The organism is Cupriavidus sp. 8B (assembly GCF_054589115.1).
Window position 1 is genome coordinate 48904 of record NZ_BAAILO010000460.1, and the last position, 40694, is coordinate 89597.

General features: G+C 65.8%; 35 protein-coding genes and 1 tRNA gene. 20 read left to right on the forward strand and 16 right to left on the reverse strand.

Going from position 1 to position 40694, the window contains the following annotated elements; all coding sequences use genetic code 11:
• The 3 genes from ACYP5B_RS43830 to ACYP5B_RS43840 all read right to left on the reverse strand — a co-directional run.
• Positions 1–1149: ABC transporter substrate-binding protein (locus ACYP5B_RS43830; protein WP_459573795.1), on the reverse strand; the 1149-nt coding region annotated here is incomplete at its 3' end.
• Positions 1150–1293: 144 nt separating this feature from the next.
• Entirely contained in the window at positions 1294–2109 is an 816-nt protein-coding gene (locus ACYP5B_RS43835) for an alpha/beta fold hydrolase (protein ID WP_459573833.1), read from the reverse strand.
• Between the two features lie 17 nt (positions 2110–2126).
• Positions 2127–3800, reverse strand: coding sequence for a benzoate-CoA ligase family protein (locus ACYP5B_RS43840; protein ID WP_459573796.1), 1674 nt, complete (start codon positions 3798–3800; stop codon positions 2127–2129).
• A 234-nt stretch (positions 3801–4034) separates the two neighbouring features.
• On the opposite strand from ACYP5B_RS43840, the gene ACYP5B_RS43845 reads away from it, so the two are divergent.
• The 15 genes from ACYP5B_RS43845 (at position 4035) to ACYP5B_RS43915 (ending at position 18993) form a co-directional block, all read left to right on the forward strand.
• A complete protein-coding gene (locus ACYP5B_RS43845; RefSeq protein WP_267606270.1) occupies positions 4035–4973 on the forward strand; it encodes a helix-turn-helix transcriptional regulator in 939 nt (312 codons plus the stop codon).
• 111 nt (positions 4974–5084) lie between these two features.
• Positions 5085–6776, forward strand: a complete 1692-nt coding sequence (gene boxC, locus ACYP5B_RS43850) for a 2,3-epoxybenzoyl-CoA dihydrolase (RefSeq protein ID WP_459573797.1) — start codon at positions 5085–5087, stop codon at positions 6774–6776.
• A 53-nt stretch (positions 6777–6829) separates the two neighbouring features.
• A complete protein-coding gene (gene boxB / locus ACYP5B_RS43855) occupies positions 6830–8254 on the forward strand; it encodes a benzoyl-CoA 2,3-epoxidase subunit BoxB (RefSeq protein ID WP_400094405.1) in 1425 nt (474 codons plus the stop codon).
• Positions 8255–8364: 110 nt separating this feature from the next.
• On the forward strand, positions 8365–9600 hold the full coding sequence (gene boxA / locus ACYP5B_RS43860; RefSeq protein ID WP_459573798.1) for a benzoyl-CoA 2,3-epoxidase subunit BoxA: 1236 nt from the start codon (positions 8365–8367) through the stop codon (positions 9598–9600).
• A gap of 192 nt (positions 9601–9792) precedes the next feature.
• A complete protein-coding gene (locus ACYP5B_RS43865; RefSeq protein ID WP_035860093.1) occupies positions 9793–10182 on the forward strand; it encodes an MbcA/ParS/Xre antitoxin family protein in 390 nt (129 codons plus the stop codon).
• Complete coding sequence (locus ACYP5B_RS43870) at positions 10142–10894, forward strand: RES family NAD+ phosphorylase (RefSeq protein ID WP_459573799.1); 753 nt, start codon at positions 10142–10144, stop codon at positions 10892–10894. The genes ACYP5B_RS43865 and ACYP5B_RS43870 overlap by 41 nt, the downstream gene beginning before the upstream one ends.
• Positions 10895–11017: 123 nt before the next feature.
• Positions 11018–11093 (forward strand) — tRNA-Met (locus ACYP5B_RS43875).
• 203 nt (positions 11094–11296) lie between these two features.
• The gene (locus tag ACYP5B_RS43880; protein ID WP_174422706.1) at positions 11297–11881 is read left to right on the forward strand and encodes an NUDIX hydrolase; all 585 of its coding nucleotides are present in this window, start codon (positions 11297–11299) and stop codon (positions 11879–11881) included.
• Positions 11882–11909: 28 nt separating this feature from the next.
• The gene (gene aat / locus ACYP5B_RS43885) at positions 11910–12650 is read left to right on the forward strand and encodes a leucyl/phenylalanyl-tRNA--protein transferase (protein WP_318232636.1); all 741 of its coding nucleotides are present in this window, start codon (positions 11910–11912) and stop codon (positions 12648–12650) included.
• A gap of 91 nt (positions 12651–12741) precedes the next feature.
• Entirely contained in the window at positions 12742–13587 is an 846-nt protein-coding gene (locus ACYP5B_RS43890; RefSeq protein WP_318232637.1) for an arginyltransferase, read from the forward strand.
• A gap of 109 nt (positions 13588–13696) precedes the next feature.
• Positions 13697–14731: a quinone-dependent dihydroorotate dehydrogenase gene (locus tag ACYP5B_RS43895; protein WP_318232638.1), complete on the forward strand. Its 1035-nt coding sequence runs from the start codon at positions 13697–13699 to the stop codon at positions 14729–14731.
• 57 nt (positions 14732–14788) lie between these two features.
• Positions 14789–15847, forward strand: coding sequence for an aldo/keto reductase (locus tag ACYP5B_RS43900; RefSeq protein WP_318232639.1), 1059 nt, complete (start codon positions 14789–14791; stop codon positions 15845–15847).
• A gap of 322 nt (positions 15848–16169) precedes the next feature.
• A complete protein-coding gene (locus ACYP5B_RS43905; RefSeq protein WP_400094400.1) occupies positions 16170–17141 on the forward strand; it encodes an ABC transporter substrate-binding protein in 972 nt (323 codons plus the stop codon).
• A gap of 159 nt (positions 17142–17300) precedes the next feature.
• Positions 17301–18197 (forward strand): ABC transporter permease, encoded by an 897-nt coding sequence (locus ACYP5B_RS43910; RefSeq protein WP_267606259.1) that lies wholly within the window; start codon positions 17301–17303, stop codon positions 18195–18197.
• A gap of 1 nt (position 18198) precedes the next feature.
• A complete protein-coding gene (locus tag ACYP5B_RS43915; RefSeq protein WP_400094399.1) occupies positions 18199–18993 on the forward strand; it encodes an ABC transporter ATP-binding protein in 795 nt (264 codons plus the stop codon).
• A gap of 88 nt (positions 18994–19081) precedes the next feature.
• Here ACYP5B_RS43915 and ACYP5B_RS43920 read toward each other — a convergent pair whose 3' ends face one another.
• From ACYP5B_RS43920 to ACYP5B_RS43930, 3 genes are read right to left on the reverse strand one after another with little or no spacing between them, the layout of a single operon-like run.
• Positions 19082–19357: a hypothetical protein gene (locus ACYP5B_RS43920; protein WP_400094397.1), complete on the reverse strand. Its 276-nt coding sequence runs from the start codon at positions 19355–19357 to the stop codon at positions 19082–19084.
• The gene (locus ACYP5B_RS43925; protein WP_400094396.1) at positions 19357–20766 is read right to left on the reverse strand and encodes a LutB/LldF family L-lactate oxidation iron-sulfur protein; all 1410 of its coding nucleotides are present in this window, start codon (positions 20764–20766) and stop codon (positions 19357–19359) included. Before ACYP5B_RS43925 ends, ACYP5B_RS43920 begins: the two co-directional genes overlap by 1 nt.
• 41 nt (positions 20767–20807) lie before the next feature.
• Complete coding sequence (locus ACYP5B_RS43930; protein WP_400094394.1) at positions 20808–21533, reverse strand: (Fe-S)-binding protein; 726 nt, start codon at positions 21531–21533, stop codon at positions 20808–20810.
• Between the two features lie 237 nt (positions 21534–21770).
• Here ACYP5B_RS43930 and ACYP5B_RS43935 point away from each other — a divergent pair, with 237 nt between their 5' ends.
• The 3 genes from ACYP5B_RS43935 (at position 21771) to ACYP5B_RS43945 (ending at position 24904) form a co-directional block, all read left to right on the forward strand.
• The gene (locus ACYP5B_RS43935) at positions 21771–22556 is read left to right on the forward strand and encodes an IclR family transcriptional regulator (protein WP_267606254.1); all 786 of its coding nucleotides are present in this window, start codon (positions 21771–21773) and stop codon (positions 22554–22556) included.
• Between the two features lie 159 nt (positions 22557–22715).
• The gene (locus ACYP5B_RS43940; RefSeq protein WP_459573800.1) at positions 22716–23462 is read left to right on the forward strand and encodes a FadR/GntR family transcriptional regulator; all 747 of its coding nucleotides are present in this window, start codon (positions 22716–22718) and stop codon (positions 23460–23462) included.
• 29 nt (positions 23463–23491) lie between these two features.
• Positions 23492–24904, forward strand: coding sequence for an FAD-binding oxidoreductase (locus ACYP5B_RS43945; protein ID WP_459573801.1), 1413 nt, complete (start codon positions 23492–23494; stop codon positions 24902–24904).
• Positions 24905–24995: 91 nt separating this feature from the next.
• Here ACYP5B_RS43945 and pbpG read toward each other — a convergent pair whose 3' ends face one another.
• From pbpG to ACYP5B_RS43970, 5 genes are all read right to left on the reverse strand, one after another.
• A complete protein-coding gene (gene pbpG / locus ACYP5B_RS43950; RefSeq protein WP_400094389.1) occupies positions 24996–26138 on the reverse strand; it encodes a D-alanyl-D-alanine endopeptidase in 1143 nt (380 codons plus the stop codon).
• Between the two features lie 368 nt (positions 26139–26506).
• Positions 26507–27208 (reverse strand): nitroreductase, encoded by a 702-nt coding sequence (locus ACYP5B_RS43955; protein WP_318232646.1) that lies wholly within the window; start codon positions 27206–27208, stop codon positions 26507–26509.
• 28 nt (positions 27209–27236) lie between these two features.
• On the reverse strand, positions 27237–27689 hold the full coding sequence (locus tag ACYP5B_RS43960) for an acyl-CoA thioesterase (RefSeq protein ID WP_400094388.1): 453 nt from the start codon (positions 27687–27689) through the stop codon (positions 27237–27239).
• Positions 27690–27710: 21 nt separating this feature from the next.
• Complete coding sequence (locus ACYP5B_RS43965; protein ID WP_400094387.1) at positions 27711–28616, reverse strand: DMT family transporter; 906 nt, start codon at positions 28614–28616, stop codon at positions 27711–27713.
• Positions 28613–29587, reverse strand: coding sequence for a histone deacetylase family protein (locus ACYP5B_RS43970; RefSeq protein WP_400094385.1), 975 nt, complete (start codon positions 29585–29587; stop codon positions 28613–28615). Before ACYP5B_RS43970 ends, ACYP5B_RS43965 begins: the two co-directional genes overlap by 4 nt.
• Before the next feature lie 470 nt (positions 29588–30057).
• Between ACYP5B_RS43970 and phaP1 the strand changes: the two genes are divergently transcribed.
• A complete protein-coding gene (gene phaP1 / locus ACYP5B_RS43975; RefSeq protein WP_400094383.1) occupies positions 30058–30636 on the forward strand; it encodes a TIGR01841 family phasin PhaP1 in 579 nt (192 codons plus the stop codon).
• Here phaP1 and ACYP5B_RS43980 read toward each other — a convergent pair.
• From ACYP5B_RS43980 to aceE, 5 genes are all read right to left on the reverse strand, one after another.
• A complete protein-coding gene (locus tag ACYP5B_RS43980; RefSeq protein WP_318232651.1) occupies positions 30633–30914 on the reverse strand; it encodes a hypothetical protein in 282 nt (93 codons plus the stop codon). The genes phaP1 and ACYP5B_RS43980 overlap by 4 nt on opposite strands.
• An 83-nt stretch (positions 30915–30997) precedes the next feature.
• Positions 30998–32803, reverse strand: a complete 1806-nt coding sequence (gene lpdA / locus ACYP5B_RS43985) for a dihydrolipoyl dehydrogenase (protein ID WP_400094381.1) — start codon at positions 32801–32803, stop codon at positions 30998–31000.
• 14 nt (positions 32804–32817) lie between these two features.
• Positions 32818–33435, reverse strand: a complete 618-nt coding sequence (locus tag ACYP5B_RS43990; protein WP_400094380.1) for an Ntn hydrolase family protein — start codon at positions 33433–33435, stop codon at positions 32818–32820.
• Positions 33436–33541: 106 nt separating this feature from the next.
• Positions 33542–35200, reverse strand: a complete 1659-nt coding sequence (aceF, locus tag ACYP5B_RS43995; protein ID WP_459573802.1) for a dihydrolipoyllysine-residue acetyltransferase — start codon at positions 35198–35200, stop codon at positions 33542–33544.
• A gap of 165 nt (positions 35201–35365) precedes the next feature.
• Positions 35366–38053 carry a pyruvate dehydrogenase (acetyl-transferring), homodimeric type gene (gene aceE, locus ACYP5B_RS44000; protein WP_267606243.1) on the reverse strand — a complete coding sequence of 896 codons (2688 nt, stop codon included), beginning with the start codon at positions 38051–38053 and terminating at the stop codon, positions 35366–35368.
• 430 nt (positions 38054–38483) lie between these two features.
• Between aceE and ACYP5B_RS44005 the strand changes: the two genes are divergently transcribed.
• Positions 38484–40694: PAS domain S-box protein (locus tag ACYP5B_RS44005; RefSeq protein WP_459573803.1), on the forward strand; the 2211-nt coding region annotated here is incomplete at its 3' end.

Consider the following 40694-nt stretch of genomic DNA (forward strand, 5'->3'; position numbering starts at 1 on the left):
CGCCTTCACCGCGACGCCGCCCAGCTTGTTCTCGCGGCCATCGACCTTGCGCAGATAGAAATCCTGCACCGGATTGTGCGCCTTCGACAGCGTGAAAGCACCGCGCGGGCTATCCACCTTGGTCTGCTCCATCGCCTTGATGACCTCGGCCTTCTTGCTCATGTCGCCCTTGACCGCGCTGGCGCCGGCAGCCAGCAACTGGGCGGCGTCGTAGCCCTGCACGGCGTACACATCAGGCTGCAGCTTGTAGGCCTTGGCGTATTCCAGGCGGAAACTCTTGTCGCGCGGGTTGGACAGGCCGTCGGCATAGTGCAGCGTGGTTTCGATGCCTTGCGCTGCGGCGCCCTGCGCCTCCAGCGTGCCGTCGGTGAGGAAGCCCGACGCGTAGAGCGGGATCTTGTCCTTGAGGCCTGCCGCGGCCCAGTCCTTGACGAATTTCACGGCGCCACCGCCGGCGAAGAACACGAAGACCGCATCGGGCTTGATCGATGCAACCTCGGTGATCAACGCCTGGAATTCCACGTTGGGGAACGGCAGGCTCAACTCCTTCACCACCTTGCCGCCCTTGGCCTCGAAGGCTTCCTTGAAGCCCTTGACCGACTGCTCCCCGGCTGCGTATTTCCACGTCAGCGTGACCACTTTCTTCATGCCGCGCTCGGCCAGCACGTGGCCCATGGCGTAGCCCGGCTGCCAGTTCGAGAACGAGGAACGGAAGATATTGGGGCCGCACAGCGGGCCGGTGGCTTCATCCACGCCCGCGTTGGGAATGATCAGCAGCGTGTTGTTTTCCTTGGCCACCTTGACGATGCCCATCTGCACGCCCGAGTGCACCGTGCCCACCACCACATCGACCTGGTCGCGCTTGATCAGCTTGGTGGCGTTCTCCGGCGACTTGGCCGGATCGGACTCGTCGTCCACCTTGAAGTACTCGATCTCCCGCCCGCCCAGCTTGCCGCCCTGCTCCTGCACGTACATCTTGAAGCCATTCTCGATGGCGTTGCCCAGCGATGCATAGGTGCCCGTGTAAGGCAGCATGAAGCCAACCTTGATCTTGCCGGTGCCCTGGGCATTGGCGCCCGCGGCGAAGGCAAGGGATGCAGCGATGGCTAGGCATGCGGGGGCCAGCCCGCGCGATGTGAAGCGATGCATGGATGTCTCCTGGTGGTCAAGCCGACTTCCGTCGCCTGGGCCGGCATCGCCAGCCTGCCGGGCTCCCATCCGTTCGCGGCATTCGCAGACCTCGCTAGCTGCCAGACGGGGGAACTGCAGGCCGACGCGCGGGGGGGCGCGGAATTATTTTAGGTATGAAGTATGTGCCGTTATAAACCTGACCGCCGCGTCCGTCAACGGCCCCGGCTGGTCGCGGTGTGGCGAGTGGCCGCATCGCGGGAGTTTAAGCAGGACGGTTTGTGGCGCATATCGATGGATACCCTCAATCTGCGCCATGGTGCCGTACTCGTCGTCCTCGCCCTGCACCGCCAGCACGGGACAACGGATCTCCGACAGCAACGGACGCAGGTCGAAGGCGCGGAACGCCGGATCGAGCCAGATATCGTTCCAGCCCCAGAAGGCGGAATCCACATCGTCGTGGTGGCGCGCCAGCTTGCTGCGCAGATCCGTCTGCAGGTAAGCCTCTCGCGTGGCCTGGATGCTGCTCACAGAGACATCCTCGACCAGGGTATGCGGCGCCAGCACAGTGATGCCGTCTACCGCCTGCGGAAAGCTCGCGGCATGGATCAGCGCGATCGAGCCGCCGTCGCTGTGGCCGAACAGCCAAGGCTTGCCACGTTTGCGGCCGGGCCCGATCTCGAGTACGTCGAACAGCGCCGGCAGGGCCTCGCGCGCCTGGCGGTGCATATAGTCGACGCCCCACTTTTCCGCGGCGGGACGCGGGGTCGAGCGCCCATAGCCATAGCGCGACAGCACCAGCCCGCGAAAGTCGCCGGCCTCGCACAGCATGGCGGGATAATCGCGCCACATGCTGATCGAGCCCAGCCCTTCGTGCAGGAAGACCACCAGCGGGCGCTCGTGGCGCTCTGGCCGCAGCCACTGGATCTCCACCTGGATACGGCGTCCGTCGAACGGGATTTCCACCAACTCGCTTTGCATGCCCTTGCCTTTCATCATCATTCGGTCGTTGCCGGCACGATCGCCGGCCCCGGTGTGGCGCCTGCGGTGGCCGCCTGCGCAGCCTCCTCGCGCTGGCGCAGTCGAAAGCGCTGGATCTTGCCGGTGGCCGTCTTTGGCAACTCGGCCACGCACTCGATCTGGCGCGGATACTTGTACGGGGCCAGCCGCGACTTGACGAACGCCTGCAGCTCCGCCGCCATGCCGTCGTGCCAGGACTGGCCGGGGCGCAGCACCACGAAGGCTTTCGGCTTGACCAGTTCGTCCGCGTCAGCCACGCCGATCACCGCGGCCTCCAGCACGGCAGGGTGCAAGGCCAGCACGGCCTCGACCTCGAATGGCGAGACGTAGATGCCGCCCACCTTGAGCATGTCGTCGCTGCGCCCGGCGTAGATGAAATAGCCATCCGCATCCTGCAGGTACTTGTCGCCGCTGCGGGTCCATTCGCCCACGAAGGTGTCGCGGGTCTTGTCACGGTTGCCCCAGTACATCAGCGCGGCGCTCGGGCCCTTGATAAAGAGGTCGCCGATCTCGCCGTGCGCGCAGGGCTGGCCCGCTTCATCGAGCAGCCTCAGCGCATAGCCGGGAACCGGCTTGCCGGTGGTGCCGTAGCGCACATCGCCGGGACGGTTCGACAGGAAGATATGCAGCATCTCCGTGGAGCCGATGCCATCAAGGATGTCGCAGCCAAAATGCGCGTGAAAGCGGTCGCCGATATCCTTGGGCAGCGCCTCGCCCGCCGAGGTGCATACGCGCAGCGAAACGTCCGGCCGTGCCGGCAGGTCGCTCGCGGCCAGCATGCCGGCGTAGAGCGTGGGCACGCCGCAGAACACGGTCGGGCGCTGCTCGCGCAGCCGGCGAAATACCGCCTGCGGCGTCGGGCGTTCGGCCATCAGCACGGTGGTGGCGCCAACCGCCAGCGGAAAGGTCAGCGCATTGCCCAGGCCATAGGCGAAGAACAGCTTCGCCGCGGAAAAAACCACGTCATCCTCGCGCAGGCCAAGCACCTGGCGCGCATAGAGATCGGCGGTATGGAACAGGTTGCCATGCGTGTGCACGGTGCCCTTGGGACGCCCCGTGGAGCCGGACGAATACAGCCAGAATGCGATGTCGTCCGGCCGGGTGGCGGCAGCGCCTTCCAGCGGCACGCCCTGCCCGGCCATCTCGGCCACGCTCGGTCCCGGGCCGGCGCTGCCTGCATCCGGTGCGGCGAGGATCAGCGCGGGCGCGGTGCCAGCCTTGCCGATGGCATCGCGCATGACGCAGGCCAGCGGCGCCGAGACCACAGTTGAGCGCGCGCCGCTGTGCTCCAGCATGTACGCGTAGTCGTCGACGGTCAGCAGGGTGTTGACAGCCACGGGCACCACGCCGGCCAGCAGGCAGCCGAGGAACACCGTGGGGAAATCGATGGTGTCGAGCGCACACAGCAGCAGGCGCTCCTCGGGGCGGATCCCGGCATGCAGCAGGGCCGCGGCAAAGCGCCGGCTGCGCTGGTCGAGCGCGGCGAAACTGAGCGAGCCGGCATCGTCCACGTAGGCGGTCTTGTCGGCACGGCCCGCCGTCAGATTGCGCGACAGCAGATCGGCGGCGGCGTTGTAGCGGGCCGGCAGCACTGAAATGGCCACAGCGGTCGCATCAGCCGCCGGGGACGGGGATGCAATTGGGGGCGTCATGTCTCCACTCCTCGATGCCGTCCCCCCGGTCGCACTTCGCCTTGGGACGGAGTCAGGTTTGTCGTGATTTTTTGTGTTTTTTCTTCTTGACCTGCATTTGTCGATGCATTTTATTGCATATCAACTATTATGCAAGCAGAGAAATGCACTATATGACACGAAGGCTGCGTCCCTTATAATCGCAACCCCGATCCTGGCCCCAACCGATCTCACTCCCATCCGAATCCGCCCGCCATGCGCCGCGATCCAGACTCAATGCTGGCCCCCGACTCCACCGACGCCCGCCCTGCCGGCGAGCGCGATCCCTACCTGACGCAACTCGGCGAGCGCATCCGCTCGCTGCGCGCAGCGCGGGGCATGTCACGCAAGGACCTCGCGCGCGGCGCGGAGGTGTCCGAGCGCTATCTCGCCAACCTGGAAACCGGCACCGGCAATGCGTCCGTGCTGCTGCTGCGCCAGGTGGCGCGCGCGCTGGATGTGCCGTTGCCGGTAGTGCTGGCGGAGATGGAAACGCAGCACGCTGCCGGTGGCCAGCCGGCCTCGGAGTTCTCGCAACTGGTGCAATGGCTGGCGCAACTGCCCGCGGCCGACCTGTCGCGTGTGCGCGAGGCTTGCCACCAAGCCCTGGCGCCCAGCGCGTCCCATGATGCGCGCCATCGCCGCATTACGCTGATCGGACTGCGTGGCGCCGGCAAATCCACCCTCGGGCGGGCGCTGGCCGCGGCCATGGAAGTGCCCTTCGTCGAACTCAACGGTGTCATCGAGCAGGAAGCCGGCGCCAGCCTGGCCGAGATCCACTCACTCTACGGGCAGGCCGCCTACCGCCGCTACGAGATGCGCGCGCTTGAACGCGTGCTGCGCGAGAACGACCGCATGGTGCTGGCCACGCCCGGCAGCCTGGTCTCGGAGCCCTCCACCTTCAACCTGCTGCTGGCACGCTGCTACACGGTCTGGGTGAAGACCTCGCCCGAGGAACACATGGCACGGGTGGTGGCGCAGGGCGATATGCGCCCGATGGAAGGCAACCGCGAAGCCATGGACGATTTGCGCCGCATCCTGCTGGCGCGCACCCCGCTGTACTCCCGCGCGGACGTGACGATCGACACCAGCGGCCAGGATCCCACTACCTCCCTGCAAGCCTTGCGTGCCCATCTGCGAGTCATTGGCGCGTAATTGGCACGTGATTGGCGCCTGGACATCGCGCAAGGATTGCGCCGGCGGCCGTTGTGCACTATATTTCATCACGAAAGATGATCGACAATATAGTGCATAAAGGAGACCACGATGTCCGCCCCGGCCGCTCCCAACGATCCCACTGCCACCGAACAAGCCCCCGTCACCTTTGAGCGCGACCCCGCGCAATACCGCCACTGGAAACTGGCGTTCGACGGCCCGGTGGCCACGCTGTCCATGGATGTCGACGAGGACGGCGGCCTGCGCCCCGGCTATGCGCTCAAGCTGAACTCTTACGACCTTGGCGTGGACATCGAATTGCACGATGCCGTGCAGCGCATCCGTTTCGAGCACCCGGAAGTGCGCACCGTGGTCCTCACCAGCGCCAAGGACCGCATTTTCTGTTCGGGCGCCAACATCTTCATGCTCGGCAAGTCATCGCACGCCTGGAAGGTGAACTTCTGCAAGTTCACCAACGAAACCCGCAACGGCATCGAGGACGCCAGCCGCCACTCCGGGCTGAAGTTCATCGCGGCCTGCAACGGCACCACCGCCGGTGGCGGCTATGAGCTGGCACTGGCCTGCGACGAGATCGTGCTGGTCGACGACCGCTCCTCGGCCGTCAGCCTGCCCGAAGTGCCGCTGCTAGGCGTGCTGCCGGGCACCGGCGGGCTCACGCGCATCACCGACAAGCGCCGCGTGCGGCGCGACCACGCCGACATCTTCTGCACCACCACCGAGGGCGTGCGCGGGCAGCGGGCGCACGACTGGAAGCTGGTCGATGCCGTGGTCAAGCCGGCGCGCTTCGCGGAGCACGTGCAACAGCGCGCGCTTGCGCTCGCCGCGCAGAGCGACCGGCCTGCCGGCCAGGATGGCGTGAAGCTCACGCCGCTGTCGCGCAGCCAGGATGCGCACGGCTACCGCTACGACACGATCCAGGTACACATCGACCAGCATGCCCGCAAGGCCACGCTGACGGTATTCGGGCCGGGTAAGCACCAGCCGCAGACGCTGGCCGCGATCCTTGCCGCCGGCCCCGGCTGGTGGCCACTGAAGATGGCGCGCGAACTTGACGACGCCATCCTCACGCTGCGCGCCAACCATCTCGACATCGGCATGTGGATCCTCAAGACGGAGGGCGATCCCCATCAGGTACTGGCCACCGACGCCCTGCTGGACACGCATGCCGGCCACTGGTTCGTGCGCGAAACCATCGGCATGCTGCGCCGCACGCTGGCGCGCCTGGAGGTGTCGTCGCGCACCCTGTTCGCGCTGATCGAGCCGGATTCCTGCTTTGCCGGCACCTTGCTGGAGCTGGCCCTGGCGGCCGACCGCAGCTATATGCTGCATCTGCCCGACGCGCCGGACGACGCGCCGCGCGTGTTCGCCAGCAGCGCCAATTTCGGCCGCTATCCGAGCGTCAACGGGCTGACGCGGCTGGCCGCGCGCTTCTATCAGGATGAGGTGGCGATCCAGGCCGTGCAGGATCATATCGGCGCGCCGCTCGACGCCATCAACGCCGCCTCGCTCGGCCTCGTCACCGCCACGCCCGACGACATCGACTGGGAAGACGAAATCCGCATCGCCATCGAGGAGCGGGCCAGCCTGTCGCCGGACGCCTTGACGGGGCTCGAAGCCAACCTGCGCTTCGGGCCGGTGGAAACCATGGAGACCCGCATCTTCGGCCGGCTCACCGCCTGGCAGAACTGGATCTTCAACCGGCCCAACGCCGTGGGCGAGCAAGGCGCGCTCAAGGTGTTTGGCTCGGGCAACAAGGCCCGCTTCGACTGGGACCGCGTCTGAGCCCATCCACCCAGCCATCCAGCCGTAAAAAAAACAAGACAAGGAGACACCCAGTGAGCATCGACTACAGCCAGAAGATCCCGAACAACGTCAACCTGTCCGACGACCGCGCGCTGCAGCGCGCGCTCGAACACTGGCAGCCCGCCTTTCTCGACTGGTGGCGCGACATGGGGCCCGAAGGCTCGCACCAGCACGATGTCTACCTGCGCACGGCAGTATCTGTCGATCCTTCCGGCTGGGCGCACTTCGACCACGTCAAGATGCCGGACTATCGCTGGGGCATCTTCCTCCAGCCCGCCGACCCGGCGCGCCGCATCCATTTCGGCGAGCACAAGGGCGAGGCGGCCTGGCAGGAAGTGCCGGGCGAGCATCGCGCCAACCTGCGCCGCATCATCGTCACCCAGGGCGATACCGAGCCGGCCTCGGTCGAGCAGCAACGCCACCTGGGCATGACCTGCCCCTCGCTCTACGACCTGCGCAACCTGTTCCAGGTCAACGTGGAAGAAGGCCGCCACCTGTGGGCCATGGTGTACCTGCTGCATCGCCATTTCGGGCGCGACGGGCGGGAAGAGGCCGAGGCGCTGCTGGGACGGCGCTCCGGCGACGAGGACAACCCGCGCATCCTGGGCGCCTTCAACGAGCGCACGCCCGACTGGCTGGCCTTCTTCATGTTCACCCACTTCACCGATCGCGACGGCAAGTTCCAGCTCTGCGCGCTGGCCGAATCCAGCTTCGACCCGTTGGCGCGCACCACGCGCTTCATGCTGACCGAAGAAGCCCATCATATGTTCGTGGGTGAATCCGGCATCTCCCGCGTGATCCAGCGCACCTGCGAAGTGATGCGCGAACGCGATATCCAGGATCCCGCGGACGTGCGCGCCGCCGGCGTGATCGACCTCGAGACCATCCAGCGCTACCTCAACTTCCACTACAGCGTGACCATCGACCTGTTCGGCGCCGACCAGTCGTCCAACGCCGCTACCTTCTACAGCGCCGGGCTCAAGGGCCGCTTCGAGGAAGGCAAGCGCGACGACGACCACGTGCTCAAGGGCGACGTGTACCGCATCCTCGACGTCACCGACGGCCGCCTGGGCGAGCGCGAGGTGCCCATGCTCAACGCGCTCAACGAGGTGCTGCGCGACGACTACGTCAAGGACACGCTCGGCGGCGTGGCGCGCTGGAACAAGGTGATCGAAAAGCACGGCATCGCATTCCGCATGACGGTGCCGCACAAGGCGTTCAACCGCAAGATCGGCAGCCTGGCCAACGTCCATGTCTCGCCGACGGGCGAGCTGCTCACCGAAGCGCAATGGCAGGCGGGCGAGCGCAACTGGCTGGCGACGGACGAAGACCGCGCCTTCGTGGCGTCGCTGATGGGCCGGGTCACCGAGCCCGGCAAGTACGCCAACTGGATCGCGCCGCCGATGGTCGGCGTCAACCGCCAGCCGATGGATTTCGAGTACGTGCGCTTCAACTGACCCTGCAACTGACCCTGCAACTCACTCTGCAACTCACCCTGACTGACCCACAGGCAACATGCGGCGCAGCGCCGGCGACAGACCGGCCGCGCGCCAAGGAGACCAAAGAGATGGGCGCCCCCGACATCATCAAGCAGCACCTGATCGACCCCGAGATCTGCATCCGCTGCAATACCTGCGAAGACACCTGCCCGATCGACGCGATCACCCATGACGATCGCAACTACGTGGTCAGGGCCGACGTGTGCAACGGCTGCGGCGCCTGCCTGGGGCCGTGCCCCACCGGCGCGATCGACAACTGGCGCACGATGCTGAAAAGCGAGGCGTATCCGATCGAGGCGCAGTTGCTGTGGGACGAGCTCCCCGCCAGCCTGCCCTTGCCCGCGGACACCGGGTTCGAGAGCGCGCCGGATCCGGCTTCCCCGGAAACCGGGCAGGAGCCGCAAACCCAGCAAGTGGAAACCAGCCGGCATACCTCGCCCAAGGCGCCGTGGTCGGCGGCGCATCCGTACGTCAACCTGCACGGCGTGCGCGCCCCCGTCACCGCCACCGTGGCCGGCAACTACCGCCTGACCGCCGACGACGCATCGAGCGATGTGCATCACATCGTGCTGGATTTCGGTCAGCACTTTTTCCCGGTGCTGGAAGGCCAGGCCATCGGCATCGTGCCGCCCGGCACCGACGCCACCGGCAAGCCGCACTACATCCGCATGTATTCGATCGCCAGCCCCCGCGACGGCGAACGGCCGGGCTACAACAACCTGGCGCTGACGGTGAAGCGCGTCGAGCAGGATCATGAAGGGCAGCCGGTGCGCGGCGTGGCATCCAACTTCCTGTGCGACCTCGCGCGCGGCGACGAAGTGCGCGTGGTCGGTCCGTTCGGCACCACCTTCCTGATGCCGAACCACCGCGAAGCCAGCGTGATGATGATCTGCACCGGTACCGGCTCGGCCCCGATGCGCGCCATGACGGAGCACATGCGGCGCAACCTCGAGCAGTTCGACGGGCAGCGCATGCTGTTCTTCGGCGCGCGCAATGCGCGGGAACTGCCCTACTTCGGGCCGTTGATGAAACTGCCGCCGAGCTTCCTCGATATCCATCTCGCCTTCTCGCGCGATCCCGGCCAGCCCCGGCGTTATGTGCAGGACGCCATCCGCGAAGCCGGCGCCCGCGTGGCGGGGCTGCTGAATGACCCGCACGGCCATGTCTATATCTGCGGCCTCAAGGGGATGGAAGACGGCGTGCTGGCTGCGTTCGGGGAAGTCTGCGCCGGCGCCGGCCTGGCCTGGAGTGAACTGGAAGCCACCATGAAGACGGAGGGACGGCTGCATATCGAGACGTACTGATCTGGCCGCGGGCCTGCTCCAGCGCTCCCGGCACCCTCGCAACTCAGTGCGCCGCAGAAAAGTCATATACAGGACAGGCGAGCATTCTGCAGTGGGCGAGGCCACCAAACCATGCAGATAGTGGTGGCGTTTTACTGCTTCCCTTACGAAACGAACCGCCTATAATGTTTCTGAAGAAACAGGAGCGAGGCGATGCAACCCAGGCAAGTCCCCGAGCATCTTCCTGCCGGCAGTCCGGACCCCGGCACCACCCTCACCAAGGCGGTCATGCGTGCGGCCGGCTTCCTTGGCATCAGCCAGGCAGGCGTGGCCAACGTGCTGGGCATCAGCACCGCCTCCGTGTCCCGAATGGCTTCCGGGGGCTATGTGCTCGATGCGCATCGCAAGGAATGGGAGTTCGGCGTGCTGTTCGTGCGCCTGTTCCGCTCGCTCGACGCTATCCTCGGCCACAGCGACCAGGCCCGCCTCTGGCTGGCCAACGAAAACCTGGCGTTGGGCGGCAAGCCGCTCGACCTGATCCGCACAACCGAGGGCCTGGTACGTGTCGTTCACTATCTGGATGCCACCCGCGGTCGCGTCTGAGCGCAAGCCGTTTGCGCTCACGCTCTGGCGCGCGGTAGAGGCCCAGCATGTGGTATCGACCATGCCGCTGGTCGACAGCCTGGAGGAGCAAGCCGTGCTGGAAGCCGTGCTGGACGCCGGCAAGCCCGCGGTGCCCGCCGACGCACGCCACCTCCACTATCTTCTGTTCACACCCTTTCGCTACCCGCCCTCGCCCTGGGGCTCGCGCTTTCGCGCCGAGCAGGATCCTGGCGTGTTCTACGGCGCGGACGACATCCGCACCGCCTGCGCGGAGCTTGGCTACTGGCGCTGGCGCTTCCTGCTCGACAGCCCGGCGCTGCCGCGCATCGACGCCCGGCCCCACACCCTGTTCCAGGTCAGCGTGCGCACCGACGGCATCGCGCTCGACGCCCCGCCCTTTGCCGAAGACGCAGCGAAGTGGACCGATCCCGATCACTATGACGCCTGCCAGGCCCTGGCCCGCACGGCCCGGGAAGCCGGCCTCGGCATGATCCGCTACACCTCGGTACGCGACCCGGAGCACGGTGCTTGCGCCGCACTGTTGAGCCCGCGCGCCTTCGCTGAACCGCAACCACGCATCACCACCACCTGGATGCTGACCGTACGGCCGGACCGCGTCATCTGGCAACGCGACGACCTGCTGCAGCGGGACAGTTACCAGTTTGCCGCCAGCACCTGGCAGCGCAGCAAGGTCAGCCCCGGCCAGGCCTGACTGCCGGCGCGCCATTGCGGCCGCGCTCCTTATCGGGGCGAGTTCTTGCGCCCTTTACCGTTCTGGCGCAATTGGCTGTTGCACTGCGACAGGATTTACCTTATAATCTTTTTCTTCGACGGACGCGGGGTGGAGCAGTTGGCAGCTCGTCGGGCTCATAACCCGAAGGTCGCAGGTTCAAGTCCTGCCCCCGCAACCAAAGCCATGCATGACAATGCCATCGGCTGTCGAGCGCAAATCCACAACGCACAACAACGCCCTGCACGGGCGTTTTTTGTTTTGTGCGCCCAGCTCTCTACATAGGCGCGACTGCGCACGCAGACCTTCCCCAAACTAGCATCGCACCCCCGGCAGCCCCCATCGGCGGTGATACACTTTCGCCATTCCTCCCGGACGCCCCTCATGAAATTCTGCTCGAACTGCGGCCATGCGGTCGTGCTGCGCATCCCTGAAGGCGACTCGCGCCTGCGCTCAGTGTGCGACAACTGCAGCACCATCCACTACGTCAACCCGCGCAATGTGGTCGGCACCATTCCCGTGTGGGAGGACAAGGTCCTGCTGTGCAAGCGCGCCATCGAGCCGCGCTACGGCTTCTGGACGCTGCCGGCTGGCTTCATGGAAATCGGTGAGACCACCGCGCAGGGCGCCGCTCGCGAGACGCTGGAGGAAGCCGGGGCACGGGTGCAGGTTGGCGAGTTGTTCTCCATCCTGAATGTGCCGCATGTGCATCAGGTGCATATGTTCTACCTGGCGACACTGGAGGACCTGGACATCTCCGCGGGCGAGGAAAGCCTGGAGGTGAAGCTGGTCGAGGAAGCCGATGTGCCCTGGGATGAACTGGCCTTCCCCACCGTGATCCATTCGCTGCGCTGTTTCTTCGCGGATCGCGCGGCGGGACGGCTGGCCGACGGCACCTTCCGCCTGCACAGCCTGGATATCGACAAGCCGATGCGCCCGCTGACCACCCGGGCCACGGTCGAACCCTGAACACGGGCGCGTTGCCCGCACTCCCTGCATGATCACCTGGCTGGATCCGCATGATCCGTTCCCGCCGGTCGAGCGTGCGCTCGGCCCGGGCTCCGACGCGCCCGGCCTGCTTGCGGCCAGCCGCGAGTTGTCGGCCCAGCGCCTGTTGCTGGCTTACCGGCAGGGCATCTTTCCCTGGTATGCCGAAGGCCAGCCGGTGCTGTGGTGGAGCACCGACCCCCGCATGGTGCTGCCGCCGCAGGCGCTGCGCGTTTCCAGCACCTTTCGCAAGACCCTCAAGCGCGTGCTGCGCGACCCGGACTGGGAAATCCGCGTCGACGACGACTTTATCGCCGTGATGCAGGCCTGCGCCGAAACCCCGCGCGATGGCCAGCATGGTACCTGGATCACAGAGGACATCATCGCCGCCTATGGTGCGTTGCACCGTAACGGCCTGGCCCATTGCGTGGAGGCCTGGTACCAGGGCGAGCGCGCGGGCGGCCTGTATGGCGTGGCGCTCGGGCGGATGTTCTACGGCGAATCGATGTTCGCGCGGCGCACCGATGCCTCCAAGATCGCACTGGCCGCGCTGTGCGCGTTCCTCGGCAACCACGGCGTGGCGATGATAGACTGCCAGCAGGAAACCGATCACCTGGCTTCGCTCGGCGCGAGTCCCATCCCGCGTGCGGAGTTCGCGGCCCATATCCGCATTGCCACCCGCCAGCCGGATATCGTGCCGTGGGGTTTTGACAAGACGGTGCTGGAGAGATGGACGCAGGCGCAGCCATAAGGCACACCACGTCGTCCACTCGCCGCAAGGTCAGGTCGCCGCGCCATCGGCTTTCCCGCGTTGCTGTTTCATCCCTTGCCGTTGCAGACACATGAGCAAGCTAAAGGAACTACCCCTTTCCGCGCTGCAGTTCTACGCTACGGCACCCTATGCTTGCAGCTACCTCGATGGCCGCATGGCGCGCTCGCAGGTGGCCACGCCCGCCCACCTGATCAACGCCGATGTCTATTCGCGGCTGGTGCGCGCGGGCTTCCGGCGCAGCGGCATCTTTACCTACCGTCCCTATTGCGATGAATGCCACGCCTGCACGCCATGCCGCGTGGTGGTGGACCAGTTCCGCCCGGACCGCAGCCAGCGCCGGGCCTGGCGCCAGCACGGCAAACTGCAGGCCCTGGTGGCACCGCTGACCTACGTCGAAGAGCACTATGCGCTCTACCTGCTGTACCAGTCGATGCGCCACGCCGGCGGCGGCATGGACCAGGACAGCCGCGACCAGTACGAGCAATTCCTGCTGCAAAGCCGGGTCAACTCGCGGCTGGTCGAATTCCGCGAGCCGCCGGGCTCGCCCGAGGCCGGCCGGCTGCGCATGGTCAGCATGATCGACGTGCTCGACGATGGCTTGTCCTCGGTCTACACCTTCTACGATCCGCTGGAGGTGCACGCCAGCTACGGCACCTACAACATCCTGTGGCAGATCCAGCAGGCCCGCGAGCTCGCCTTGCCGCACCTGTACCTGGGCTACTGGATCGCCGATAGCCGCAAGATGGCCTACAAGGCACGCTACCGGCCGCTGCAGGTGCTGACGGCGAATCAGTGGCGCGCGTTCGATGCGGCGCCAGCGTCGCTCCGGGATGCGGCGCCCACCGTGGCATCGCCCACCGCCGTGCCCGTCATTCCGCCGCAGCCCGGCGAGCAAGCCCCGGAAAACAGCCTGTAGTGGAGTAGCGGACAGCCTGCGCAAGTCATGCCCGCGCCAGCGGCGCCATACCCGATCCGGCCCAACCGTTACAATGCCGCCTTGGTCCCGACTTCCAAGCTGATTCCCTGTGCTGAACGCGCTCTACCCCCTGTTTCGCCCCGCCCTGTTCTCGATGGATGCGGAGGACGCTCACCACTTCACCCTCAACAACCTACTCCGCGCCAAGCGCATGGGGCTGGCGGGCTGCATCGGCAATACCATCGCCGACGACCCGCGCACGGTGATGGGCGTGCGCTTCCCCAACCCGGTTGGCCTGGCCGCCGGGCTCGACAAGGATGGCGCGTACATCGACGGGCTGGCCGCCTTCGGCTTCGGTTTTATCGAGGTGGGCACCGTGACGCCGCGCCCGCAGGCGGGCAACCCGCGTCCGCGCATGTTCCGCCTGCCGCAGGCGGATGCGCTGATCAACCGCATGGGCTTCAACAACGGCGGCGTGGATGCCTTTGTCGCCAATGTGAACGCGTCGCGCTGGAAAGCCGAAGGCGGCGTGCTGGGCCTGAATATCGGCAAGAACGCCGATACGCCGATCGAGCGCGCGGTGGATGATTACCTGCACTGCCTGGAACGGGTCTACCCGCACGCCAGCTACGTCACCGTGAATATCTCGTCGCCGAACACCAAGAACCTGCGCCAGCTGCAGGGCGCCAGCGAGCTCGACCACCTGCTCTCCACGCTCAAGGATGCGCAGCAGCGCCTGGCCGACAAGTACAAGCGCTACGTGCCGCTCGCGCTCAAGATCGCGCCGGATCTCGATGCCGACCAGATCGGCAATATCGGTGACGCGCTGGTCCGCCACCGCATCGACGGCGTGATCGCCACCAACACCACCATTGCCCGCGACGCGGTCAAGGGCCTGCCGCATGGCGAGGAAGCCGGCGGCCTGTCGGGCCGGCCGGTGTTCGAGTCGTCCACGCGCGTGGTCAAGAGCCTGCGCGCGGTGGTTGGGGACGCGGTGCCCATCGTGGGCGTCGGCGGCATCTTCAGCGGCGCCGATGCGCAAGCCAAGATCGCGGCCGGCGCGCAGCTGGTTCAGGTGTACAGCGGGCTGATCTACCGCGGCCCGGTGCTGGTCAAGGAATGCGCTGCTGCGCTGCGCGCCTGACGGTTCCGAACCGAACCCGTTTTCGCGCCTTATCACACCAGCCTCACAAGGATAGCCATGGAAACCACCCGTCTTGGCCGCAGCGACCTGCAGGTCTCGCGCATCTGCCTCGGCACCATGACCTTCGGCGAGCAGAACACCGAAGCCGAAGGCCATAGCCAGCTCGACTACGCGGTGTCGCGCGGCATCAACTTCATCGACACCGCCGAGATGTATCCGGTCAAGCCGCGTGCTGAAACCTATGGCAGCACCGAGCGCATTGTCGGCACCTGGCTCAAGCGCCAGCAGCGTGAGCGCATCGTGCTGGCCACCAAGGTGGCCGGCCCGGCGCGCATGCCGTGGATCCGCAATGGCGGCGACCTGACCCCGGACAGCATCCGCACGGCGGTGGACGCTTCGCTGTCCCGCTTGCAGACCGATTACATCGACCTGTACCAGATCCACTGGCCCGCTCGCAACGCGCCCATCTTCGGGCAGAAGCAGTTCGATCCGGCCAATGAGCGCGAGTGCGCCTCCATCCAGGCGCAGCTCGAAGCCATGGGCGAACTGGTGCGCGCAGGCAAGATCCGCTATGTCGGCGTATCCAACGAAACGCCGTGGGGCGTGACCGAGTTCGTCAAGCAGGCGGAGCTGCACGGCCTGCCGCGCATCGCCACCATCCAGAACCCGTACAACCTGCTCAACCGCAGCTTCGAGCAGGGCCTGGACGAGGCCTGCTTCCGCACCGACACAAGCCTGCTGGTCTACAGCCCGCTGGCCTTTGGCCAGCTCACCGGCAAGTACCTCGGTGGCGACCTCGCCCACCCGGTGTTCAACGCGCAAGCCAAGGGCCGCCTGACGCGCTTCCCGCCCGACTGGAGCCCGCGCTACCTGCGCCCGGAGAGCCTGGCCGCGGCCGCCCGCTATGTGACGCTGGCGCGCGAGCATGGCCTCTCCCCGGCTACGCTGGCGCTGGCCTGGAGCTACTCGCGCTGGTTCGCCGCGAGCACCATCATCGGCGCCACCTCGCTGGAACAATTGCGCGAGAACATCGATGCATGGCAAACGCCGCTGCCCGAGGCGGCGACCGCAGCCGTTGCCCGCATCCACGCCGAAATCCACAACCCCGCGCAGTAACGTTTCCGCGTTCCAGGCACCTGCCAGGTGCACCGTCCGGAGCCGCCCACAGCGTGCTCCGGGCTTGCCGTTTGCCCCCACTGAGGCACTAGAACAGGGCAAGACAGGGCAAATTTCGCCTCGAAAATGGTATCCTCGCAGGCTTATCGCCGTCGTATCCGCTGTACAAGAGCGTCCTCCAGCCTGCCGCCTGGTGTATCGCCCACGCAACGGACCGACCGGCCGGCGCGGCGCGCCGCCGGGCAGGACGGCGGACCAGTTCTTATCGAGAACGAAACGTGGCCCATCACCCAGAACCCATATCCGGGGGAGATTAAATACTATGAAGTGTCTCAAGACATCGACCAAGACCATCCTCGGCAGCGCCATCGCCCTCGCGCTGCTGTACGGCGGCGCCGTGCAGGCCCAGACCGTCAAGGTGCTCTCGATCGTCGACCACCCCGCGCTGGACGCCATCCGCGATGGCGTGCGCGACGAGCTGAAGACCGCCGGCTTTGACGCCGACAAGAACCTGAAGTGGGAATACCAGAGCGCGCAGGGCAATACCGGCACGGCCGCGCAGATCGCCCGCAAGTTCGTCGGCGACCAGCCCAATGTAATCGTGGCCATCGCCACGCCGTCGGCCCAGGCCGTGGTGGCCGCCACCAAGTCGGTGCCGGTGGTGTATTCCGGCGTGACCGACCCGGTCGCCGCCCAGCTGGTCAAGAGCTGGAGCGCAACCGGCACCAACGTGACCGGCGTCTCCGACAAGCTGCCGCTGGACCGCCAGGTTGCCCTGATCAAGCGCGTCGTGCCCAAGGCCAAGACCGTCGGCATGGTCTACAACCCGGGTGAAGCCAACTCGGTGGTGGTGGTCAAGGAACTGAAGACGCTGCTGGCCAAGGAAGGCATGACGCTGAAGGAAGCCGCCGCACCGCGCACGGTCGACATCGGCGCCGCCGCCAAGAGCCTGATCGGCAAGGTCGACGTGATCTACACCAACACCGACAACAACGTGGTGTCGGCGTATGAAGCGCTGGTCAAGGTGGCCAACGAGTCGAAGATCCCGCTGGTGGCTTCCGATACCGATAGCGTGAAGCGCGGCGCCATTGCAGCGCTGGGCATCAACTACGGCGACCTCGGCCACCAGACCGGCAAGGTGGTAGTGCGTATCCTGAAGGGCGAGAAGCCCGGCGCGATCGCGTCCGAGACCAGCGACAAGCTGGAGCTGTTCGTGAACACCAGCGCGGCCGAGAAGCAAGGCGTGACGCTCTCGCCCGAGCTGGTCAAGGAAGCGAAGACCGTCATCAAGTAATGGCGGCACGCTGACCCTGCGCGTTCGCGCGCAGGCGGCTCTATGGCTCTATCCGGGCCCGCCCCCGGAACGCCTGCGCCGCGCCGCCCGACCCGGGCAGCGCGCCAGGCGTTTCTGATTCGGCCTCCCGTGCCGGACACAAGCAACTGGATTTCCCCCATGTCCCTCTTTTCCCTTATGGGCGCCCTGGAGATCGGCCTGATCTTCAGCCTCGTCGCCCTGGGGGTGCTGATCTCCTTCCGCATCCTCAACTTTCCCGATCTCACCGTCGACGGCAGCTTCCCGCTGGGCGGCGCTGTGGCAGCCACGCTGATCGCTTCCGGCCAGGACCCCTTCGTCGCCACCGCGCTGGCGATCGTGGCGGGCGCCTTTGCCGGTTTCATCACCGGCTGGCTCAATGTGCGCCTCAAGATCATGGATCTGCTGGCCAGTATCCTGATGATGATCGCGCTGTACTCGGTCAACCTGCGCATCATGGGCAAGCCCAATGTGCCGCTGATCACCGAGTCCACCATCTTCACCATCCTGCAGCCCGACTGGCTGCCCGACTACCTGCTGCGCCCCGCGCTGCTGCTGATCGTGGTGGTCGTGGCCAAGCTCGGCCTGGACTGGTTCTTCTCCTCGCAGCTCGGCCTGGCCATGCGCGCCACTGGCGCCAACCCACGCATGGCGCGCTCCCAGGGCATCGCCACCGGCCGCGCCACGCTGGCCGGCATGGCACTGTCCAACGGCCTGGTAGCGCTTGCGGGCGCATTGTTCGCGCAGACCCAGGGCGGCTCCGATATCTCCATGGGCATCGGCACCATCGTGATCGGCCTGGCCGCGGTGATCATCGGCGAGAGCATCCTGCCGGCCCGCCGGCTGGTGTACACCACGCTGGCCGTGGTGCTGGGCGCCATCCTCTACCGCTTCTTCATCGCACTGGCGCTCAACAGCGAGTTCATCGGCCTCAAGGCGCAAGACCTGAACCTGGTCACCGCCGTGCTGGTGACCGGCGCCCTGGTGCTGCCGGGAACCCGCAAGAAGCTGTTCGGCCGCAAGAACGGAGGTGCCTGAGATGCTGCGCGCACAAGACCTGAAACTCACCTTCAATCCCGGCACCCCGATCGAGACGCGCGCGCTGCGCGGCCTCAGCCTGGATATCCCGACGGGCCAGTTCGTTGCCGTGATCGGCTCCAACGGCGCCGGTAAATCCACCTTCCTCAATGCCATCAGCGGCGACCAGATGGTGGACACCGGCCGCATCACGATCGACGACGTCGACGTCACGCGCAAGCCGGCCTGGGACCGCGCCCCGCTGGTGGCGCGCGTCTTCCAGGACCCGATGGCGGGCACCTGCGAGGCGCTGACGATTGAGGAAAACATGGCGCTGGCCATGGCGCGCGGCAGCCGCCGGGGCTTTCGCGCGGCGCTGAACAAGCCCTCGCGCGAGCTGTTCCGCGACAAGCTGCGGCTGCTCAACCTCGGCCTGGAAAACCGCCTGACCGATCGTATCGGCCTGCTCTCTGGCGGGCAGCGCCAGGCCGTGAGCCTGCTGATGGCCTCGCTGCAGCCCTCGCGCATCCTGCTGCTGGACGAGCACACCGCCGCGCTCGACCCGAAGACGGCTGCCTTCGTGCTGGAACTGACCGCCAAGATCGTGGCAGACGCCAAGCTCACCACGATGATGGTCACGCACAGCATGCGCCAGGCGCTGGACTACGGGCAGCGCACGGTGATGCTGCACCAGGGCCAGGTTGTGCTGGACGTATCGGGAGAGCAGCGCGCGGGGCTGGACGTGCCGGACCTGCTGCGCATGTTCGAGCAAACGCGCCATGAGCAACTGGATGATGACGCCCTGCTGCTGGGCTGAGCCACTCGCATAGCCACGTCCGTGCAAAAAGGCCCCCGCTCATCAGCGGGGGCCTTTTACATTGGGGTGGGCGTTTGCGTGGCAGCGCTCAGGCAGTGGCCGCCTTGTCCAGCCAGCGCTTGAGCTGGTCGGTAACGGCCGTGCTCGAGAACGAGCAGCTGTCCTGCGCGAATACCGCCGCCATCTCCAGCCGGCGCAGCAGCTCTTCCATCGCCTGCCCGAACATCGGCGGCAGCACCAGGCCGGGGGCGGCCTCGCGCCAGCTGCGCACCAGGCCATCGGCTGCGAGCTGGCCGCCGATATGTTGTTCGAGCGCGGCGCGCATGGTTGCCAGCGCCGGCGCATTGCTTGTCGTCGTAGCCATCAACGGGCCCTCCTTTCTTTGTAAAGCTCACGGAACGTGCGTCCGCTCGGTGCCGGCAGGTCGCGGGTTTCGGTCCAGCCGCGGCCGGCCATCGGCAGGCTGGCAATCAGCTTGCTGCTGCCGCCCATGCGCGAGAGCAAGCGCGCGCCGATGCGGGTCGCGAAGGCGTACAGCCCCGGCCGGCGCGCCACGTAGCCCCACACTTGCAGCCCAAGCCGCTCCTGCCAGGGACGCAGGCCGCGTTCCATCTGCTTCTCGCGCAGCTTGCGCAGCAGGTCCGACAGCGGGATCGACGCCGGGCACACGCGGTTGCATTCTCCGCACAGCGTGGCGGCCTGCGGCAAGTCCAGCGCATTGGCCAGGCCCACGTAGCTCGGCGTCAGCACGCTGCCCATCGGGCCCGGGTAGACCCAGCCGTAGGCGTGGCCGCCGATCTTCTGGTACACGGGGCAATGGTTCATGCAGGCACCACAGCGGATGCAGCGCAGCATGTCCTGGAAGTCTCCGCCGATCAGGCCGCTGCGCCCGCCATCGACCAGCACGAAATACATATGCTCGGGGCCATCGCGCTCGCCCTCGGCGCGCGGGCCGGTCAGCAGCGAGAAGTAATTCGAGATGGCCTGGCCGGTGGCCGAGCGCGGCAGCAGCCGCATCACGGTTGCCAGGTCTTCCAGTGTGGGCAACACCTTTTCGATGCCGGTCACCGCCACATGCACGCGTGGCATCACGGTGCACATGCCCTCGTTGCCCTCATTGGTCACCACCGCCACCGAGCCAGTCTCGGCAATGATGAAGTTGCCGCCGGTCACGCCCATGTCGGCGGACAGGAATTCCGGGCGCAGCACTTCGCGCGCCTCGCGCGTCATCGCGGGGATATCGGTCAGGCGCGGTTTGTGGTGCACGCGGGCGAACAGGTCGGCGATCTCCTCCTTGTCCTTGTGCACCACCGGGGCAATGATGTGCGACGGCGGCTCGGCATCGTTGATCTGCAGGATGTATTCACCCAGATCCGTCTCGATGCTCTGCACGCCCATCTCGCCCAGCACCTGGTTCAGGCGCATTTCCTCGGTCACCATCGACTTGCTCTTGATGACCTTCTTGACGCCATGCTTGCGCGCGATCTCCGCCACCAGCCGCGCGGCATCGGCCGTGGTCTCGGCGAACAGCACGGTGGCGCCGCGGCGCGTGGCGTTTTCCTCGAAGGTGGCGAGCCAGACGTCGAGGTTCTGCAGCGCGCGGTCGCGGCGCTCCTTGAGCGCCTCGCGGGTGGCATCGAAATCGATGTCGCGGATGGCGTCGGCGCGCGCCGTGACGAACTTGGTGGAGAGCTTCTTGAGGTTCTGCTGCAGGCGCTGGTCGGCCAGCTTCTGGCCCGCGCGCGCCTTGAACTCCATGCTGCGAACTTGCATAGCGGGGATCTCGCTAAGGGTTGTTTTTCGGCTGGCCGGGATCAGGCATCGCCGGCAAGCACTTGCGCGATATGCAGCACCTGCGTGCGCGTGTCGCCGGTCCTGCGCAAGCGCCCTTCGATATTGAGCATGCAGCCGAGATCGCCCAGCACCACGGCATCAGCACTACTGGCCTTGATGTTGGCGCACTTCTCATCGACGATGGCCGTGGAGATATTGCCGTATTTGACCGAGAAGGTGCCACCGAATCCGCAGCAAGCCTCGCAGTCCTTCATCTCGCTCAATTGCACGCCAGGCAATTGCGCCAGGAGGGCGCGCGGCTGGCTCTTGACGCCCAGTTCACGCAAGCCGGAGCAAGAGTCATGGTAGGTAATGCGGCCCGCGAACCTTGAGTCGAACTCGTCCAGCTTGGCCACGTTGACCAGGAAATCGGTCAGCTCGAACACACGCGAGCGCAGGCCTTCATAGCGGCCATTCAACTCGGGATCGTCGCCGAGCAGATCCGCATAGTGATGCAGCACCATGCCACCGCAGGATCCGGACGGAATCACCACGTAGTCGAACATCTCGAACTCGCGTAGGAATTTCTCCGCCAGGTCGCGCGATGCCGTGCGCTCGCCCGAGTTGTAGGCCGGTTGCCCGCAACAGGTCTGGGCCTCGGGCACCATCACCTCAAAGCCAGCCTTCTCCAGCAACTTGAGCACCGAGAAGCCGATTTCCGGACGCATGAGGTCCACCAGGCAGGTGGCGAACAGACCAACTCGCATTGTTTCCCTTTTCCAGACCCCGAAACCCCGCAATTATGCGCCCTTGCGCACCGGCCAGCATACAAAAGCGTTCACGGCTGGGGTGAATTCGCCGCATTTTTACATGCATTTTTCGCCACATTCGCCATCGGCATCATCCGAAGATTCTTTCGGTAATGGCATTTCACCTATTGAAATTTTCACAATGCGAGATAGAATCAGGCAACCGCTTAATTTGCCGCACGGCAACATTTCCCCATGGCAGAAGCAGACAAAGCCCCCGGCAAGACATCCATCCAGGTCATCGAACGCATGATGACCTTGCTGGATGCGCTCGCCCAGCATGCTGATCCGGTCAGCCTCAAGGAACTGTCGCTGACCACCGGCCTGCACCCTTCCACCGCGCACCGCATCCTCAACGACATGGTGGCCTGCCGCTTCGTCGACCGCTCCGATCCTGGCAGCTACCGGCTTGGCATGCGGCTGCTGGAGCTCGGCAACCTGGTCAAGGCCCGGCTGTCGGTACGCGACGCGGCGCTGGCGCCGATGCGGGCGCTGCACCGCGTGACGGGCCAGACCGTGAACCTGTCGGTACGCCAGGGGGATGAGATCGTCTACATCGAGCGCGCTTATAGCGAGCGCTCCGGCATGCAGGTGGTGCGCGCCATTGGCGGCCGCGCGCCGCTGCACCTGACCTCGGTGGGCAAGCTGTTCCTGGCGGCCGATGAAGTGGCGCGGGTGCGCAACTACGCCACCCGCACCGGGCTGGCGGGACACACCCGCACCTCGATCACCGACCTGATCAAGCTGGAGCGCGAGCTCAACTGGGTACGCACCAACGGCTATGCGCGCGACAACGAAGAGCTGGAACTTGGCGTGCGTTGCATCGCCGCCGGCATCTACGACGACTCGCGCCGCCTGGTGGCCGGATTGTCGCTCTCGGCCCCGGCCGATCGCCTGCAGGACAGCTGGCTGCAGAACCTGAAGGAAACCGCGCTGCAGATCTCGCGCGGCATGGGCTACGCGGCCGACGTCGCAGCCTGAGCACGGCGGGGTGAGCGGCGCGGGGGGCCCACGCGCCCTTCCCGCCGAATCTTTACCTGGCCCGCTCCCTCTCTCCTTCCCCCCGCGCACTGCCTCAATCGCAGACCGAGCGTATACCCTTAGTTTTCAGATAACCTGAATAGTTATATCCTGCTGGGCATGCGGACCAAAGCCCTTACCCTCACCGAACAGGTGACCCAGCAGTTGCGCGCCGAGATCGCCGGCGGCACCTATCCCGTCGGCGCCCGGCTGCCGACGGGCAAACAGCTTGCCGAGCAGTATGGCGTCAGCCCGGCCGTCATCCGCGAGGTGACCGAGCACCTGCGCTCCCAGGGCCTGGTCGAAAGCCGCCAAGGCGTGGGCAGCACGGTGCGCTCTCGCGTGGGCAACGCCGGCTTCCAGCTGCCGCAGGAGATCGGCATCGATCGCGACGAGCTGGCCAGCATCTACGAGCTGCGGCTCGATCTCGAAAGCGCCGCCGCCGCGCTCGCGGCACTGCGGCGCACCGCGCAGGATGTCGCCGGCATGCAGTCGCTGCTGGACCGGCTCGCGGCGCAATTGCACGACCCGCACCGCAGCGTGGAGGCGGACACCGCCTTCCATGTGGCAATTGCCACCGCCACCCACAACAAGTACTACCTGCAGTTGCTGCAGTACCTGAACCTGCAACTGCACCAGGCCGTGCACGTGGCGCGGCTCAATACCCGCCAGCAGGATGGGCTGTCCGAACAGGTCCACCAGGAACACCTGGCCATCTTCCACGCGATCCGCGCCGGCGACCCCGAACAAGCGCGCGCCGCGGCGGTGGCGCACCTGCGCGGCGCCGCGGGGCGGCTGGGCCTGCAGCTGGCAGCGCGTGGCGAGTCCGTCGCCAGCGGCCAAGACCCCTCTCATTCCGCGGCCTGAGCCGCATTGCTTCTCCGGATAGACCCACCATGCAAAACTCAGATTTCCTGCCCCGCCTGATCGAAGCGCTCGGCCCCGACGTGGTTGCCACCGAGCCCGACCAGGTTGCGCCGTGGCTCGCCGACTGGCGCGGCCTTTACCGTGGCAATGCACAGGCCGTGGTGCGCCCGCGCTCGGTGGACGAGGTGGCGCGCTGCCTGGCCCTGTGCCAGCAGGCCGCGGTCCCGGTGGTGCCGCGTGGCGGCAACACCGGGCTGTGCGGCGGCGCCGCGCCGGACAGCAGCCCCGCCAACGTGGTGCTGAGCATGGACCGCATGAATGCGATCCGCTCCATCGACACCATCGCCAACACGCTGGTCGCCGAAGCGGGCTGCATCCTGGGCAACCTGCGGCGCGCCGCGCAGGAGGCGCATCGCCTGCTGCCGCTCAGCCTGGCGGCCGAGGACTCCTGCCAGATCGGTGGCAATCTCGCGACCAACGCGGGCGGCGTCAATGTGGTGCGCTACGGCATGACCCGCGAGCTTGTTCTGGGCGTGGAAGCCGTGCTGCCCAACGGGGAGATCTTTCACGGGCTGCGCGCCTTGCGCAAGGACAATACCGGCTATGACCTCAAGCAGTTGCTGATCGGCTCCGAAGGTACGCTGGGCGTCATCACGGCCGCAGCGCTGCGCCTGTTCCCGCGCACCGACGCGCGCTCGGTGGTACTGGCGGCAGTGGCTTCCCCGCTGCAAGCGCTGGAGCTCTTCGAGCTGCTGTTCGCACAGTGCGGCGCGCGCCTGCAAGCCTTCGAGTTCTTCACCGGCGATTGCGTCGACCTCGTGCTCAAGCACGCGCAAGGCGTGCAGGAGCCCTTCGGCCAACGCTATCCCGCCTATGTGCTGGTGGAACTGGCCGACACCACCGACGAAGCCGCCCTCAACGTGCTGCTGGAGCGCGTGATCGGCGAGGCGCTGGAGCGCGAGCTGTGCCTGGACGCCGCCGTCTCGGCTTCGCTGTCACAGCTGCAGGGCCTGTGGAAGCTGCGCGAGGAGATCTCCGAGGCGCAGCGCGCCGACGGGCCGCACCTGAAGCACGATGTGTCACTGCCGATCGAGCAGATCCCGGCCTTCATGGCCTCGATGGAGACGCGCCTCAAGGCCATCAGCCCCAGCATCCGTCCGTTTATCTTCGGGCATTTCGGCGACGGCAACCTGCACTACAACCTGTCGCGACCCGCGGGCGCGCAGCACGACTGGACGGCGCAGCATGGCAAGGCGCTGACGGCCGCAGTGCTGGAGGAGGTGGCGCGCTACGGTGGCAGCATCAGCGCCGAGCATGGCATCGGCCAGCTCAAGCGCGATGATTTCCTGCGCCTCAAGGACCCGCTGGAGCTGCGCATGATGCAAGGCATCAAGAAGTTGCTGGATCCGGCCGGCATCATGAATCCGGGCAAGCTGCTCTAAGCGCACCGCCCTCGCCGCAAAGAAAAACGCGCCGGCGACGGCGCGTTTTTCATGACTTCAAGCAGGAGACCGGATCACTCCGGCACCCCCATCAGATGCCGCGAGGCTGCTGAGCGGTCAGGATCGCCTGGGGGGTTGGGCTGCCAAGCCCCTGCGTCAGGTTTGGGGACGTGGGAAAAGGGCGGCCCGGCCCCGTCTGCACGTGTTCCAGCCAGTCCTTGACGCGGTTGGCATCGGCGAAGCGGGACAGCTTGCCAACGGAATCCAGGAACACCATCACCACATTGCGGCCATTCACGCGTGCCTGCATCACCAGGCACTGGCCAGCCTCGGAGATAAAGCCCGTCTTTTGCAGGCCGATCTCCCAGTTGCCGCCACGAACCAGGCGATTGGTGCTGACGTAATGCTGGGTGCGGCCAAGCACATTGACCTCATGCTCGGTCTGCGTCGAAAACTCGCGGATGGTGGGGTTGCGGTACGCCGCATTGACCATGCGCACAAGGTCCATCGCACTCGAGACATTGCTGCTCGACAAGCCGTTCGAATCGACGAAATGGCTGTCGTTCATGCCGAGCTCGCGCGCCTTGCGGTTCATGGCCTGCACAAAGGCCGGCAGGCCGCCCGGGTAGCTGCGGCCCAGCACCGATGCCGCACGATTCTCCGAGGACATCAGTGCCAGCAGCAGCGCCTCCTGGCGCGTGAGCTGCGCGCCAAAGCGCAGGCGCGAACTGCTGTGCTTCTCGGTGTCGCGGTCTTCCTCGGTGATGGTGAGCACCTCATCCATCGGCTGGCGCGCGTCCATCACCACCAGGGCGGTCATCAGCTTGGTGATCGAGGCGATCGGCAGCACCGCGGCGGCGTTCTTCTGGAACAGCACTTCGTTGGAATTCTGGTCCATCACCAGTGCCACGCTGGAGCGCAGCGCGAGCGCGTCCTCCGTGTCACGCAGGCCGAGCGCCTCGCCCAGCGAGGGCTTGGCGGGAATGAACGCCGCGCGAACCGGTGCCGCCTGGCGCTGCGCCACCACGGTGCGCTTGCCGTTTTTCAGTACCACGACCTTGCGCGTCGTGGCGCGCTCAGCCTTGCCGCTCGTCGCGGCCTGCTTGGATTTTGCGGATTTAGAGGAAGAACTTGCCGATTTTTTCTCGGACTTGGTGACTTTTGCCGACTTTTTGCTGGTTTTTGCGGTGTCCGACGTTTTCGTCGCGGCATCGGCCACAGGGGCGGCCAGCATGGAAACGGTCAACAGCACGGAGGCCGCAACCGAAGTAAGAGGGGTAGAGCCGAAGAATCGCAAAAATAGGGGGGAATCAGACCGGAACATGATTCATTCAGCGCGCAACTTGGATTGCGCCAGTTTAGGAAAAAAAGAAATTGTTAGCAAGATTAAAGACTTACGGAGCCTCTTTAAAGTTCGATTTGCAAACAATTCCACATTACGGAAAATGCGGGGCACGCATCACATCGCACGTGCAGTAAGACCGACGTCGACTGTGGTAATTCCACAGCGTTTCATCTTTCTCGCCCGCCCGTCGGGATGACCCGGGCCAACAGACAACAGGCGGCGACAGCACAAAGCGCGCCCCCGCCGCCGACAACTTCTTAAGATAAGAAACGCGCGAACCCGCTTACCGGTTCACGTTCCGTACTAAGGGTATTCTCTATGGCGGCGGGGTCGGCATGGCCCAGCGCCATGCCGCAGACCACCATTTCATCCTCCGGCAGGCGCAAGTGATTGGCGATGACCGCGTGGAACTGGGTGAACGCCGCCTGCGGGCAGGTATCCAGCCCGCGAGCCCGCGCCGCCACCATGATGCTCTGCAGGAACATGCCGTAGTCGAGCCAGCTGCCCTGCTCCAGGATGCGGTCGATGGTGAAGATCATGCCCACCGGCGCGCCAAAGAAGGTGAAGTTGCGCGAGTGCTGCGCATGCATACGCGCCTTGTCCTCGCGGCTGATCTGCAGCAGGCTGTAGAGGTCCCAGCCCACCTTGCGGCGGCGGTCGATGTACGGCGTCACCCACTCGCGCGGATAGTAGGGATACTCCTCGCGATATTTGCTGTCGCGCTGCGGATCGTCGTACGCGGCCAGCACCTCGGCCGACAGCTTCACCTTGGCGTCGCCCGTCAGCACATAGACCCGCCACGGCTGGGCGTTGGTGCCCGACGGGGCCCGGCTGGCCACCGCCAGGATCTCATTGACCACGTCGCGCGGCACCGGCGTATCGAGAAACGCGCGCACCGAGCGGCGCGTGATGATGGCTTGGTCGACCAGGGTGGTGTCCCGTTTCTGCTGCGAATCCATGGCTCTCAACTCCTTTGCGCGGGCCGGCTCATGCGTGGGCGCCCGCCGGCTCGCACACCAGGGCCTGCAGCGCGTCGCGCAGCGCGGGCGGCAACGGCACCGGGCGGCGCGTGGCCCGATCCACGTAGACATGGACAAAATGGCCCTGCGCCGCGGCCACGTCTTCGTCGTTGCGGAACAAGCCCACTTCGTAGCGCACGCTCGAATTGCCCAGCCGCGCCACGCGCAGCCCGGCCACCACGGTATCGGGAAAGCTCAGCGCGGCAAAATAATTGCATTGTGTCTCGATCACCAGCCCGATGGTGTCGCCGGACGCGATATCCAGCACACCCTCCCGAATCAGGTAGGTGTTCACCACGGTATCGAAATAACTGTAGTAGATGACGTTGTTGACATGGCCATAGACGTCGTTATCCATCCAGCGCGTGGTGATGGGCTGGAAATGACAGTAAGCGCTGCGGGTATCGGCGGTCGGGTTCATCGAAAGTGGAATCAGGGAAAATTAGCGGCGGATCACCAGTGCAACACCGCTTGCGGCCAGGGCCATGCCAAGCGCGGCCAGCGGCGGGAATCGCTCGCCGAACAGCAGCCACGCCATGGCGGCGGTGGTCGGCGGGGTGAGATACATCAGGCTGGATACCTTGGTGGCCGCGCCTTGGCGGATCAGCAGGAACAGCAGCGAGATGGCGCCGATGGACAGCGCGACCACGGACCAGGCGAGCGCGCCGACCATCTCGGCATTCCATTCGACGTGACGGGTTTCGGTCAGGAACATGAACGGCAGGCAGGCCAGCGCCGCCGCGGCAAACTGGATCACCGAGCCCATGCGCAGGTCGAATATCGGGCAATAGCGCTTCTGATACAGCGTGCCGAAGGTGATCGAGAACAAGGCGCCCAGCGCCAGCAGCAGGCTTGGCGCGGACAACCCGCTGGCCGACAGCTTGTTGGCCACCACCAGGCCCACGCCGACGATGCCAAGCAGCAACCCCAGCCACTGGCGCCTGCCGATGGTCTCGCCCATGCGCGAAGCCGCCAGCGCGGTCAGGATCGGCTGCATGCCGACAATCAGGGCGGAGACGCCCGCCGGCATGCCGAGCTTGACCGCTGCCCACACGCCGCCAAGGTAGCCCGCCTGCAGGAACAGCCCTGCCAGCGCGATGTGCCCGACCATGCGCCAGTCGGTCGCCCCGGCGCGCTGCGGCAGCGGGACGCGCGCCATGAGCACGAAGGGCACCATCAACACCAGCACGCCGACAAAGCGCAGGAACAGGAAGGTCATCGGCTCGGCGTGCGGCATGCCGTACTTGGCCACGATAAACCCGGTGCTCCAGATCACCACGAACAGCCACGGCATGCCGGCCATCCACAAGGTGCCGCGTGCCGCGTGAGCCTGGCTGGTTGCACTCATCGCGGTGCCATCTCCTTGTTGCCGGTGGACAGGATCGTGCCTGCCACGGCGGCGTCCGGCTTTTCGCGCCGGGCGTAGCGATCGTGATATTGGGCCGCGAGTGCGATGGTCTGCGCATGCACCGCGACGGTGTCCTCGATCTGGTTGCCATAGCCGCCGGCCATCGCCACGGCAACGGGCAGTCCGCGCGCCAGGGCCGCGTCGAACACCAGCCGGTCGCGCCGGGCCAGCCCGGCCAGTGTGAGTTTCAGGCGCCCAAGCCGGTCGCCCTCATGCGGATCGGCCCCTGCCAGGTAAATGATGAGGTCGGGAGCGAAACGCGCGAACAGCGTATCGAGTGCGCCCTGCAGCGCTTGGGCGTAAGCCGCATCGTCGCAGCCATCGGGCAGGCCCACATCGAGATCGCTGGCCTCCTTGCGAAAGGGATAGTTCTTCTCGCCATGCAGGGACAGCGTAAAGACGAAGGGGTCGTCACGCAGGATGGAGGCGGTACCGTTGCCCTGGTGCACGTCGAGGTCGACTACGGCCACGCGCTCCACCTGGCCGTCGCGGCGCAGTTGGCGCGCGGCGATGGCCGCGTCGTTGAAGACACAGAAGCCGCCGCCCTTGTCGGCATAGGCATGATGCGTGCCGCCCGCCAGGTTGACCGAGATGCCCTCGCGCAGGGCGACGCGGCAGGCCTCGATGGTGGCACCGGCGGAGCGCCGCGACCGCTCGACCATGGCGTCCGACCACGGAAAGCCGATCTCGCGCTGGCGCGCCGGGTCCAGTTCGCCCCGAGAGACGCTGGCGACATATTCAGGCGTGTGCGCCAGCAGCAAGGCATCGTCCCCGGCCCGCGGCGCCTCGACCAGCGCCAGCCCTGGCACGTCGCGCTCGACCGTCTCCCTCAACATGCTGTACTTGCGCATCGGGAAACGGTGGCCCTCGGGCAGGGGCAGAACAAAATGATCGGCGTAAAAAGCGAGCATGAGGGCAAACGTAGGCGGGCTGGCTGACCGGCGGCGGCCGGTCGCGGCAACCGGGCCGCGGTGCATCGGCCGGTAGGTTGCGCCCTTGGGCAGCAGCGATTCGGGCAGACCGCGATGGTAGCACTGTGCCGGCGCCAGGGTGCGCCGTCCCGGCCTTCCCTCCTCCCCTCCAGGTGCGTGCCGTGGCGCACCTGCCGACGCTACGCAGCCAAAATGTGACACCGTACCGACTTCAACAACAGTTATTTGTGCAATGCACAAGAAGCCCTTGACACCGATTTTCTTTTCCCTACAATTGGAATTGTTGCGGCGCACCATCGATTTTGCAGAGCAAGTGAGGCGCGCCGATAACCCCCCAAACGCCTGGGGCTGGCTGACGAAAAAACGGCTTTAATCGTTACTTCGTCATGGCTTTGACATCTGGGCGGCCTAATTTTGCATGACCTTGAACTTCATCATTGGAGACCAGCATGAGCTTCACCCCGGAACAAGTCGCCGCAGCGCAAAAAGCCAACCTCGAAACCCTGGTCGGCCTGACCACCAAAGCCTTCGAAGGCATTGAGAAGCTGGTCGAGCTGAACCTGCAAGTGGTCAAGGCCACGTTCGCTGAAAACGTGGACAACGCCAAGAAGGCCCTCTCGGCCAAGGATGCCCAGGAATTCCTGGCCCTCCAGAGCTCGCTGGTCCAGCCCGTTGCCGAAAAGGCCCTGGCCTATAGCCGCCACGTGTACGAAATCGCCTCGGAAACCCAGGCTGAATTCACCAAGGTCGCCGAAGCCCAACTGGCCGAGAACTCGAAGAAGGTGCAAACCCTGGTCGAGAACCTCGCCAAGAACGCCCCGGCCGGCTCCGAGTCGACCGTTGCCATCGTGAAGTCCGCGATCAGCGCCGCCAACAACGCTTACGAGTCGGTCCAGAAGGCCACCAAGCAAGCTGTTGAAATCGCTGAAACCAACTTCCAGGCAGCCGCCAGCGCCGCCACCAAGGCCGCCCAGCAAGCCAGCGCCACGGCTCGCACCGCGACCAAGAAGACCACCACCGCCGCCTAATCCGCGACGGCAGGAAACGGACCGGCTTCGGCCGGTTCGTTGGCAAAGCGCGCGTGGCTTGGCCAGCGCATTTTGCCAACGAAGGCAGCATGGAAGGCAATCGAGCCGCCCTGCCCTCCTACTGTGTCTCCTCGGTATCTGGTTTCCATGTATTCCAATATCGATTCATTCCCGGCCATGCGCCGGGATTTTTTTGCCCGCCACACAAGGAAACCACGACGCGCGCTCGCCTTCTGCAAGCCGGCCTTGATCGGCGCAGCCGCAAGCGTACGCTGCAAAAAGCTTGGCGGTTAATTGCAAATCCAACCGTAAAAAGGCCCGCCGTGCGGCGGGCCCCAATGATATCGCTAACGTCTGGTGCTTAACGCTTGCGCGGCGGCGGTACGTCGGTGCACACGCCTTCGTAGATCTCGGCAGCCATGCCGATGGATTCGCCCAGCGTCGGGTGCGGATGGATCGTCTTGCCGATATCCACCGCATCGGCGCCCATCTCGACCGCCAGGCAGACTTCGCTGATCAGGTCGCCGGCATGGGTGCCAACGATGCCACCGCCGATGATGCGATGCGTTTCCTCGTCGAAGATCAGCTTGGTGAAACCCTCGTCGCGGCCATTGGCAATGGCGCGGCCGGAAGCAGCCCACGGGAACACGCTCTTGCTGTACTTGATGCCCTGCTCCTTGCACTGGTCCTCGGTCAGGCCCGCCCAGGCCACTTCCGGGTCGGTGAAGGCCACCGACGGAATCTGCTTGGCATCGAAGTAGGCCTTCTCGCCGTGCGCGGCCTCGGCCGCCACGTGCGCCTCATGCACAGCCTTGTGCGCCAGCATGGGCTGGCCAATGATGTCGCCGATGGCAAAGATATGCGGCACGTTGGTGCGCATCTGCTTGTCGACCTCGATGAAGCCGCGATCCGTTACCGCCACGCCCGCCTTCTCCGCGCCGATGCGCTTGCCGTTGGGTGCACGGCCCACCGACACCAGCACCAGGTCATAGCGTTCCGGCTCGGCCGGCGCCTGCTCGCCTTCGAACCTGACGTAGATGCCGTCCGGCTTCGCTTCCACGCCGACGGTCTTGGTCTTGAGCATGACCTTGCCGAAGCGCAGCTTGTTCATCTTGTCCCAGACCTTGACCAGGTCGCGGTCGGCGCCCTGCATCAGGCCATCGAGCATTTCCACCACGTCGATGTTGGCGCCCAGCGTGCTGTACACCGTGGCCATTTCCAGCCCGATGATGCCACCGCCGATGACCAGCATCTTGTTGGGCACTTCCGGCAGTTCCAGCGCGCCGGTGGAGTCGACGATGCGCGGGTCCTCGGGGATGAACGGCAGCTTGACCGCCTGGCTGCCAGCGGCGATCACTGCCTTCTCGAAGCGGATCACCGTCTTCTTGCCGGTGGTCTGCTTGGCATCGCCTTCGGTCTCCTGCACCTCCAGGTGGTGCGGGTCGAGGAAGGTGCCGACGCCGCGCACGACCTGCACCTTGCGCGCCTTGGCCATGCCGGCCAGGCCGCCGGTCAGCTTGCCGACCACGGTGTCCTTGTAGTGGCGCAGGCCGTCGAGGTCGATCTTGGCTTCGCCGAACAGGATGCCGTGGGCCGCCAGGGCCTTGGCCTCGTCGATCACGGCGGCGTTGTGCAGCAGCGCCTTGGACGGGATGCAGCCGACGTTCAGGCAGACCCCGCCGAGCGTGCCGTAGCGCTCGACCAGCACGGTGTTCATGCCCAGATCAGCGCTGCGGAACGCGGCCGAGTAGCCGCCGGGACCGGCGCCGAGCACCAGCATGTCGCAGGTAATGTCCGCGCTGCCCGAATGCGTGGCGGCCGCGGGCGCCGATGCCGGAGCGGCCGCAGGCGCGGGAGCGGATGCCTGCGCAGGGGCGGGCGCAGGGGCCGGGGCAGCGGCCGGCTTGGCCGCGGCTTCGGTCTCCAGCGTGCAGATCACGGCGCCCTTGGCGACCTTGTCGCCCACCTTGATGCGCACCTCCACCACCTTGCCGGCGGCGGACGACGGCACATCCATGCTGGCCTTGTCCGACTCGAGCACGATCAGCGACTGCTCCTGCTCGACCGTATCGCCAGCCTTGACCAGCACCTCGATGACTTCCACCGCGTCGAAATCGCCGATATCCGGCACCTGGACTTCGATCACACTCATGTTTTTGCTCCTCAAGAACGCGCCCCGCTTCAGATGCGGGCCGCGCCATCGTTATTGGTTGCTCCGTCGCCAGCCATGGCGCCCAGCTGCACCACCTGCACCTCGACCGGGCCTGCCGAACTCTTGTCGAACTCCACCCCTGCATCCACCCCGATCCGCGCAATCTCGCCGGCAGCGAGGCCCGGCTGGTCGTAGACCGCGTGCATGGCGCCCAGCGCGTAGTTGCGCCCCGAGCCAATGCCCCAGAAACGATCGAACGAGAAGACTTCGCGGTACGAATACACGCCGAAGATGCCCGCCGGATTGGCGATCAGGCATACGATCTGCGAGGACTCGTAAGGATCGTCCTCGTCTTCCTTGGTGTTGATGAAATACTCGTTCTTGAGTTTTTCATGCACCTTGAGGAAGGTCCGGAAGACGTCATCGCGCGAGCCCAGCCGGCAATCCTCGCCCAGTCCGGCCAGCAGGCTGCGCATGACCGGGAAGTGCGCGGTGGTACCGGCGAGCGCCACGAAGCTGTCACCCACCGGGAACACCTTCTGGTTGCGCTCGTAGGCACGCGTGAGCCGGGTGTCGCCGAACGTCACCAGCGCGTCGGCGGCAATCGCCACCTCGCCGGCCTTCTTGACGACAACGCAGGTAGTCATGGGCTCGCTTCCTGTTTTCCAGTGTTCCTGGTTTGCCGACGGCAGGTTGCAGACATTGCTGGCAAAGGCGCGCACGGCCGCGAGGCCATGCGCGCCCTCACCCGCCTTACAGCAGGATGCGGCGGAAATCGGCCAGCAGCTGACCGAAATAGGTATTGAAGCGAGCCGCTTCCGCACCGTCGATGACGCGGTGATCCCACGACAGCGACAGCGGCAGCGTCAGGCGCGGCACGAACTGCTTACCATCCCACACCGGCTTCTGGTACGACTTGCACACGCCCATGATGGCCACTTCCGGCGCGTTGATGATCGGTGTGAAATACGTGCCACCGATGCCGCCCAGCGAGGAGATCGAGAAGCAGCCGCCTTGCATCTGGTCCGGCTTGAGCTTGCCGTCGCGCGCCAGCTTGGCCAGCTCGTTCATTTCCTGGCCGATCTCGATCACGCCCTTCTTGTCGGCGTTCTTGATCACCGGCACAACCAGGCCGTTCGGCGTGTCAGCGGCAAAACCGATGTTGAAATACTGCTTCAGCACCAGGTTCTCGCCATCGAGCGAGGCGTTGAAATTCGGGAATTTCTTGAGCGCGGCGACGGCAGCCTTGATCATGAAGGCCAGCATGGTGACCTTGACGCCTTGCTTCTCGTATTCCTTGTTGAGCTGCACGCGGAAGGCTTCCAGCTCGGTGATGTCGGCCTCGTCGTGATTGGTGACGTGGGGAATCATCACCCAGTTGCGATGCAGGTTCGCACCCGAGAGCTTCTTGATGCGCGACAGCGGCTTGCTTTCGACCTCGCCAAAGCGGGTGAAATCCACCTTCGGCCACGGCAGCAGGTTCAGCTCGCCACCACCGGCCGGGGCAGCGGCTGCCTTTGCCGGGGCTGCGGTATAACCGCTCATCACGCCCTTGACGTAGGCTTGCACGTCGTCCTGGGTGATCCGCCCCTTGGGGCCGGTGCCCGGCACGCGCGAGACGTCCACGCCCAGTTCGCGCGCGAACTTGCGCACGGAGGGGCTGGCGTGGGCAGCGGTGCCGGTCACGCCGGCAGCCGGAGCAGCGGGCGCGGCCGCGGGGGCCGGTGCCGGTGCGCTGGCTGCGGGAGCAGGAGCGGGAGCTGCCGCGGCCGGGGCTGCAGCAGCAGGCGCGCTGGCCGGCGCACCGGCTGCGCCTTCGAGAATCAGGATCAGCGTGCCTTCGGAGACGTTGTCGCCGACCTTGATCCGGACTTCCTTGACCACGCCGGCGGCCGGCGACGGCACGTCCATGGTGGCCTTGTCGGATTCCAGCGTCACCAGCGCATCTTCGGCGTTGATGGTGTCGCCCGGCTTGACGTGGACTTCGATCACGGGGACCGAGTCGTAGTCGCCGATGTCCGGCACCTTGACCTCGACCGGGCCGGCGGCAGCGGCCGGCGCGGGAGCGCTGGCGGCAGCCGGAGCCGGCGTCGGAGCTGGCGCGGGTGCCGGCGCGGCGGCGGCGGGAGCCGGTGCGGCGGCTGCCGGGGCGGGCGCGGCGGCAGCCTGGCCAGCAGGCTCCAGCATCACCAGTACGGTGCCTTCGGCGACGTTGTCGCCAATCTTGATCCTGACTTCCTTGACGGTGCCGCCCTGGGGCGAGGGCACGTCCATCGTGGCCTTGTCCGATTCCAGCGTCACCAGCGCGTCTTCCGCATTGATGGTATCGCCCGGTTTCACGTGCACTTCGATGACGGGAACGGCGTCGTAATCGCCGATATCCGGCACCTTGATTTCAATCGCTTGACTCATTCAGTGTCTCCAGGGCAGGACAGCGCACGCGACAAATACGAGCGTGTGAGGTTACCCTCACTGCCTGCATCTGTCACGTCGCCGCGCCGCAAGGCGCCGGGCGTGAGCCCGGCACCCGCGGCGCGGCGTTACCGTTCCTGCGGGGGGTTCGTGCAGCCGGTCTGCTTAGACCGACATCGGGTTCGGCTTGTTGGGGTCGAGGTTGTATTTCTTGATGGCTTCGGCCACCTTGTCGCGACCGATGGCACCTTCGTCGGCCAGCGCCTTCAGTGCGGCCAGCGTCACCCAGTGACGGTCCACCTCGAAGAAATGACGCAGCTTCTCGCGGGTGTCCGAGCGGCCGAAACCGTCGGTGCCCAGCACCACGAAGCGGCGCGGCACGAAGGGACGGATCTGGTCGGCAAAGGCGCGCACGTAGTCGGTCGAGGCGATCACCGGGCCGCGCACCGACTTGAGGCTCTTGGTCACATGCGATTCGCGCTGCGTCTCGGTCGGGTGCAGCAGGTTCCAGCGCTCGATGTCGTGGCCTTCGCGGGCCAGCTCGGTAAAGCTCGGGCAGCCCCACAGGTCGGATTCGACGCCCCAGTCCTTCTTGAGCAGTTCGGCGGCGGCGATCACCTCGCGGAAGATCGTGCCGGAGCCCAGCAGCTGCACGCGCGGCGCGTTGCTGTTCTCGACGCCCTTACGGAACTGGTACATGCCCTTGACGATGTCGGCTTCCACGCCAGCCGGCATTTCCGGATGTTCGTAGTTCTCGTTCATCACCGTCAGGTAGTAGTAGACGTCTTCCTGTTCGGCATACATGCGGCGCAGGCCATCCTGCATGACCACCGCCAGTTCGTACTGGAAGGTCGGGTCATACGAGATGCAGTTCGGGATCGCGGCATGGAACACATGCGAATGGCCATCCTCGTGCTGCAGGCCTTCGCCGTTGAGCGTGGTGCGGCCCGAGGTGCCGCCCAGCAGGAAGCCGCGCGAGCGCATGTCGGCAGCCGCCCAGCACAGGTCACCGATACGCTGGATGCCGAACATCGAGTAGTAGATGTAGAACGGGATCATCTGCACGCCGTGCGTCGAGTACGACGTGGCTGCCGCGATCCAGTCGCACATGGCGCCGGCTTCGTTGATGCCCTCCTGCAGCACCTGGCCAGTCTGCGATTCCTTGTAGAACATCAGCTGGTCATGGTCTTCGGGCACGTACTTCTGGCCTTGCTGGTTCCAGATGCCGATCTGGCGGAACAGGCCTTCCATGCCGAAGGTGCGCGACTCGTCGGGCACGATGGGCACCACGTGCTTGCCGATCTGCTTGTCCTTGAGCAGCGTGTTCAGGATCCGTACGAAGGCCATGGTGGTGGAGACTTCGCGGCCTTCGCTGGTGGCCTTGAGCAGCGCGTCGAAGGCGGACAGCTCGGGCACTTTCAGCGCTTCGGCCTTCTGGCGGCGGGCCGGCAGGTAGCCACCCAGGTCCATGCGGCGGGCGCGCATGTATTCCAGTTCCTTCGAGCCTTCTTCGAAGGTGACGTACGGCACTTCCTCGATCTTGTCGTCGGCGACCGGAATATTAAACTGGTCGCGGAAACGGCGGATCGCGTCCACCGGCATCTTCTTCTGCTGGTGGCTGATGTTCATGGCCTGGCCGGCGTCGCCCATGCCGTAGCCCTTGATGGTCTTGGCCAGGATCAGCGTGGGCTGGCCCTTGTGCTCGTTGGCGGCACTATAGGCGGCGAAGATCTTGTGCGGATCGTGGCCACCGCGGTTCAGGCGCCAGATGTCCTCGTCGGACCAGTCGGCCACCATCGCCTTGAGTTCGGGCGTGTTGAAGAAATACTCGCGCACATAGGCGCCGTCCTTGGCCTTGAAGGTCTGGTACTCGCCGTCCACGCAATCCATCATGCGCTTCATCAGCAGGCCCTTCTTGTCGCGTGCCAGCAGCTGATCCCAGCGGCTGCCCCACACCACCTTGATCACGTTCCAGCCGGCGCCGCGGAACTCGGATTCGAGCTCCTGGATGATCTTGCCGTTGCCGCGCACCGGACCGTCCAGGCGCTGCAGGTTGCAGTTGATCACGAACACCAGGTTGTCGAGCTTCTCGCGCCCGGCCATGCCGATGGCGCCGAGCGATTCCGGCTCGTCGGTCTCGCCATCGCCCAGGAATGCCCAGACCTTGCGGCCTTCGGTCTGCACCAGGCCGCGGCTGTGCAGGTACTTCATGAAACGGGCCTGGTAGATGGCCATGATCGGGCCCAGGCCCATCGACACCGTCGGGAATTGCCAGAAGTCCGGCATCAGCCACGGGTGCGGGTAGGACGAGATGCCCTTGCCGTCGACTTCCTGGCGGAAGCTGTCGAGTTGATCGGTGCTCAGGCGGCCGAGCAGGAAGGCGCGCGAATACACGCCCGGAGCCGAGTGGCCCTGCACGAACACCAGGTCGCCGCCATGCTTGTCGGACGGGGCGTGCCAGAAGTGGTTGTAGCCGACGTCATACAGCGTGGCCGCCGAGGCAAACGAGGAGATGTGGCCGCCAACGTTGGTGTGCTTGTTGGCGCGCAGCACCATCGCCATGGCGTTCCAGCGGGTGTACGAGCGGATGCGGTGCTCGATGTCCTGGTCGCCGGGAATGCGGGCCTGCTGCTCCACCGGGATGGTGTTGATGTACTGCGTTTCAGCGTGGAACGGCTGGTTGACGCCGTTCACGCGTGCGTATTCGATCTGCTTCTCGATCAGGAAGGCGGCCCGATCGGTGCCTTCGGCGGCGATCACGCCCTGCAGGGCGTCAAGCCACTCGTGGGTTTCCTGGGGATCGGCATCGTTGGCGCTGCTTGCGCCGAGGATCTGCTCTGGTACAGCTGACATGACTGTCTCCTGGTGAATTCCTGCCTCGGCGCCCCCTGATTCTTGTGGTGGGAGCCCCGGCCTGACGGTGTGACTACGGTACGGCGCGCGGGCCGCGAGTGTCTTCGCACGGTCCTTCGCTAGTGCTCCGCCCGGGCTTGCCAGCGAGGCTGGCAGGACCTGACGCAGCACTGCCGTCCGCACTTTTCGGTCGGACCGATTCTATGGAAGCAGATTGGGCAAGACAAGCCTAATTTTCAAATTGCGATATGGTTTCTTATAATGTGAAATATTGCCGCAGCGCACCACAAAACTGCGCCAGCCCTTGCCACCAAACGCCGTGCACCCGCCGCGCCTTCGGCAGGAATGCCGCAGTGCCGCATTGGCGCTTACCCCAAGCGACGGGGCGCCGCAATCCCGCTACACTGGTCGGTCAGTCGTCAATCCCGCCATGCCGTCCCTCAAAGATTTCTTTTCCCACCTCCGCGCCGCAGTCGTCCCTCCCTCCGCTTCCGGCTCCGCCAAGGCGAGCGGCAGCGACCCTACGCTGGTCGCCCCGCCCAACCCGCTGACGCACCTCGATACGCTTGGCCATGTGGACGAGCCCGCTGCCGTCAATGGGCCGCCGCGCGGATTGTGGTGGCTGCGCTGGCGCAACCTGGTGGCGACCAGCTGGTTCATGTTCATCCCGCTGGTGGCGATCGTGCTGTTCACGGCGGCGATGGGTGTGATCCTGTGGTCACTCCATGAAACCGAGCGCCAGCAGCAGCGCGACGCGCTCTATCGCGACGCGGCCTGGGCCCAGCAGCGCGTGCGCCTGTCCGTCCTGAGCAACCAGGACCAGCTTGCCTCGCTGGCGCGCGACATCGCCGCCGCCCAGCTCGACCAGGGCGCCTACCGTACCGCCGCGCAGGAAATCCTGCGCGAAAACCCGGAAATCGTCTTCGTCAACTGGCTGGATGCGACCCGGCGCGGGCGCTGGTCGCTGCCGTCCACCTCCGAATTTGCCAGCCGGCTGCGCGAAACCCAGGACCAGCCGCTGGAGCCCGAGGTGCTCGATACCTTCGACGCCGCCCGCGAAACCCAGCGCGTGGTGTACTCACGCCCGCTGGTCAACGACCGCGGCGACAGCTTCATGCTGATGGAGGTGCCGATCGTGCGGGACAACGAGTTCCTCGGCACCCTCGGCGCGCTTTACTCCATCAATGGCATCCTGACCCACCTGCTGCCGCCGGAGCTGACCGAGCGCTACCGCTTCTCGCTGATCGACAAGAACAACCAGATCCGCGCCAGTACCTCGCTGCGGCCGGTGCCGGGCAATGCGCTGTCCTACGAGGTGCTGCTCGACCCGCCTGGGCACTCGCTGTCGCTGCGCGCCGACGCCTATCCGCCCGCCTCCAACCTGCCCAACAACATGCTGCTGTGGCTGGTGGTGGGGCTATCGTGCTTCCTGCTGTGGAGCCTTTGGAGCATGTGGCGGCACACCAGCCGGCGCTCCGAGGCGCAGCGCGCCCTGCTGGCGGAGACCTCGTTCCGGCGAGCCATGGAAAACTCGATGCTGATCGGGCTGCGCGCGCTGGACCTGAACGGCCGCATCACCTACGTCAATCCCGCCTTCTGCCGCATGACCGGCTGGCAGGACAGCGACCTGGTCGGCCGCGTGCCGCCCTTCCCCTACTGGCCGCCCAACGACCACCAGGAGATGCAAAAGCAGATCGACCTGACCCTGCAAGGCAAATCCCCGGCCAGCGGCTATGAGATGCGCGCCATGCGGCGCGACGGCAGCAGCTTCTATGCCCGCATGTACGTCTCGCCGCTGGTGGACAGCCGCGGCCGGCACACGGGCTGGATGGCCTCGATGACGGACATCACCGAGCCCAAGCGCGCCCGCGAGGAGCTTGCCGCCGCGCACGACCGCTTCACCACGGTCCTGGAGAGCCTGGACGCCGCGGTGTCGGTGCTGGCCACCGACAAGCCCGAACTGCTGTTCGCCAACCGCTATTACCGCCAGCTGTTCGGCTGGGAAGCCGAGGGCCACCTCAAGCTGGCCGGCGGCGAGGTCGACAAGGAGCAGGTTTCCAGCGACGCCACCGACTTCGTCGACGCCTACGCCGGCCTGCCGGCCTCCGAGCTGATGCCCTACTCCTCGGACGCGCGGGAAGTCTTCGTGCCCGACATGCAGAAATGGTTCGAAGTGCGCCGGCGCTACATTCAGTGGGTGGACGGCCACCTGGCGCAGATGCAGATCGCCACCGACATCACGGTGCGTAAGGCCGCCGAGGAAATGGCGCGCCAGCATGAGGAACGGCTGCAGTTCACCAGCCGCCTCACCACCATGGGCGAGATGGCGTCGTCGCTCGCGCACGAGCTGAACCAGCCGCTGGCGGCCATCAACAACTATTGCATGGGCGCGGTGGCCCGGCTGCGCTCCGGGCGCAGCACCGCCGAGGACCTGATCCCGATCCTGGAGAAGACCTCGGCGCAGGCCGTGCGCGCCGGCACCATCATCAGCCGCATCCGGGGCTTCGTGAAGCGCAGCCAGCCCCAGCGCCGCGAAGCCGCCCTGCACGACATCGTGGCCGACGCCGTCGGGCTGGCCGACCTGGAGGCCACCCGACGGCGCGTCACCATCCTGACCCGGCTGCCGGCGCCGCCGGTGGTG

Bases quoted from the DNA above. Each gene is read 5' to 3' on its own strand.
- ACYP5B_RS43835 (WP_459573833.1), bottom strand. From the start codon at position 2,109: ATGCAAAGCGAGTTGGTGGAAATCCCGTTCGACGGACGCCGTATCCAG.
- ACYP5B_RS43840 (WP_459573796.1), bottom strand. From the start codon at position 3,800: ATGACGCCCCCAATTGCATCCCCGTCCCCGGCGGCTGATGCGACCGCT.
- ACYP5B_RS43845 (WP_267606270.1), top strand. From the start codon at position 4,035: ATGCGCCGCGATCCAGACTCAATGCTGGCCCCCGACTCCACCGACGCC.
- boxC (WP_459573797.1), top strand. From the start codon at position 5,085: ATGTCCGCCCCGGCCGCTCCCAACGATCCCACTGCCACCGAACAAGCC.
- boxA (WP_459573798.1), top strand. From the start codon at position 8,365: ATGGGCGCCCCCGACATCATCAAGCAGCACCTGATCGACCCCGAGATC.
- ACYP5B_RS43865 (WP_035860093.1), top strand. From the start codon at position 9,793: ATGCAACCCAGGCAAGTCCCCGAGCATCTTCCTGCCGGCAGTCCGGAC.
- ACYP5B_RS43880 (WP_174422706.1), top strand. From the start codon at position 11,297: ATGAAATTCTGCTCGAACTGCGGCCATGCGGTCGTGCTGCGCATCCCT.
- aat (WP_318232636.1), top strand. From the start codon at position 11,910: ATGATCACCTGGCTGGATCCGCATGATCCGTTCCCGCCGGTCGAGCGT.
- ACYP5B_RS43890 (WP_318232637.1), top strand. From the start codon at position 12,742: ATGAGCAAGCTAAAGGAACTACCCCTTTCCGCGCTGCAGTTCTACGCT.
- ACYP5B_RS43900 (WP_318232639.1), top strand. From the start codon at position 14,789: ATGGAAACCACCCGTCTTGGCCGCAGCGACCTGCAGGTCTCGCGCATC.
- ACYP5B_RS43905 (WP_400094400.1), top strand. From the start codon at position 16,170: ATGAAGTGTCTCAAGACATCGACCAAGACCATCCTCGGCAGCGCCATC.
- ACYP5B_RS43910 (WP_267606259.1), top strand. From the start codon at position 17,301: ATGTCCCTCTTTTCCCTTATGGGCGCCCTGGAGATCGGCCTGATCTTC.
- ACYP5B_RS43915 (WP_400094399.1), top strand. From the start codon at position 18,199: ATGCTGCGCGCACAAGACCTGAAACTCACCTTCAATCCCGGCACCCCG.
- ACYP5B_RS43920 (WP_400094397.1), bottom strand. From the start codon at position 19,357: ATGGCTACGACGACAAGCAATGCGCCGGCGCTGGCAACCATGCGCGCC.
- ACYP5B_RS43925 (WP_400094396.1), bottom strand. From the start codon at position 20,766: ATGCAAGTTCGCAGCATGGAGTTCAAGGCGCGCGCGGGCCAGAAGCTG.
- ACYP5B_RS43930 (WP_400094394.1), bottom strand. From the start codon at position 21,533: ATGCGAGTTGGTCTGTTCGCCACCTGCCTGGTGGACCTCATGCGTCCG.
- ACYP5B_RS43935 (WP_267606254.1), top strand. From the start codon at position 21,771: ATGGCAGAAGCAGACAAAGCCCCCGGCAAGACATCCATCCAGGTCATC.
- ACYP5B_RS43940 (WP_459573800.1), top strand. From the start codon at position 22,716: ATGCGGACCAAAGCCCTTACCCTCACCGAACAGGTGACCCAGCAGTTG.
- ACYP5B_RS43945 (WP_459573801.1), top strand. From the start codon at position 23,492: ATGCAAAACTCAGATTTCCTGCCCCGCCTGATCGAAGCGCTCGGCCCC.
- pbpG (WP_400094389.1), bottom strand. From the start codon at position 26,138: ATGCTGGCCGCCCCTGTGGCCGATGCCGCGACGAAAACGTCGGACACC.
- ACYP5B_RS43955 (WP_318232646.1), bottom strand. From the start codon at position 27,208: ATGGATTCGCAGCAGAAACGGGACACCACCCTGGTCGACCAAGCCATC.
- ACYP5B_RS43960 (WP_400094388.1), bottom strand. From the start codon at position 27,689: ATGAACCCGACCGCCGATACCCGCAGCGCTTACTGTCATTTCCAGCCC.
- ACYP5B_RS43965 (WP_400094387.1), bottom strand. From the start codon at position 28,616: ATGAGTGCAACCAGCCAGGCTCACGCGGCACGCGGCACCTTGTGGATG.
- ACYP5B_RS43970 (WP_400094385.1), bottom strand. From the start codon at position 29,587: ATGCTCGCTTTTTACGCCGATCATTTTGTTCTGCCCCTGCCCGAGGGC.
- phaP1 (WP_400094383.1), top strand. From the start codon at position 30,058: ATGAGCTTCACCCCGGAACAAGTCGCCGCAGCGCAAAAAGCCAACCTC.
- ACYP5B_RS43990 (WP_400094380.1), bottom strand. From the start codon at position 33,435: ATGACTACCTGCGTTGTCGTCAAGAAGGCCGGCGAGGTGGCGATTGCC.
- aceF (WP_459573802.1), bottom strand. From the start codon at position 35,200: ATGAGTCAAGCGATTGAAATCAAGGTGCCGGATATCGGCGATTACGAC.
- aceE (WP_267606243.1), bottom strand. From the start codon at position 38,053: ATGTCAGCTGTACCAGAGCAGATCCTCGGCGCAAGCAGCGCCAACGAT.